This is a genomic window from Nocardia sp. GCM10030253 (genome assembly GCF_042675075.1).
Classification (GTDB): Bacteria; Actinomycetota; Actinomycetes; order Mycobacteriales; family Mycobacteriaceae; genus Nocardia.
Window position 1 is genome coordinate 399,182 of the sequence record NZ_JBHTDL010000014.1, and the last position, 57,671, is coordinate 456,852.

Genomic DNA, 57,671 nt, shown 5'->3' on the forward strand with positions numbered 1-57,671 from the left:
GAATGCGTCGAAGTCGCGGGTGATCTGCAGTCGATTAGCCTGGTCCCGGAACTCGGCAGGGATCCCGTCGGAATTACCGACCTGGAACGGATGCGCGCGCACCAGCGCGGCCCGCTCCTCGGGACCCAGCTGTTCGTGCCACCAGCGCGCGATGCGCTCGGCATGTGCTCGAGCCTGGTCTTCGATGGTCACATCCGTGTCGACGTAGTCGGCAGGTTGCAGCAGCGCGGGCGCGGCCCCTGGCTCCAGCTTGTCGAGCGCGGTGCGGGCGAGGGCGAGTTGCGCGGCCGACGGTGCGACCACTGCGGTTTGGGCGGCGGCCGGATCGACCGGCACCACAACGTCCCGGCCGAGGAACTGGATCGTTTCCCGCGCGCCAGGACGGTGTGCGTCAGTGGTCACCGTCTCGCCGAGGCCCGCGCCGATCCGAGCAAGGTTGTCCAGCGCCCGCGTCGGTGTCGTCCGGCTGCCGTCGGCGAACCAGTAATACTGGTGACGTTCGGCGAGCACGCTGGCGAACCGCGGGTCGACGGGGAACTCCGAGGCCACCCGGACCGCGCCGAACGCCGCCGTCGCCGGGTCGACGCCGAGCAGTTCGGCGGCATGCGGCCCGGCGACCTGAGTCGGTGTGTCGGCACCACGCCAGGTGAGCCGGTCGGAGGACGCGGTCAGCACGAACACCCGGCCCGGACCCAGCCGGAACTGCCCGGCTTCGGTGATCGGGCCGACGCCGGGCGAGCCGATCAACGTGACGTCGGCAACCTGGTCGGCCAAGCGGCCGTCGACCCCGGCGAATCCGACTGTGGTCGAGCCGTATCCGTGCCCGATCAGATGGTTGTCCGGCAGACCGGCGCCGCCTAGCCGACGAGAAGCATTGAAGGCCGCGATATCTCGCAGTAGTCGATGCCCACCATCAAGGGCCGGATCGGTCCTCGAATACTCCGACCACATGGCGTCACCGCTCGGCGGGTCGTAGCCGAGCCACATGATCGAAGCCACCGCGGCGTCGGGGGCGGTGCGTGCGGTCACGTCGTAGTGGTTGCGGGCCGCGTCCAGACTCTGGCTCATCGACCGGACGGTGGCGGCGAGCCCAGGCACATGCCAGGAGACGTGCGCAGCGCTGTCGACGTCACCGAAAGCGATCACCGCACGTCCATCGCCGTGGAAGGCCCTCGGATCGAAGGCAAGTACCTGCGCCGGTGGGGACCCGGGAAGTCCGGCCGCGTCACGATCGGCGCGGGCCAGCAGTTCGGTCATGGCGGTGAGGTTGCGCAGCAGGCCCGCGTCGCCCGAGTCGAGGTTGCCGAGCAACGCACGGACAGCGCGGTCATTCAGGTCCGCCACCCGCGTCGAAGAATTCAGTGGCACAGCGTCGTTCGTGAAGAGCAACTGGCGCAACAGCTGGAACTCCGGCCTGCCGAGATTCCGGGGCCGATTCACTATGCGGTGCATGAGCTGTGGGACCCCAGCGATGCGGTCACCCAGTTCGCGCCAGGCGCGCCGATGCGCCAGGCGGTTCGCCTCGTTGCGCACCTGCGCGGGAATGCCATCGGCGACACCGATGATGTGCGGATACACCTGAACCAGCGCGTCCCGATGCGCCGGACTCATCGATTCCCACACCTGCCGGTACGCGGTGGCGCGGGCCTGCGCCTCGGTCACCACCGGGTCCGCCGAGTATTCGCCGCGCAGCGGCATGCGAGCGGACACGCCCGCCTCGAGCATGTCGAGTGCGCGATCGGCCAGCCGCACCGCACTCTCGCCGAACCCGAGGTCGTGCGGGAGCAGCCTGCCTTCGGCGGGTGCGGGCACGGCACGGCCGCGGTGGGTCATGACTTCGCGGACCCGATCGGGGAAATCGGAGACGAGGGCGTCGACACCGAGCTCGATGAGCCGGTGCATATCGGCCGGGTCGTTGACCGTCCACACCGAGACCAGCAAGCCCGCCTGCTCGGCCTGCGCCATGAACGCCTCGGTGACCATCGACCGCTCCGGCGACAGGATGGTCGCACCCGCGTCCCGCGCCGCGGCGGCGAGATCACCGCCCGGAGTTCGCGGTGTCCCGGTGGCCTTGGCCCACCACATCCTGGCCTTGGCCGACCGCGAGATTCCAGGATCGCGACCCAGCCACGACTCGGTCGCCGTGCGCGCGCTGACCAGCGCGACCCGCTCGACATTCGGAGCCAGTTCCTCGGCGTAGGTCAGTACCCGCCAATCGAATCCGAGAATCCGGAACGTCACGCCATGCCTGTTCAGCGTCTCGACGGTCGCCGCGACCAGTTGCCGGACGTCGGCGTCGGTCCAGGACGGGTCGGTCTTGATCTCGACCGCAAGCGTTCCGCTCCAACCCATTTCGACTGGGAGCCGGGCCACCTCAGCGAGCGTGGGAACCCTGGTGCCGGACGTCGCGGCCTGGGTGTCGGCAAAGTCCGGATGGGTGACACCGGCGTCGAGGGTGCGCACCTGAGCCGCGGTGAGCTCGCGAATCGGTTTGCCCACGTAGGGGTATCGCGGATCGCCGGGCGTCGCGGGCCCCGTGTCGCGGACCGTGTGCGAGTCGATCCGTTGCTCATGATGGATGACCGGAACACCATCCGCGGTCAAGCCGACGTCCAGTTCGATGACATCGACGCCGAGCCGCATCGCCGCCTCGAACCCCGGAATGGTGTTCTCCGCCCAGAGCCCACGACCACCGCGATGCCCCTGTACTTCCGGGCCGACCGGCTGATCGACCGGACCGTCCACCGGCCGGTAGCCCTGTGTCCCATCGTCGATATGCGCTGTCGTCGCCGGGTCGATCTTGGCGATCCCACGGATCACTCGGCGCAGCACGCCCGCGTCCCCGATGCCGGGACGATGCAGTTCGGGGGTCACGGTGTCGCCGAAACCGGCGGCGATTCGGCCGAAGTTCTCCAGTGCCTCGGTCGGCCTGGTCCGGCTCGGGTCGAGATAGTCGTAGTACTGGGTGTGGTGGCGGCGCGGGTCGGCGAATTCGGCGGTGTCCGGGTACTGGGCGACAACCCGGCGCGCACCGAATGCCTCGATGGCCGGATCGACACCGATGCCGAGGAAGCGCGACCGTCGTCCGGTCCGGTTGCCGCCCACCCAGGTGACCTTGTCGCTGGACATCGAGGCCACGAAAACGTTGTCTCCGAGGCCGAATTCGCCCGCATGGCCGACCGGACCCGCACCCGGTGAGGCAGCCAGCGTAATCGTCGAGACCTCCGGCGCGAGACGACCCGCGCCGCCGGCGTAGCTCGTCGTCGCCGAGCCGTAGCTGTGTCCGAACACGTGGTTGACCGGGTGCGCGGGCAGGCCGTCGCTGTGCACCTCGCGAGAGGCGTTGAAAGCGGCGATATCCCGCGCCAGCCACTCCCCGCCTTGCCGGGCCGGGCCGGTCCGGAACGCCGTCGCGTATCCAGCCGGTGCGTCGTAACCGAGCCAGGCGATCGAGGCGACTCGCAGGCTCGGGTTCTTGTGGGAGGTGACCTCATAGTGGTTACGGGCGAACTCCGCGTTCCAGCCCAACTTGCCGAGATCGGTCTTGATCCCGGGCACATGCCAGGACACCGAATCGGCGCCGTCCACATCGCCGAACGCAAGCACCGCGCGACCCTTGCCGTCGAATGCCACGGCGTCGTAGGACAGCACGTGCACCGGCGGCGTCGGCAGATCGGCGTCGACCTCGGTCGCATAGCGGTCGGCATCGGCCAGCCCGGCGCTGGTCACCTCCAGGTTTCGCAGCTGTTGCCGTTGCGCCGTGGTCAGTTCATGCTCGGGAATTGCCTGTAGCGCAGCCAGATCCCGGGCGATGGCCGACCGGTTCGCCTCGTTACGCACGGTGGCGGGGAGGCCGTCGGCATTGCCGATCTGGTGTGGGTGCACCGCGATCAGCGCGGCCCGCTCGATGCCGTCGAGCGCACCCCACCAGCGCGCGTTCGCGGCCGCCCGGTCCCGAGCGGACGCCATGATGTCGGCGTCGGCATAGTCGGTGTGCAGCAGGCGTTCCGGCGTCGCACCTGGCGCCCGCCTGTCGAGGGCGGCCTGCGCGAGTTCTTCGTCGGTGCGCGGGCGCGGCCGCACCGCCTGCGCGCCGTCACTATCGGGCTGCCCGCCATCACTCGGGTCACGGGGCGCCGGTGACGCGGGCGGTTCGTCCTGACCTTCGATCGGGCCGGGCACTTGACGGCCGCGATGAGTCATGACCTCGCGCAGACGATCCGGGAAGTCGGTCACGATGCCGTCGACGCCGAGTTCGATGAGCCGGTGCATGTCGGCGGTGTCGTTTACCGTCCACACCGCGACCGCTAACCCGGACGCGCGGGCTTGCGCGATCAGCGACTCGGTGACCATCGAGCGCTCCGGCGACAGTATCGTCGCGCCCGCGTCCCGCGCCGCGGCCGCGAGATCGCCACCGGAATCGCGCGGCGTGCCGGTCGCCTGCGCCCAGAGCATGCGCGCTCGGCCGAACCGGGAGATGCCCGGATCGCGGCCAAGCCACGACTCGGTCGCCGTGCGCGCGCTGACCAGCGCGACCCGCTCGGCATTCGGAGCCAGTTCCTCGGCGTAGGTCAGTACCCGCCAATCGAATCCGAGAATCCGGAAGTCGACACCATGCTGTCGCAGCACCACGATGCTGGCTTCCACCAACTGCCGGACGTCGGCGTCGGTCCAGGACGGGTCGGTCTTGATCTCCAGCGCCAGCGTTCCACCCCAGCCGATACGGCCGGCAAGCGCGGCCACCTGATCGAGCGTCGGAATCGGAGTGCCCGCCTCGGCGACTTGGGTGTCGGCGAACTTCGGATTCACCACGCCGGCGTCGAGCGTCTGCACCTGGGCGAGAGTGAGTTCGCGAATCGGCTTGCCCACATACGGGTGCTGCGGATCTTCCGGCGTTGCCGCGGCGGTGTCACGCACGGTGTGCGAGTCGATCCGTTGCTCGTGGTGGATGACCGGAACACCGTCTACGGTCAAGCCCGCGTCCAGTTCGATGACGTCGACACCGAGCCGCATGGCTGCCTCGAACCCGGGCAGAGTGTTCTCCGCCCAGCGTCCGCGACCGCCGCGATGCCCCTGCACTTCCGGGCCGACCGGCTGATCGACCGGACCGTCCACCGGCCGGTAGCCGTGTGTGCCGTCGTCGATCCCGGCTGTGGCGGCCGGATCGTGCTTCGGCACCTTGCCGAACAGCACGCGCCGGAAGACATTCGCGTCATCGACGCCGGGCCGATGCGTCTCCAGCGTCACGGTGTCGCCGAGACCGGCGGCAATCCTGCCGAAGTTCTCCAGCGCCTCCGTCGGACTTGTCCGGGTCGCGTCGATGTAGTCGTAGTACTGGGTGTGGTGGCGGCGTGGGTCGGCGAATTCGGCGGTGTCCGGGTACTGGGCGACAACCCGGCGCGCACCGAACGCCTCGATCGACGGGTCGATCCCGACGCCGAGGAACCGGGACCACCGACCTGGCCGGTTGCCACCCACCCAGGTGACCTTGTCCGTCGACATCGACGCAACGAAAACGTTGTCCCCGATGCCGAATTCGCGTGCGTGCCCGACCGGACCAGCGCCGGGCGAGGCGGCCAGTGTGATCGACGCGACCTCCGGCGCCAGCCGACCCGCGCCACCGGCGTAGCTCGTCGTCGTCGAACCGTAGCTGTGCCCGAACACGTGGTTTTTCGGCCTACCCGGCCCACCGTCGGGAACCCTGGCTTCACGAGAAGCATTGAGCGCGCTGATATCCCGGGCCAGCCACGCCCCGCCCTGCTGGGCAGGACCGAGACGGAATGCACCGAGATACCCGGAAGGTGCGTCGTAGCCGAGCCACGCGATGGAGGCCACCGTCTGGTTGGGGTTCCGGTCCGCGGCGACCTCGTAGTGGTTGCGCGCGAACTCCGCGTTCCAGCCGAGCTTGCCCAGATTCGTCTTGATCCCTGGCACATGCCAGGACAGCGACTCCGCCGTGTCCACATCGCCGAATGCGACCACCGCGCGGCCCTTGCCACCGAAGGCGACAGCATCGTAGGCCAGCACGTGGACCGGAGGCACGGTACGGTCCGAATCCTGCCCCGCCTCGCGAGCCATCCGGTCGGCCTCGGCAAGGGCGGCCAGCGTCGTCTCCAGGTTCCGCAGCTGTCGTCGTCGCGTTTTGGTCAGCTCGCTCGAATGGGAGTTGCGCAGCTCGGCCACGTCCCGCACCATCGCCAGCCGGTTCGCGTAATCGCGGGCCACCGCCGGGATGCCGTCGGCGTTACCGATGTGGCGTGGGTGCACCCGCACCATGAGCATGCGCTCGGCCGGGGACAGCGCATCCCACCAGTGCGCGTTCCCCGATGCTCGATCCCTGGCCGACGCGACGGTGTCGGGCTCGGTGTAGTCGCTGTGCAGCAACCGTTCCGGCGCCGCGCCAGGGGCGCGCCTGTTCAGCAGCTCCGCAGCGGCCGGTCGGTCCTCATCGGTGATCGGCCGATCCACCGGAAGCAGGCCGTCGCGCTCGAACTGCCGGTTGCCGTCGTCGTCCGGGTCCGACGGGGTGGGCGGAGCGTTGGGATCGTTCGGTCCCCGGCCCCCGGCGCCGCGATCGTCCGCGCCGACTTCTTCGGGTTCCTGGTCGACGTCCGCTTCGGGCCGGACCGACTCGGGCGCAACGGATTCCGGTGCGACGACCGGCGCCGCAATCGGCTCCTGCCGCGACGCAATCGGTTCGGCGTCGGGTTGCGGTCCCGGTACCTGCGTGTCGCCGACAGTGCGCGGGTTCGCGGCGCGATCGCCCGGCCCGCCGTCATCGGGCCCCGGGGCAGGCGGTGGCTGCGCCGGTCCCGGATCGCCGGGCCGTCGGTACTTGGTCGAACCGTGCTGGATCTTCGCCTCGCGACCGGCCTCGGGGTCCCTCGGCATGGACCCGACGCGACGCTGCAACCAGGTCGGGTTCTCCACGCCGGGACGGTGCTGGGCGAGCGAGACCTCGTCGGCCCGACCCGCGGCGATCAGGCCGAAGTTCTCCAGCGCCTCGGTCGGTGTCCGGTGCGCCCACTCGCTGTACTGCCAGTACTGGCGGTGATTGCGCAGTCTGTCGGAGAACCTCGGAACATGCGGGAATTCGGCACGAATGCGCTGGGCTCCGAAGGCAGCGACGGACGGATCGAGGCCCTGGCCGCGCCCGGCGTACCGCCCCATCGCTCCAGGGACGTTCGCGCCGACCCACGTCACCGGATCGCGCGAACCCGTTGCGACATATACGTTCTCGGCGCCTATGCCGAAATCGTGCGCGCGTGCCAACGGACCGGCGCCCGGCGAGCCGAGCAGCGTGATCGTGCTCACTTCACCGGCGAGGCGGCCGCCTTCACCCGCGTAACCCGTGGTCGTCGAGCCATAGCTGTGTGCGAAAAGATGGTTGTCCGGCCGCCCCGGTCCACCCTTGTCCGCGTAGTAGTCGCGACTCGCATTGAACGCGACCACATCCCGCGCCAACAGTTTGGCGCCCTTCTGGGCGTGCGCCTGCGACGCCGCATCGGTCGCCATGGTGGCCCCGCTCGGCGCGTCGTAGCCGATCCATACCACCGAGGCGATTTCGAGATCCGGATTCATTCGTGCGGTGGTTTCGAACAAGTTGAGCGAGTTGCCCATTCGCGCTCGCAGGTGCTGCATTGTGGTGGTAACGCCGGGGATCTGCCAGGACACCGAGGCCGCGGTGTCGACATTGCCGAACGAAAGCAGCACGCGCCCCGCGCCATTGAATTCGGTCGCGCTGTAACCGATCACATGGACCGGCGGGGCCTCGACGTTCCGATGCAGCTGGCCGACCTTCTGCTCGGCCAGGATCAGCGCCCGCTGGGTGTAGACCAGATTCTCCAGCCTGTGACGCTCGGAACCGCCGAGCTCCTTGCGCATCCACTGCTCGAGATCCGCGCCGTCGGGGACCTTGCCTGCGAACACGGCCAGATCGCGGGCGATGGACAGGCGGTTCGCGTAATCGCGTATATGGGCGGGGATTCCGTCGGCGTCACCCACCTCATGCGGGTGCACTCGCAGCACCAGCCCACGCTCGTCGCTGGTCAGCGACTGCCACCACCGCGCGTTGGCCTCGGCTCGCCGCCGTGCCGCCCCGGTCAGGTCTTCCGGATCGGCGGCGTGCAGCAACCGGTCCGCCCTGGCCTCCGGTGCGAGCTTGTTCAGCACCTGCCGCGCCGCGTCGCGGTCCGCCTGGGTGACCGCGTTGTCCGGCGGCAGCGTCCGGTCCCTGCTCCACCGGCGGTTGGTGCGGTCGGGACCCGCATCGGTCGGAATCTCGGTGGCGGGATCGGCTGTCCGGACCGCCGCAAAGGCCCGCCCGACGTCCGCGGCCGAGACCACCTGTCCGCTCGGCGCAGGCCGGGCGACGGCCTGATCCGAGGTAGCGACCTCATCGCCGCGGCCCGCGGCGATGAGCCCGATATTGGCCAGCGACGCAGTGGGGGTGCGGGTGTGCGGATCGATATGTCCGAGGTAGCCGCGGTGCGCACCGCGCCGCCCGCCGAACTCGCGGGTGTCCGGATACTGCGCGAGAATCTGGCGGGCGCCGAACTCCGCCGCCGCGGGATTAACCCCGAGGCGCCGCTGCCCGACCTGACCCAAGCGTCCCGGCGTTGCCACCCGATCACCCGGCGCGGCCGCGACGAACACGTTCCGCTCGCCGATCCCGAATTCGGCTGCGGTCGGCACCGGGCCCGCACCGGTCGGGCCGACCAAGGTGATGGTGCCGATCTGACCGGTCAGCCTACCGCCAGCAGCGGCGAAGCTCGTTGTGGTCGAACCGAATCCGTGGCCGATGAGATGATTCGTCAGGCCGGAACCGCCGTCCGGCATTCGATCGGCCCTTGTCGCGTTCAGTGCCGCGATATCGCGCGCGAGCAGATATCCGCCGACCGCGGCGCGGCGCGGATTGCCCGCCTCCGGCTTCGTGTCGGGATGGTTGTATCCGATCCAGACGATCGACGCCACGCCGGCGTCCGCCGCGGACAAACCGGCGGTCACCTCGTACTGGCCGCGCGCGAAGGACATCCGGTCGCCAACGCTCTGCATCGTCGTGCCGCGGCCGCCGACATGCCAGGACACCGAGGACGCGGAGTCCAGGTCGCCGAGCGCGACCACGATCTTACCTTTGCCGCCGAACGCCCTCGGGTCGTAGGACAGCACCTGCACCGGCGGCGAACCGATCGTCGCGTTGGCGCCACGGCGCATGGCGGCCAACTGATCTCGCGCAGTCACGATATTGCGCAGCTCGCGCCACTGGGCGGGGGTGAGTGCGGGTCGATCCGTGCCGTCGGCCAGCCGGATGATCCGCTCGAGGTCACGAGTCATCGCCAGCTCATTGGCCGCGTTCCGATCCGCTGCCGGAATGCCATCGGTGTTGCCGATCACCTGCGGGTATGTCTGCACCACGGCGGAACGCTGAACGTCGCTCAGCCCGTGCCACCAGGTTGCGTTCTGGGTCGCGCGGCGTTGGGCGGCGCCGACCACATCATCGGGTGGCACCGCGCGCTGCAGCACTGCTCCCAGCCTGACCTCGGGATGTGCCGCCAGATCCGGCCGGGCCGTGCGCTCCAGCAGCCCCGCCAAACCGAATTCGGGCGCACTGAGCAGGCTCCGCAGCCGCTGCTCGGCCTCGTTCGCCAATTCGTGTTCGTGGTCGCCTGGCCGCGCGTCCGGCGGTAATACACCGCCCAGGTGCCGATTCTGCTGCACCGCATCGCCCGGCGCCGTTCCGTCGCGAGGCGTCACGAGATCAGCGACAGCTTCGGCGTCGGAGCGCGCGGGAACGGTCACGTCGACACCGCGGCCGGCCGCGATCCGGCCGAAGTTCCGCAGTGCCTCGGTCGGGATTCGGCCTTCCGGATCGGTGTGGAAGTACAGCTCCGACAACGGCGCTCGGCGGTTACCCGGATTGTCCACCGCGACAGGTCGCGCGCCGAATGCCTCAGCGGTCGGGTCGGCGCTCGAGGTCAGCCCGACAAACCTGGCCAATCTGCCGGGAGCGGCGGCCACTGCGGCCGTGCGGTCTCTTGCCGAGGTCGCCACGTAGACGTGATCACCGATCCCGAACTCCCGTGCGGTCCTGATCGGCCCGGCATCGCGTGTCCCGGTGAGCGTGACGCTGCCCGCCAGACCGGCCAGCCTGCCGTTCGCACCAGCGAAACCGACTGTGGTGGAACCATATCGATGCCCGAAAAGATGATTGGAGTGCGGCGCAGCCGCCTCGTTGCCCTTGGCACGGGCATGGTCGGCGGCGGCGGACCTGGTGGCGTCGAAACCGGCGAGGTCACGCACCAGTAGGTGGCCGCCTGTCTCAGCATTCCTGCGCGCACCAGGCAGCAGATGGTTGGACGAAACCTCGGCGCCCAGCCAGGCGACGGCGGCGGCGGGAAGATGTGGATCGGCGTGTGCCGTCGCCTCGTAGTGGCCGGCGGCCGCGAGCAACTGGTCACCCAGATTGCGCAGCGAGGCACCGCTGTCCGGCACATGCCAGGACACCGCCGCCGCCGCGTCGAGGTCACCGAAGGACACCAACGCACGACCCTGGCCGCCGAAGAGCAATGAGTTGTAGGACAGCACCTGCACGGTCGGGACGGCGACGATCGGATCGAGCGCGGCGGCAAGACGATCCGCACGCTGCAGCGTCTCCCTGGTTGCGATCAAGCTGCGCAGGTGATCGGGCTCGGCGCGATTGAACTCCGAATTGACCAGCTGACCCGCACCGAGCCGCTCCGGGGTCCGCATCCGGTAGCTTGCCAGATCACGTTCCAGTGCAAGGCGATTCGCGCGGTCGCGCGCTGCGACCGGGATGCCGTCGGCGTTGCCGACCAATTCCGGGTGCACCCGGATCATCGCCTCGCGCTGCTCGTCGCTGATGCGGTTGTACCACCAGTCGGCATTGTCCTCGGCTTTGGCGCGCGCCTGGGCAGTGACATCACCGGTGTAGTCGTCGTGCAGCAACTGCTTGGGCTGGGCGTTCTCGCCGAGCGCGGCCACCGCGGCGGTCGCGAGGTCGTTCTCCGCATCGGTGATCGGCCCGTCCGGCACCGGCGGCCGACCGGGGATGGTGTCGCCAGGAGCGGCGGGATCGGTTTCACCGATGGGCGATCCGGGTCGTACCAGGTCGCTGTCGTCTTCGGCGCCGCTGCCCGCCGCGAGCGGGCGCAACAGCTCGCCGTCCGCACCGTAGAAGACACCCCAGGTGCCCTTCACGTCGGGCGCGGTGTCCGGATCGAACTCGAACGGCTGGTCGCTGCGCAGCGGATCGTCCACCATGACCTTGCCGGTGGCCTTGTCGAAGTACATGACGTAGGCGTGCGAGCCGACGCCGTGCTGGTCGACCGGTCCGCGATGCTCGTCGACGACAAGCACCGTCGACTTGCCGCGCAGGAACTTCAGGCCGTCCGCGATCATCTGATGGGCCGAACGCTTCCTGGTGCCGGAAACCGGGGTCAGCTCACCGCCCGCCGCGGTCTGCAGGTCGCGCCAGCCCAGCCCTTCCGGGCCGATCGAGCCAGGCTCCAGCACCGAGATCGCCTCGTTGCCGGTCTGCCTGGCCGCCCGCCACAGCGCACGCTCGGCACAGTTGTTCTCCGACACCGGGGGCGGGTCGGTGTCCGCCTGCGGCGACGCCTGATCGGATGAATCGGTGTCGGGATCCTGATGCGCCGTGGTGCCGACGCGGTCGGCGGCGATCACATCGATCCGATACAGCGTGTTCGTCGGTACGCCGCTCGGCGGATTCGTGCGATCCGGCACCGGCGAGTCGAGCCGGCTGAACAGGTTCGGCGACGCGGCGACATGGACCCGGACAGCGCTGCCGAAGTGCCCAGCCTTGATGATCGGCTCACCGGGCAGACCGGTTAGAACCACATCGGTGGCAAGCCCCTGCAGGCGGCCGCCCTTGCCCGCCGCCTCGGCGACATCGACGCCGTAGCCGTACGCGATGACCTTGTTGGTCGGCGTTCCGTCCGGACCGCTCGTCACCGCCCGAGCCGCATCGGAGGCGGCGATGTCACGCAGCAGCAACTTGGCACCCGCCCTGGCGTGCCCAAGCGTGAACGCCTGCCGAGCGGCTCTGAACCTGCCCCCGGCAGGTGCGTCATAGCCGACCCATGCGATCGACGCGATCGACTCGCCGGTACGAACTTTGGCCACCGAGGACTGGTACTGATTCAGCGCGGCAACCGAACTCGCGCCGAGCTGTGCGACGGTGCCGTGCTTACCCGCCACATGCCACGACAGGTGGTCGGCCGTGTCGACATTGCCGAAAGCAACCGCAGCCCTGCCCTTTCCGCCGAATGCGGTCGAGTCGTAGGCCACCACGTGCACCGGCAGATCCGGATCGACCGCGGCCGCCTGCAGCTGAGCCACCGCCAAGGCGCGCACCGTGGCGCGGAGATTGGCCAACTGTTTGCGTTCGGCCCGCGTCAAATCGTCACGCCCGGTGAGATTGCTCAATTCCCTGGCCATCTGCAGCCGGTTCGCGTCGTTCGCCGACACCGCGTCGATACCGGGCGCATTGCCGATCACCTCCGGATGCGCCCGCACCATCCCCTTCTTCTCGTCGGCGGAGAGCGGATTCCACCATTCCGCGTTGGCACGGGCTCGTTCCTCGGCGCGTGCGGTCGCGTCGGGATGTCCTGGATCGCCGTGCAGCAGGTCCTGCGGACTCGCGTTCTGGCCGAGCTTGGCCAGCGCGGACACCGCGTCCGCGCTTTCGACGTCGGAGGGCGGCGCGAAATTCTCCGGCAACACCCGGGGGCGCTGCGGGGCACGGCCGGTATCTGCCTTGCCGTCGGTGTCGGTATCTGCCTTGCCGTCGGTGTTGGTGTCGGTCTTGCCGTCGGTGTCGGCATCGGCATCGGCATCGGCCGTACTCTCGGCATCGCTGTCGGCATCGCTGTCGGCCGTGACTCGTCCGGCACGGTCACCCGACACCCGGTTCGGGCCCTCGGCCGCTGCCGGAGCGCCGAGCGGACCGGGGATGACCAGACTGTCTTCAGGCAGCAACGGGTCAGCGCGCGCACCGAGCTCCGCATCGACCTCCGCGCCCGACTCGGGCGTAAGTGACTGTGGCGCTTCGGAATCAGCGGTATCTGCCTGCACGGCGCCTGCGTCGCCGAGTGCCGACCTTCCCGTGGTGGACGAACCCGCGGCACTGGCGCGTGGCTGCCCGGTGTCGGGCACAGCGGGAGCGCCGTCGATGTCGGCCGTCGGCGACCTGCCTTCTGACACGGAAGTATCGGCAGTGCTGTCAACGGCACCGGTGGTGGGCCGCGCCGCGCTCGGCGCGGTCGAGGAGCCGGTCTGCGGCGATCCCACCGAAGCGGTTCCGGACGATGTTCCGGCAGCTGTGGATGAAGACGATCCGGCCTGCGATGGCGTCGCGGTCGATGGCGTGCTCGCGGTCGACCCTGTTGCGGCGGGCCCACTCGCCACGGATCCCACCGACCCCGCGCCGGGCATGCCTGCTGATGGGGTGTCTGCGCTCGGCATGGCCATCGGCCCGGCAGGCGAACCCGCGTTGGTCAGGCCGCTATTCGAGGAGACGGAACTCGGCTGGGCGGAACCGGTCTGCTGTGTGTCGGCGGATGGGCCGCCCGGTTGCGGCGAAGTCGCGGTGCCGTCGGCGCCGGTGCCGACATCGCCACCGGTTGTGCCGCTGGTACCGGAACCGCTTGCAGACACACCTGTTTCGGCGCTGCTCGCCGCCGATGGGCTGTTGGATGCGTTCGAATCGCTGGTGCCAGGGCTGGATTGGCTGCTCGAGCCGCCGGAATCACTCCCGGCCGAGCTCGATTGGCTGGTGGCGGCACCAGAATCCGTAGTGGCAGAGCCTGTCTGGTCGGTGTTCGACCCAGTCTGGTTTCCGGTGTCGGCCGATCCGTTCGATCCGGTCTGCGCTGACGTCGAGCCACCCGTCTCCGTGACGCCGCCATCCGCGCCGTTCGCTCGTCCGCCGCTGGTGCCTTGTGCGGCAGGGCTGCTCGTGCCGCTGTCAGCAGCACCGTTGGTGGTGCCGTTGGCGGCGGCACCGGTCGTCGGGTTGGTTGCGGCGCTGTTTGTCGCACCGGCGGTATCGACGCTCGCGGGCGTAGTGGAGGTGCTGCCATCGGAGGCGGGGGGCGCGACACCGACGTTGGAGCCCGGCCCCCGCCCATTGCCCATCGGCGCGCCCGCGTAGTTCGACGATCCCCGCCACCCGTACACCGCGCTGGGACCGACGCCGGAGAGCGCGCCGCCGGTGAGCATGCGTGGGTCGAGTTCCCATCCGCCGCCGGACAAACCAGTGGACACATACGCCGCACCCGCACCCGCCAGACCCGCGCCGGCACCGACGACCCCGCCCTTGAACATGCCCTGCCAGCGCGCGTCGCCCAGCGGCGTCCGATTCATCAGATTGTGCATGCCGTGACCCGCTGCGCCACCGGCACCACCGGCCACCGCCGAGATCCAGGCGTTCTGCCCAACCTGGTCCCAGTGCATCTTGTCCTGGAAGTCCTGGCTGACATTGAGCCCCTGGACGGCGAGCTCTTGCAACGTGCCCTGAATCACCTCGGTGAAGGCTTCTTGGACGATCTCGTAGACGAGCTTGGTGAGAATGAGTTTCGCGGTCTGCGAGATGGCCATCCGGCCCACGATCGAGCCGATGACGCTCAGCAGCCGGGTGCCGAGCCACCGAAAGGCGAACTGCGTGGCCGCGATCGCGCCGGCCTGCGCGAACGGCGCTCCCGGGCCGAGGGTCAGCGCATAGGCCAACTCCGCGGCCAGCCAGGCGAGAGAGAATATCCCGTTGAGTTTGTTCGACCGGATCTGTCCCGCGAAATCCTTCGCCGACTTGCCCATCTGCTGGAAGGCCGTGACCAGGTCTTCCATCGAACCCTTGCCGGAGATGAGCTTCTTGAGCTCGCGCTCGATCTGCTCCTTGCCCTCACCATCCGGGTACGCGACGAGTAGCGACTTGATCGCGGCCTGCGCCTCCGGAATCGACATGCTCCGCAGGTCATCGCCGACATCGAGCAGCGCTTCCCCGAGCGCCTTCTGCAGATCCTCATTGCCCTCGGGCCAGTCCGTGCCCGCAACCCACTCCAGCCACTGCAGCCAGCCCGGGATCATTATCGCCATAGCCGAGCCGCTCTCGTCTTACCAGCTGGATTCGCTGATTCCAGATGTGGGTTCGGCTTTTCGGCTGTGGTCGAAGTCCTCCACGTCGGTGAATGTCATGACGGCGCCGGTGTCCTCGACCGCGCGCTCGGGCGCTCCTGGCGGCGCCGTGGAAACCGGTGGCTCGAGCGGTATCTCACGTTCGAAGTCGGGCATGCCTTCGATCACTTCCGACAGCTTGGGCAGCCGCGCACGTCGGTCGGTCAGCGGTGCCGCCAACGCGTGACTCTTCCTGGCCACGTCGGCGGCGGCGTCCTGCGCGGTCTTGGTCACCAGCTTGGCGATCTCGTCGTAGCTCATCTCGCCGATGCTCGCGGAGAACTTGGTCTCGATGACAACACCGTTGGCGTTCACGGTGACCGTCACCATCTTGTCGCGTGAAGTGGCCGTGCCGATCAGCTTGACCCGCTGCTGCTGCGCCTTCGCGATGGCTTGCATCTGCTCATGAAAGGCATCGATAATCGATGCCATATCCCCCTCGTCTTGCTGTTCTGTCATACCGCCCTCTTCAGCCACCCGGTGGTTCGCGACGGGCTACCGGACCCGGTCGGTGTCGACCACTCGCCTCAGACTTGCTCGAAGCCGTCCTCCGAGGCCTGTTCATGCCTCTTGACGGTCTCCGCGGAGCGGTACTGCCCCTCGGACATGTTGGCGAACGAATCGGCCATATTCTGGGTGCCGCCAACCATATTCGCCATCGACTGGACGAAACCCTCAGGACCGTCCGCGAATTTGCTGCCGAACTTGTCCGGGCCCCACGCGGTCGAACCGACCGACATCGCCGAGTTCACTGCGGTAATCAACCTGGTCAACGAACGATGGACCTTAGCGGTGTCTTCACCGGCGGCACGGAACTTCTCTTCATAGTTCTCGAATCGGCCCATGTCGAAGCTCCTGCTCTCGCAACCCTTCACATCCGATCATCGCACGAAAGGCACGCCGCTGGTCAGTGAACCGTCAATGAAGATGGCCACCTTCGATTTCGACTCTCTTGGCCATGCTGGTACCTCGATCTTGTTGCCGCACCGATGATCCGATGATGGCGGGAACCGTCCGTCCCGGACCCGGAAACTCCCGAACGGTTTCGCGTCACCGAGGCGAGTCGGGCCCCTTACGCCGATTGTGTTCGGCAAGCATGCGTTTCAGCTCGGTTCGGCGGGTCATCGCATTGGATCCGTCCAGTTGGCCGGCGAAGGCCGCGCGGGCGGCCGTGACCAGCGTTTCCGGCACATTCGGGTGGGCCTTGGCGATCTCGATCAGCGCGGCATCCGTCTCGATGTCCAGCCCGGTCTCCGAACGAAGGCCGCCGCCGGAGCTGACCGAGGCGAGTTCGCGCTCGAAGTTGCGGCGCAGCTCGTCTTCGGTGGGGTATCGGCTTCGCACCATATGCAGATCAGGCCTCTACTGAACCGTGCCGCTGCTGGAAACGCTGCTCGAACTCGGCGATGTACACCGCCGGCGCCACCGACGACGAAGACTGCTCCAGCACACCGTCATCGGCGATATAGAAGATCGCGCGCCCGATCGAGATCTCGCCCGGTCGGGTCGGCACGAACACCATCCAGCCGACACTGATCCGATCTGCGCGCAGCTCCTCCGGCGGATACCCGGATGTGTCCATCCCCCGGTCCACAATGAACTGCCGCACCCGCGCGATCGCGTCCACTTCGGGCATCGGCTCGGGCAGCATCATCGCCACCCCGGCCATCGTCAGCTGGTAATAGGCGCTGTCGACGTCGAACGTGCCGTCCTCGCCGAATACATCGACCACAGTGTCACGGGTGACAAGACCGACCTCGGCGGCGGACACCAGATCGAGCACGGCCGCGCGCTGACGGTCCGTCGGTTGTTCGGCAACCAAGCCGGCGATCACCTCCACCACAGTGTCGGTGGTCCAGACACCGGGCACCGCATCGCTGAGCTGGTCCGCGGTCGGCGATTCACCGCGATACCAGCTACCGCCCTCCCACCAGTAGCAGAACGACAGCAGACCGTTGGCCGCGCGCGGATTCAACACCGGATTGGCCACCCACTCCGGCGCGCCCGCGTACAGCTCGGGCATCGACTCGCCGCCGTTATAGGTGGCATCCAACTCCGGCGCGTTCCAGATGCCGCCGGACAGCACAGCCCGGCCACCTGGCAGCACGTACAACGTCGAACCACTCCGCTTGGCGCCCTCGAACCAGCCGAGCGCGGGCAACACCCTTGGGCCCCACAGTGATCCGGCCGCCACGAACGCCGCCGCCATCACAGCCCACCGCGACCACATCACCGGGAACGCCGGAAAATCGCGGTCCGAAACCGAAGCCCGTACCCCGGCTTCGCGGTCCGCACGAGCCTGCGCGGCCGCCGCCTGCGCGGTGCGGGACTGCCTGTCACCGTGACCGACATAGGCCGCCAACCAGACCGGAAGCGAATCGCGCGGGTACACCTCCAGGTCCGCGGCGTAGACCTCGGCCGGAAACAGCTGGTCGTCCGGGAACGGCTCGTCACCGTAGTCGTAGTCGACTTCGATCTCGCCGGCATTGCTCAACGTCAGGACAAACCGCCACCACGGACCGTCGCTGAGCTGAGCCGACATGCGCCGATGTTCGCGGACCAGTTCGAGCACCGACGATGTCGGCTGAATGCGCACGGCTCGCTGTTGGTCGTCGGAGAAGAAGACCTGTGCCACTTCGGCGGCCGTCGTCATCGCGAACACCGCGTCCAGTTGCCGCCACCCTTGCGGACCGAGCGCGGCCAGTTCCCTGGCAATCTGATGACCGAGTCCCTTGGCTTGCTCGGCGACGTCCGTATCCGGCGCATCCCCGATAAGGGTGAACTCGACGTCGGGATCGTCGTTGTTCTCTTCGAAGCTCCTCATGAACTCCCGCATGAAGTCTTCGTCGGCATCCTGGTCGCCGGGCACCGCGTGTTCCTGGTCCCGACTGCCGGGGAACGCGGCACCGGTGTCCGCACGATCCTGGACCTTGTCGTTACGAGCCTCGTCGTCTGGACTGGTCACGTCGCCGCCATCTCCTCATCTGCACACGCGGCCGCACCCGCGTAGGGGAAGGCTGCCGCTGCGCCCGAGCTGTGGTCACTGCCCCTCATATTGGCACAGCGACACGCCGCGCATCTGTCGAACAGTCGCCGCGAGTTCGGCCGGATACTGCGCCCGAACTGCGACTCGACCGGCGACCCGCCAACCCGTGCACCGGCGACGCCGAATCCATTGGCGGGCAGCACCACCTCGAGCGGTCGCAAGGTGGCCTCGATGTGAACTGCAAGGTGCCGTGGCAGTGACGCGCAGCTTCGCCGCCGATAGCTCCGCCGTGCCCAGTTCGAGCTGCGATCACCGGCGCACGCTGCCCGCTTTTGTGGCAGACTCGGCGGGCATGATGCGGCCGATCGACGACCGTACGCGGAAGGTTGATGCGGGAGTTGGGATCGCGATGGATCTGAGCTCGATCGAGCGCCGAGTGGCTGCGGATCGAGGGGCGGCGATCGACCGGTCGATCGAAGCCCAGCTGCGACTGGCCACGTCGTTGTGCGAATTGGCCAAGGCCTTGGTCGCCACGAAAAACGACTCCGGACGTGACCGGACTGCCGAAGCCTTGGCGCCCGCGCAGGAGGCGGTCGCCATTCGGCTGCATTGGCTCACCGCCGGGCAGGTGTCGGCCCAGTTCGCGGGCGAGGTGCAGGACGCGCTGCGGGTGTTCGAACAGGCTGCCCGCCATATCGGCCACCGCGAACTGGCGGCGAGCACCATCCGCAGCGCCTGCGGCGCCTATCGGCAAGTGGCGCATACACATCCACAAGCGGCGGGCGTGTGCGCAGATGCCTTGTCGAAGTGTGGTGTCTGGTTGTGCAGGCTCGATCCGAACACGGCCGTCGCCGCGTCCGAGGACGCCGTACGGATCCGCAGTGGGCTGTTCGCGGCGAATCCGGATCAGTCCGGCAAGTACCTCGCGTCCCTGAGCACGCTGCTGCGCACGCTCATGGTCGGCAGACAGCGCAAACAGGCCATCGCGATGTATCGCGAACGGTATGCGGCGCTGACCTCGCCCGAAATGACGACGCGGCTGCGCCAGACACGAATCGAGGACATAGACCTCACCATCAAGTCCTACAGCGCGCTCGCGAAGCTGGAATGCGCGACACTCGAACGCGCCGGACGGCTCACCCAGCAACAGATCCTGTACCAGACCTCGGGCGACCTCTCCACGATCGAAGAGATCAACTGGAAGCTGGCCCTGGTCGGCATCAAACCATTGACCCCCGGCGCGATGCCCGATCCGCCGTCGCGGCCGGTCGAGATCGCGACGACGTTCGGCGCGTTGAGCGTGCGCTGCTCGGCCCGTGACGCCATCGCCCAGGTTCGCGCGGCAGTCATCGCCGCGTACGCGGCCGACGGTGCGCAACCGGCGAAGGGTTCCACCCATCTCGGTGGGGTGGAAATCATCTGGAGTGCAGCCGATCTCGAACTGAACTCGGCGGCGAAGCTGGGCGACGACATGGTGCTCATCGAACAGCCGTACCCGGGCACGGTGACCGTCATGAGCCTGAAGTGGGAGTTGGCGAACGTCGGTAGACATCCACTGGCGCTGCGGCTTTCGACCCGTTGGCCGGTGATCAGCGTGGCCGCCACCGAAAACATGGCCTATGAATTGTGCCGATACGAGGGCGGCAAGGCCATGCAGTACGCCGCCCTCGGCCGGCCGAGCGGACAGGCACCGCTGGATGAGCCGCTGGCGCCCTTGGACTTTGCGGCACTGGCCGATTACGGCGCGGACTACGCGTCCGAAACCCAGGTCCGCGCCGCGTTCGGCAATTCGCCGATGTTCGCCAAGCTCACTCACCTGCCTGCCAACGGAATTCGGCAGGCCGCCGAGACCGTCCCGCACACCGACCTGCTCTTCTTCCAGAAAGTGAATACTCCGGATCCGAGCTGAGACGGCACACCCACCGTTGCGATGGCAGGACCGCACGGCATGATCACCGATGTGCGAGTCCTATTACAACGAGTGACCACCGCCCAGGTGACGGTCGACGACCAGATCGTCGGCCGGATCGACCCGGCCGCCCACAACGCACCCCACGGCCTGGTGGCCCTGGTCGGCGTCACACACAGCGACACCGAGGCGACCGCGAAAACCTTGGCGGACAAAGTGTGGCGGCTGCGCATCCTCGACGGCGAACGCTCCGCCGCCGATCTGGACGCACCCATCCTGGTGATCAGCCAATTCACCCTCTACGCCGACACCACCAAGGGTCGCCGCCCCTCCTGGAACGCCGCCGCCCCAGGCTCGGTCGCCGAACCCCTCGTCGAGGCGTTCGCTCAGACCCTGCGCGATCTGGGCGCCACCATCGCCACCGGCCGCTTCGGCGCCCACATGCACATCGACCTCACCAACGACGGCCCCGTCACCCTGCTCCTCGAGAGCTGAACCACCCACCGCCGAACCCTGATCAGGACTGTCGCGGCCCGCGCGGCCGCATCGTTCGGCGCAGGAGCCGAGCCTATTTCCATCGAGCCCGGCACCGAGATGCGCGGTGAACAAATTGCGCGCTATCCCGGCGTAACCACAATCGCCGATGCCGCGGAGTCGATTCGACATGCCCCGCGTCACCGATGCCATCCGCAGTCCCGAAACCCGGCGTACCGCGGCCATTGAAGATACTCGCTGACAGGATGCACGGCAGCCCAATGGAATTCGAGTAGTTCTCTACTCAGGTGAGCGATCGACGGTGCCGCATACGATCTCTACATCGTTAAGAGTTCATCTCGAGTCGGGAAGGAAAACCACTGACACACCACAGCGTTCGAACCGACTGCCTGACCGAAAGGCAAGGTCAGACGTGCAGGCGCGGGTGGAAGGAACGACGTCACCGATCCAGCGACGAGCTGGGATATCGCCCGGTGACGCCGGTGTATCGACCAATGTGTCGAAACCGGTGTCGCGAGGCGTAATCGCCTGCGGGCCTGCCCGCGGCGTCGGTGCGTATCGGGCCTCGCCGCGCAACGTCACCGTGCCGTTCGTCATCAATGTCGCAGCACCCCAACGTCAGAGCGCTCCAAATGTCGGCGCTTTGTCAATGTTGGTGCGTCGTCGCTGTCGGCTCCGTCGTCAATGTCGGCGGAAGGCCGAGATAGGTGCACCGTCAATGTCGGCACACCCGCCAGTGTGCTGCTTTGCCAGTGTCGGCGCGCCGCCGATTGTCGGGTCCGTCGTCGACGTCGGCGGAAGGCCGCGCACCGGCAATGTCGGAGCACCCATAATGTGCTGCTTCGTCAACGTCGAGGCGCATCAAAGGTTAGGCGCCGCATAATGTCACGGCGCGGCCGACAGCAAGGCGGCGTCGTCAATGTCATCGACACCCAACGTATTTCACAGTCGAACGCCATCCATCCGGATGCCCGTCGACTATTCGGGGCGCAGCGTCAGAATTCGCGGTCCGTCTTCGGTGACGGCCACCGTGTGTTCCCAATGCGCGGCGCGACTGCCGTCGAGGGTCACCACGGTCCAATCGTCGCCGAGCACCTTGGTCTGAGTCGTGCCCAATGTCAGCATCGGCTCGATCGCAAGAACCGATCCGACAACAAGTTTCGGCCCCTTGCCGGGATCGCCCTCGTTGGCGAGGAACGGGTCCATGTGCATTTCGCGGCCGATGGCGTGGCCCCCGTAACCGTCGACAATGCCGTAGGCGCGACCGTGCAATTCCTCCGCGGCGCGAGTGCCGAGTTCGATGGCATGCGAGACGTCCGTCAGCCGGTTACCGGGCAGCATTGCCTCGATACCGGCCTCCATGGACAGCTTGGTTGCCTCACTGAGCAGCCGATCGGCGTCGATGATCGGGCCGACGCCGAACGTCCACGCCGAATCACCGTGCCAGCCGTCGAGAATCGCGCCGCAGTCGATGGAGACGAGATCGCCGTCGGTCAGGATCTCCTCCGAGGTCGGAATCCCGTGCACCACACGGTCGTTCACCGACGAGCAGATCGAACCGGGGAACCCGTGATAGCCCTTGAAGGACGGCACCGCGCCGGCGTCGCGGATCACCTGCTCGGCGACCTCGTCCAGCTCCAGGGTGCTCACTCCGGGCTTCGCGGCATCGCGCACCGCGACCAGCGCGCGACCGACGATGGCACCTGCCGCCGCCATGGCGTCCAGTTCGCCCGCGGTGCGGAACGGCACCACCTTCTTGCTCTTTCGACCGAAGACCATGACGGTTCAGTGTCCCATCGCTGGTGCGGTGAGCGGCATCAGTGTCCCAGTGCGCGCAGCGCGCGGGCGTTGACCTCGTCGACCTCGCCGACACCGTCCACGGTGACGACCAGCCCGTCGTAGTGCTCCAGCAGCGGCTCGGTCTCCTCGCGGTAAACCCGGAGCCGGTTGCGGATCACACCTTCGTTGTCGTCGGCGCGGCCACGGGCCAGCATCCGCCCGACCACGGTGTCCTCTGCCACGACGAAGCACAGCACCGCATCGAGCTTGGTGTCTATGTCGGCGAGGATCTTCTCCAGCGCGTCGGCCTGATCGACCGTGCGCGGGTAGCCGTCGAGCACGAAGCCGTTGGCGGCGTCGGGCTCGGCAACGCGGGCCTCGACCATGCGGTTGGTCACATCGCTCGGCACCAGATCGCCCGCGTCCATGTACTTCTGCGCTTCTCGACCGAGCGGGGTCTGCTGGCTGATATTTGCACGGAACAGGTCCCCGGTGGAGATGTGCGGAACGCCAAGCTTTTCCGACAGCAAGACAGCCTGGGTGCCCTTGCCGGCACCCGGCGGACCGAGAAGTACAACTCTCACTTGAGGAACCCTTCGTAATTTCGATTCATCAGCTGGCTCTCGATCTGCTTCACCGTGTCGAGACCGACGCTCACCATGATGAGCACCGCGGTGCCGCCGAACGGAAGGTTCTGCGCACCACCGGATGAGCCGATATCGAGGAACAGATTGGGCAACACTGCCACGAGACCGAGGTAGATCGAGCCGGGGAGGGTGATACGGCTCAAAACGAAATTCAGATAGTCGGCAGTTGGCCTACCGGGACGATACCCCGGAATGAAGCCACCGAACTTCTTCATCTCGTCTGCGCGCTCCTCCGGGTTGAAGGTGATCGCGACATAGAAGTAGGTGAAGAACACGATCAGACCGAAGTAGATCGCGATGTACACCGGGCTGCTCGGGTTCACCAGATATTTCTGGACGATGTCCTGCCACCAGCTCGGATCCGGGTTGTTCTGCGACGACGTCAGCTGCGCCACCAGGTTCGGCAGGTACAGCAGCGAGGAGGCGAAGATCACCGGGATGACACCGGCCTGGTTGACCTTGAGCGGCAGGTAGGTCGAGGAGCCGCCGTACATCTTGCGGCCCACCACGCGCTTGGCGTACTGGACCGGAATCCGTCGCTGGCCCTGCTCGACGAAGATCACCGCGACGATGATGGCGAACGCGGCAAGACACACCAGGCCGAACACCAGACCACCACGGCTGTCCAGGATCGACTTGCCCTCGGTCGGGATGCGAGCCGCGATGCCCGCGAAGATCAGCAGTGACATGCCGTTGCCGATGCCACGCTCGGTGATCTGCTCGCCGAACCACATGACAAGCGCCGCACCGGCGGTCATCACCAGCACGATGATGATCATGCCGAAGATGCTGGTGTCGGCGAGGATGTCTTGCTGACAGCCCTGCAACAGCTGCCCACGGGCCGCGAGCGCGACCAGACCGGTGGCCTGCAGGATCGCAAGGGCGATCGACAGGTACCTGGTGTACTGCGTCATCTTGTTCTGGCCTGCTTGGCCTTCTTTTCGCAGTTCCTCGAACCGCGGGATGACGACAGTCAGCAGCTGAATAATGATGCTGGCGGTGATGTAGGGCATGATGCCGATCGCGAAGACCGACAACTGCAGCAGCGCACCACCGGAGAACAGGTTGATCAGCTGGTAGATACCAGCTGATTCACCACCGGAAACCAGGTCGATACATTCCTGGACGGCCTGGTAATCGACACCGGGGGACGGCAGCGCGGCACCCATGCGGTACAGCGCGATCAACCCCAGCGTGAAGAGAATCTTCCGCCGTAAGTCCGGAGTCCGGAAGGCCGATACGAAGGCGGAAAGCACAGATCCTCCTGGCGAACGACATGGTCATGCCATGGAAATAACCCATAGCGAGGCTTGGCAGACAACAATTGAACTCTAACAGTGGCACCGGACGAGCCTTCACTCGTCCGGTGCCACTACCTGCAGAGTACCGTCAGCCCAGCTCGGTGACAGTGCCACCGGCCGCGGTGATCTTCTCCTTGGCGGCGCCGGTGACCTTATCGACGGTCACCTGGACCGCGACACCGATCTCGCCGTCACCGAGGACCTTGACAAGCTGGTTCTTGCGAACCGCGCCTGCGGCGACGAGCTCGGCCTTGCCGATTTCGCCACCCTCGGGGAACAACTTGGCGATCGCGCCGACATTCACAACCTGGTATTCCGTACGGAATCGGTTCGTGAAGCCCTTGAGCTTGGGCAGCCGCATGTGCAGCGGCATCTGCCCACCCTCGAAGGCGGCCGGAACGTTCTTGCGAGCCTTGGTGCCCTTGGTACCACGGCCCGCGGTCTTGCCCTTGGAGCCTTCACCGCGACCCACACGGGTCTTCTCGGTCTTGGCACCCGGAGCCGGACGCAGGTGATGCAACTTGATGGTCATGTCAGACCTCCTCAACTGTTACGAGGTGGCGCACGACGTTGATCAGCCCACGGTTCTGAGGGTTGTCCTCACGAACCACGGTCTGGCGGATCTTACGCAGGCCGAGCGTACGAAGGCTCTCCCGCTGGTTCGCCTTGGCGCCGATCGACGACTTGATCTGGGTCACCTTGAGATCTGCCATTTACCTGCCTCCCGCTGCCTGAGCGCGTGCGCGCAGCATGCCCGCGGGGGCAACGTCCTCGAGGGGCAGACCACGACGGGCCGCGACCTCTTCCGGACGCTGCAGCATCTTGAGTGCCGCAACCGTCGCGTGCACGACGTTGATGGCGTTGTCGCTACCGAGCGACTTCGCCAGAATGTCATGAATGCCAGCGCATTCCAGCACGGCACGCGCCGCGCCACCGGCGATCACACCGGTACCCGGCGAAGCCGGACGCAGCATGACCACACCGGCCGCCGCCTCGCCCTGCACCGGGTGGGTGATGGTCGAGCCGATCATCGGGACGCGGAAGAAGTTCTTGCGAGCTTCCTCGACACCCTTCTGGATGGCCGCGGGAACTTCCTTGGCCTTGCCATAGCCGACGCCGACCAGACCGTTGCCGTCACCGACGATCACGAGGGCGGTGAAGCTGAAGCGACGACCACCCTTCACGACCTTGGAGACACGGTTGATCGCGACGACGCGCTCGAGCTGGTTCTTCTCGGCCGCGTTGTCCCGACGGTCGCCGCCACCGCGACGATCACCGCCACCACGACGGCTGTCGCCGCGGCCGCCCTCGGGGCCTCCGGCTGTACCATTCTGTCCGGCGGGTCCGCTGCCGCCGTCACGCCTCTGACGTCCCGGCATCAGACGTTCCTTCCGTTGTTCTTGATCATCAGAATTTCAACCCACCTTCGCGAGCGGCGTCCGCCAGCGCGGCGATCCGTCCGTGGTAGTCGTGACCACCACGGTCGAAGACGACAGCCTCGATGCCGGCAGCCTTGGCACGCTCGGCCAGCAGGGCGCCGACCTTCTTGCCCTTGGCCGACTTGTCGCCGTCCAGTGCACGCACATCGGCCTCGATCGAGGACGCGGCGGCAATGGTCTTGCCGATCGAGTCGTCGATGAGCTGTGCGTGCAGGTGGCGCGAGGAGCGGTTGACCACCAGGCGCGGACGCTCGGTGGTGCCGACGACCTTCTTGCGCAGACGGAAGTGACGGCGCGTCTTGGACAGACGACGCGTGGTCGAAACGTCCTTGCCGCGCGGGACGCGCTTGGCCTTCTGGTTTTCGGTTTGCGCCATGATCACTTACCCGTCTTTCCGACCTTGCGGCGAACGACCTCGCCGGCGTAGCGGATGCCCTTGCCCTTGTACGGGTCGGGCTTACGCAGTCCGTGGATCACAGCGGAGATCTGGCCGACCTTCTGCTTGTCGATTCCGGACACAGAGAACTTGGTGGGGGTTTCCACCGCGAAGGTGATGCCCTCCGGCGCCTCGATCGGGACCGGGTGGCTGTAGCCGAGGGCGAACTCGAGGTTCGAACCCTTGGCCGCGACGCGGTAACCGACGCCGAAGATTTCCATCTTCTTCTCGTAGCCCTTGGTCACACCCTCGACCATGTTCGAGACCAGGGTGCGGGTCAGGCCGTGCAGCGCGCGGCTGCGACGCTCGTCATCCGGACGCACGACCTCGAGCTGGCCGTCCTCGCCCTTGGCGATGGTGATCGGCTCGGCGACCGTGTGCGACAGGGTGCCCTTGGGACCCTTGACCGACACGTTCTGGCCTTCGATGGTGACATCGACGCCTGCGGGAATTGCGATGGGCTTCTTGCCAATACGCGACATTGTCCTACCTCCCCTTACCAGACGTAGGCGAGGACTTCCCCGCCTACACCTTGCTTGGCCGCCTGGCGATCCGTGAGCAGACCGGTCGACGTGGAGATGATCGCCACGCCGAGGCCGCCCAGGACCTTGGGCAGGTTGGTGGACTTCGCGTACACACGCAGACCCGGCTTCGAGACGCGGCGCAGGCCCTGCAGGCTGCGCTCACGGCTGGGGCCGTACTTGAGGTCGACGACGAGGCTCTTGCCAACGGTCGCGTCCTCGGTCCGGTAATCGGCGATGTAGCCCTCGCGCTTGAGGATCTCGGCGATGTTCGCCTTGAGCTTCGAGTGCGGCGCCTTCACCTGATCGTGGTACGCCGAGTTGGCGTTGCGCAGACGAGTAAGGAAGTCTGCGATCGGATCAGTCATGGTCATGTTTTTGACCGTTTACCTTTCTCGCAACGGTTCCCATGCAAGAGCCCGAAGGACTCGTGGGCCTATCACGAAGTGGGGGTTAGTTTCCCGTCGTGACCCGGCTTGCGCCGGGACGACGGAAGTTGGTGGTGGCTACCAGGAGCTCTTGTGCACGCCCGGCAGCTCGCCGCGGTGCGCCATCTCGCGAACGCAGATACGGCACAGGCCGAACTTGCGGTAGACAGCGTGCGGGCGACCGCACCGCTGGCAGCGGGTGTAGCCGCGGACCGCGAACTTCGGCTTGGCGTTGGCCTTGTTGACCAGTGCTTTCTTGGCCATATGCTCAGTTCTCCTTGAACGGGAAGCCGAGGTGCTTGAGCAGCGCGCGGCCTTCTTCGTTGTTGGTCGCGGTGGTCACCACGGTGATGTCCATACCGCGCGGACGGTCGATGGAGTCCACGTCGATCTCGTGGAACATCGACTGCTCGCTCAGGCCGAACGTGTAGTTGCCGTTGCCGTCGAACTGCTTCGGCGACAGGCCGCGGAAGTCGCGGATACGGGGCAGCGCGATGGAGACCAGACGGTCGAGGAACTCCCACATGCGGTCGCCACGCAGCGTGACCTTCGCACCGATGGGCATGCCCTCACGCAGCTTGAACTGCGCGATCGACTTGGTCGCCTTGCGGACCTCGGGCTTCTGACCGGTGATCAGTTCCAGATCCTTGATGGCGCCGTTGATCAGCTTCGCGTCACGGGCGGCGTCACCGACACCCATGTTGACGACGACCTTGACCACGCCGGGGATCTGCATCACGTTGGCGTACTCGAACTCGCTGTTGAGCGCGTCCTTGATTTCGGCCCGGTAGCGCGCCTTCAGGCGCGGCTGGGTCTTCTCAGAGGTAGTCATGTCAGATGTCCTTCCCGTTCTTACGGGAGATCCGGACCCGCTTGCCGCTCTCCTCATCGGTGCGGTAACCGACACGGGTCGGCTTGCCATCGGAATCGACGACCATCACGTTCGAGACCTGGATCGGGGCTTCCTGGGTCACGATGCCACCGGAGGAGGCGCCACGCTGGTTCGCGGAGTTCGCGACGTGCTTCTTGATCCGGTTCACGCCCTCGACCAGGATCTTGCCGGTCGCCGGGTAGGCCTGAATGACCTTGCCCTTGGCGCCCTTGTCCTTACCCGAGATGACGAGCACGGTATCGCCCTTGTGCACCTTCATGTCAGAGCACCTCCGGGGCCAGCGAAACGATCTTCATGAACTTCTTCTCGCGCAGCTCGCGGCCGACCGGGCCGAAGATGCGGGTGCCACGCGGGTCGTTGTCCGCCTTGATGAGCACGGCGGCGTTCTCATCGAACTTGATGTAGGACCCGTCCGGACGGCGGCGCTCCTTGACGGTGCGCACGACGACGGCCTTGACGACCTCGCCCTTCTTGACGTTGCCGCCAGGGACAGCGTCCTTGACGGTGGCGACGATGATGTCACCGATGCCGGCATAGCGACGTGACGAGCCACCGAGCACGCGGATGCAAAGAATTTCCTTCGCACCCGTGTTGTCGGCGACGCGCAGTCGCGACTCCTGCTGAATCACTTCAGCCTCCTTGACCTGGATGTATACGCACGCCGGATTGCCGACCCGACGGGCATGGTCGTGTAACCACCCGAACGCGCGCCTGCCAGCGGTTATGTGGATCTATAAGACCCAACCACTGGGGGTTCACGGTCGGATTGCGGGCATAGCTCCCGCAGGCAACCGCACTAGTGTAGGTGAATCCCCAGGTCGAACCCAAATCGGGTCCGTTCCCGCAGCCTGACATTCAGCTGTGAAACCCCCGCCGATCAGTGCTCGTGGTCCATCACGTTACTACCCTCGGTCCAAGCGAGATCACCAAAAGAGCTGCTGATATTCCGCATTACCGCTGGAAAAGGGGTTTTCTTGAGTTCATCCGCCGGTCCGGTCCGATTCGACCGTCGCGCCTTTCTGATCGCGCTCGGAGTGATTCCGGCCACCACCGCTTTGGTGTCCTGCTTCGGGGACGAGACGACACCGCAGACCGGGGTCGATATGAGCGGTGCCGACCAGGCGATCCGCCCGCAGGACGATCTGTACCGACACGTCAACGGTGGCTGGCTTCACGACTATCAGCTCCCGCCGGACCGGCCGTCGTATACCTCGTTCAACGAGATCGGCGACCGCGTCCAGCAGCAATTGCGCGAGATCGTCGAGGGCATCCGCGACCCACGGCCCGGGTCCGCGGAGCAGCGGATCCGCGATCTCTACGACGCCAGGCTCGATCTGGACGAGATCGAGCGGCTCGGCACGACCCCGCTCGCCGACCTGTTCGCCACCATCGACGGCGCCACGAACAAGGCAGACCTCGCCAGGGTGATGGGCGCGCTGCCGATCGGCGGTCTGATCGGGCTCGGGGTGACCGTCGACCAGAAGAACTCCGGCACCTACATCGCCACCATCCGGCAATCCGGCATCGACACCCACATGGGCGAGCAGTACTACCGGAAGCCCGAATACGCCCAGCAGCGTGCGGCCTACCTGACCTATCTGGAACGTGTCGCCGCTGGTGCGGGCTTTCCCGATCCGTCGGGCACGGCTCGACGGGTGCTCGAGCTGGAGACCAGGATCTCCGCCGGTTTTTGGGACGACGTTCGCTTGCGGAATCCCGACGCCACCTACAATCTGCTCGGCTGGACCGAATTGGCCACGCTCGCACCGCAATTCGACTGGGATCCGTGGCTGGCGGGCAATACCGATCGGCCGCGGGAGCTGTTCGACAAGGTCGTGGTCGGCCAGCCGTCGTTCGTGACGGCGGCGGGTCAGCTCTGGGCCGACGTCGATATCGCCGATTGGCGGGAGTATCTGCGGATGGCCGTGGTCAAGAAGTACGCGTCCGAATTGCCCAAGGCCATCTCCGATGCCGACTTCGACTTCACGGGCAAGGCGCTCCAGGGCCTGCGACAGCGCCAAGAGCTGTGGAAAGACGGCATCGACACCGTCGACAGCGCGCTCGGCCAGGAACTCGGGAAACTCTATGTCGGCACGTACTTTCCGCCCGCGGCCAAGGACAGGGCCCAGGCACTTGTCGCCGATCTGATGGCCGCCTACCGCGACAACTTCACCAACTCGTCGTGGATGTCGCCGCCGACCAGAGCGGCGGCGATCGTCAAGCTCGACAAGATCGACGCGAAGATCGGCTACCCGGACACCTGGATCGACTACTCCGGACTGCGGATCACCAGGGGCAAACTGATCGAATCCATCCGCGCGGCAGACACTTTCGAATTCGAGCGCAACTTCGCGCGGCTCGGCACACCGGTCGACAAGTCCGAATGGAACATGCCACCGCAGACGGTGAACGCCATGTACGACCCGAGCGCCAACCAGATCTCGTTCCCGGCCGCCATTCTGCAGCCTCCGTTCTTCGACAAGGACGCCCGGCCTGCGGTCAACTACGGCGGCATCGGCGCGATCATCGGCCACGAAATCGGCCACGGCTTCGACGACCAGGGGTCGGAATACGATGCCGACGGCAACCTGCGCGACTGGTGGACCCCGGCGGACCGGGCCGCGTTCGACGCCAAGACCACGCAGCTCATCGCGCAGTACAACGTGCTCGTACCCGCCGGCCTCGATCCGAGCAAGCACGTCGACGGCGCACTCACGGTCGGCGAGAACCTGGCCGATCTGCGGGGACTGACCATCGCCCTGGCCGCCTTCCGCATCGCCGAGCAGCGCGCCGGCAACGACAACCCCGACTACCGGAGCATGTTCCTGTCCTGGGCGCGTATCTGGCGGAACAAGGCGACCGAGCAGCGGCAGGAATTGCTGCTGGCCATGGATGTCCACGCCCCCAACGAGTTCCGCTGCAACCAGGTGATCCGCAATATCGCCGAGTACTACGCCGTCTTCGGCGCCAAGGCGGGTGACAAGCTGTTCCTGCCCGAGGACCAGCGCGTCACGCTGTGATACACCGGGCCCACAATGCCCTGGACAGGTAGCCTCGGGCGAGCAAGATTGCGCCTGACGAGGATGCGGCGATACCGCATCGGGAGAGGAATCCTCGTGACATCAACCGGTCGTGCCGGTCATCTGGACCGTCGTGCCTTCCTGGTCGCGCTCGGGGTCGTACCGGCCGCCGTCGCGCTGGTTTCGTGCTCGATGAACGACACAGTGCAGCTCACCGGCGTCGATCTGGGTGGCGCCGATGACGCGATCCGGCCGCAGGACGATCTGTATCGGCACGTCAACGGCAAGTGGCTGCGGGAATACCAGCTGCCGCCGGACAAGGCCGCCGTCGGTGCGATCAGCGAGGCGAGCGACCGAACCCTGGACCAGTTGCGGGCGATCATCGAGGGCATCAAGGACCCGAAGGCGGGTTCGGAGGCGCAGCAGATTCGCGACCTCTATGACGCGCGACTGGATCTCGACACGATCGAACGGCTCGGGATGACCCCGCTTGCCGACCTGTACGCCAAGATCGACGGTGCCGCGACCAAGCCGGACCTGGCCAAGGTGATGGCCGAACTACCCATCGCGGGTCTGATCGGGATCGGTATCGGTATCGATCGCAAGAACTCCTCTGCCTACATCCCGACCATCAGCCAGTCAGGTCTCGGCCTCAGCGAGCAGTACTACCGCAAGCCGGAGTTCACGAAGCAGCTCGCGGGATACAAGACCTACGTGGAAACGATGGCCAAGGCCGCCGGCTTCGCCGATCCGACCGGGCTGGCGCAGCGGGTGGTCGATCTGGAGACCAAGATCGCGGCCGTGCACTGGGACAGCGTGCGCAATCGGAATACCGATGCCACCTACAACCTGATGAGCTGGTCCGAATTGACCGCGCTCGGACCGCAATTCGACTGGGATCCGTGGATGGCGGGCAATACCGACCGGCCACGGCAGCTGTTCGACAAGATTGTGGTTTCCCAGCCGTCCTTTGTGACTGGCGCGGCACAGCTGTGGGCCGACGTCGATATCGCCATCTGGCGTGAATACCTGCGCGTGAGCGTGACGGCGAATTACGCCCGTTTCCTGCCCAAGGCCATCTCCGACGCACGGTTCGACTTCGTCGGACGGGTGCTGAGCGGACTCGACGAACGGCCGGAGCTGTGGAAGTCGGCCGTCGGCGTCGTCGATGACAATCTCGGCGACCAGCTCGGCAAACTGTATGTCGCGAAGCACTTTCCGCCGGACGCCAAGGATCGCGCCAAAGAAATGGTCGCCGATCTCATGGCCGCCTACAAGGAAAACTTCACCCATTCCACCTGGATGTCGCAGCCGACCAGGGAAGCGTCCATCGTCAAGCTCGACAAGATCGAGACCAGGATCGGCTACCCGGACAAATTCGACGACTACTCCGGACTGACGATCACCCGGGGCAAACTGATCGAATCCCTGCGCGCGGTCAATACTTTCGAATCCAAGAAGGCGTTCAATCGGCTCGGCACCCCGGTCGACAAGGCCGAATGGGGCATGTCGCCGCAGACGGTGAACGCCTATTACTCCCCCACCAATAACCAGATCACCTTCCCCGCCGCCTATTTGCAACCGCCGTTCTTCGACAAGGACGCCACGGCCGCGGTCAATTACGGTGCGGTCGGCGCCACCATCGGCCACGAGATCGGGCACGGCTTCGACGATCAGGGCTCCAAGTACGACGCCGACGGCAATCGGCGCGACTGGTGGACCCCCGAGGACCTCGCCGCCTTCGAAGCCAAGACCAAACAGCTCATCGACCAGTACAACCCGCTCGTCCCGGAGGGCCTCGATCCGAAGTACCACGTCGACGGCGCACTCACGGTCGGCGAGAACCTGGCCGATCTGCGCGGGCTCCAGATCGCACTGGAGGCCTACCGCATCGCGGCGAAGCGGGAAGGCAAGGAACCGGATTTCCAGCAGATGTTCTTCTCCCATGCCCGCAGCTGGCGCGAGAAGCAGACCGAGGAGGCCACCATCAACCAGCTGCAGGACACGCACTCCCCCAACGAATTCCGCTGCAACCAGGTGATGCGCAACCTCGCCGAGTTCTACAACGCCTTCGGGGTGAAGGAAGGCGACAAGCTGTTCATGCCCGAGAACCAACGCGTCAGCTTCTGAGCGACCTCGAGTTCCGACTATCCGGCAAGGAGCCCGGCCACCGTGCCGGGCTCCTTCGGTTTCGCTTATCGAACGAGGTCCGCGAAGCCGATCGGGGACGCGCCTCGATGAAAGGGTTCGATGATGAAGTCTGTTCGGATACCCCGTGGCTGGACCTGGGCGGTGGTTGCCGTGCTGGCCGGCACGCTCGCCCTGGTTTTCGCCACCTGGGGGGCGTCGAGAGACGACGAAGAGCCCGGCAGCGGCGAACCCGTGACCATCGCCCACGCGCGCGGCACAACCACGGTCGATGGTTCCCCGAAAAGGATTGTCACCCTTGGCAATCAGTGGATGGATACGGCCCTGGCACTCGGCGTGACTCCGGTCGGCTATATCGACACCGCCGCCACGGTGTCCGGCACCAATCCGCCGTGGGCGCCCGACTCGCTGACTTCCGCGAGGGCGTTGAACACCACCGGCAATATCGCCGAGCAGGTCGCGGCACTGGAACCGGACCTGATTCTGGTGGACGGGTTCCTCGCCGATCAGAAGACCTACGACGAGCTGTCCAAGCTCGCCCCGACACTGCCGGCGCTGAGCACGGAGGCGGTTGCGCCATGGCGGGACCAGGTGACCGCCCTCGGTACGGCGCTGCGCAAACCGGGTCGGGCCAGCAAGGTCATCGCCGACGTGGATAAAAAGGTCGAGACCATCACGCAGGCGAACCCCGGGCTGAAGGGCAGGACCTTCGTCAGCACCTGGCTGGCGAGTCCAGCCCAACTGTTTGTGCTCGCGGACCCGAACGCCGCTTCCAGCCAGATCTTCACCCAGCTCGGTCTCAGCATTCCGAAGAACCTGACCGACCAACCCGCCAGCCAGGGCAGGCTGGCACTGTCGCCGGAGAGTGTCGACGAGCTCACCGCCGATCTGCTGCTGGCGGGCTACTCCCCCGGCATGGACGAAAAGTACCGTCAGCTGGCGGGTTACAACGAGCTGCCCGCGGTCGAGAAGGGGGCCGTCGTGTTCCTGACCGTCCAGGAGATCAGCGCCGTCAACCAGCCGACCGCGCTGTCGCTGCCGTATCTGCTGGACAAGCTGCAGCCCGCGTTCGCCAGCGCGGCGAAGTAGCGCACCGATCGGGGCGCGGTGTCAGCGCGCCGGGACCGGTACCGCGACCTCGGCGAGCTCATCCGCCTCGGCGAGCTCCGCCTCTTCGTCATGGACGTACTTGTCGCCCGCGAAGTAGGAGGCGGTAGCGGCAAGGAACATCATCGCGGCCGCGGCGACGAACACGACGATCAGACCGGAGTGGAACGGGCCGGTGAGCAGGTGCGGGAAGAACTCCTGGCCGGTCAAGGTGTCGGCGTTGACACCAGGCCTACTCAATTCGCCGGAGGGGCCGAGCAATTCCTGGATCGGATTGAAACCGAGGAAGGCGGCGAACATGCTGGCCACCGGGGGCATCCCGGCAAGTTGGGCGGCGGCGTCCGCCGAGACGCCCTGCGCGCGCAGCCCGGAGTCGAGCGCCGCGGGCAGGCCGGCGGCGAGACCGACGACCATGAGGGAGAAGAAGATTCCCATGGACAGGGCGTTGCCGCCGTTGAACAGGGTGCCGCGCATGCCGGAGGCAGCGCCGCGCTGGGCGGCGGGGACACTGGACATGATCGCGGCGGTGTTCGGCGAGAAGAACAATCCGCTGCCGATCCCGTTGATCAGGATGATCAGGGCGAACAGCCAGTAGTTGAAGTCGACCGGGATCATCAGCAGCAATAGGAAGGTCAGCCCCGCGATCACGGCGCCGCCGGTGGTGAACAGCCTGGCGCCGTAGCGATCCGACAACCAGCCCGAAATCGGTCCGGCGGCAAGGAATCCCACGGTCAACGGCAGTAGATAGATGCCAGCCCACAGCGGAGTGGATTCGAAATCGTAGCCGTGCAACGGCAGCCAGATGCCCTGCAACCAGATGATCAGCATGAACTGCATACCGCCACGGCCGATGGAGACCATCAGGTTGGCGAAATTACCGAGACCGAACGCCCGGTTGCGGAACAGGGCGAGGTTGAACATCGGATCGGCGACCCGGCTCTCCACCACACAGAACACGCCGAGCAGCACGATGCCGCCGATTACCGCGGTCAGCACCCATGGGCTATACCAGCCGGTGGCGTGCCCACCATAGGGCTGGATGCCATAGGTGATACCGGTCAGCAGCGCGGTCAGCCCGAGGCCGAAAGTGATGGTGCCTGCCCAATCCACCGTGCCCTCGGCGCGCACGCCGACCTCGTGCAGCGAGCGGTAGGACCACAACGCGCCGAGAATGCCGATCGGGACGCTCACCCAGAACACCGCGCGCCAGTCCCACTCCGACAGCACGCCGCCGATGAGCAGACCGAGGAACGAACCCGCCACGGCGGCAACCATATTGATGCCGAGCGCGGTACCGCGCTGATTCGCGGGGAAGGCGTCGGTCAGGATCGCCGAGGAGTTGGCCATCAGCATGGCCCCGCCGACGCCCTGGACGACTCGCCAGATGATGATCCACATCGCTCCTGACCCGCCGTTCCACGGATCGAAGGACAGTGCGATCGCGCAGAGTGCGAACACCGCGAAGCCGAGGTTGTAGATACGTGCGCGCCCGAAGATGTCGCCGAGCCGCCCGAACATCACCACCAGCACCGCGGTGGCCAGCAGGTACCCCATCAGTATCCAGAGCAGGTAGCCGACATTGCCCGCGTCGAGCGGGTTCAGACCGATGCCACGGAAGATCGCGGGCAGTGAGATCAGCACGATCGACGAATTGATCGCGGTGAGCAGTACACCGAGAGTTGTGTTCGTCAGGACGATCCACTTATAGCGCGGATGGTCCCTGTCGTACCCCAATCGACGGCGGATGGTCCGGACATCGCCGAGGTCGAGGTCGGTGGATGTATTCGTCACGGCAGCCCCTTGCAGAATCATTAGCTCTGCAAACTATATAGTTAGCCGATGTAACGATCAACTGGCGGCAGCTCGCAGTCGAGATACCGGCACCGCGCGGTCTCCTACCGTGGTTCGGCGAGTGCCCGCGCACGTGCGCGTGGCCAGACCCTGGCCACGTCGAGCAGGTGCGATAGCTCTCCGGCCATATCCCGATCGACCGATTCGCGACGGTCGAGCCCCTTGGCCGCCATTACCGGCACCGCACCCTGTCTTTTGTCCTGCGCCGCACGCGCGATCCGCACGGCATAGTTTTCGACATGTCGGTCCGCCGCGCCGTCCGGTGGAACGTACTGCTGGAGTTGCAGGAGCGCGTCCCGGATCTCGACGATCGTGCGGTACAGCCGAGAATCGGGATCACGACTGTGCCCCGTTCGGGGTGGCAGCACGATCTCGGGCACCGCGGCGGTGAGGTCACGCCAGAGCGGGAGCAACCGCCGCAGGTCGCGGCCGGTTCGATCCCATCCGGTTCGGGTGAGCAGCGCATTTCCCATGGGGACCGCCGTCAAGGAGGTGACGAGGGAGAGGGTCAGGCACGACATCAGTGTCCAGTGCTGGCCCGGGCTATTCGATAAGCCACCGCCGAGCACCTGGATCCCGTCGGCAATCGGCGCGTACACCCAGAACGCCGCGGCCACCATGAGGGCCGAAAACGCGAACCGCGCTCGCATCGAGGCGTTCTCGGCACGAATCTCCCGCAGACTCGCTTGGATCACCCCCAGCCCGGCGAGCGCCAACGGCAGGTTGAAGATCATCCACACCACACACGATTTCCACCCGAAGCCGGGTTCCACCGGCAGCCCGGTCCACATCAGCAGCCCGCCCGCGACGACAGCCGACAGGTCGTAGCGTCGCTGACGACGCAGCGCCGAACCGGAATCGGGCCGGGTGAACAGACCTGCCAGACCGTAGACACTCGACAGGCTCAGCACACCGCAGACGAGGAAGAGCCGCTGCGCCAGATCGGCGAATTCGCTTCCCGCTCCGCCCGTTACGAACAACACCGACAAGCACGACCAGCCCAGCGCCCGATTGATCAGCTTATCGGCAGCCGAGTCGTTGACGAGGCACCACCGGCCGACGGTGACAGCACAGACGAATGCGATGACCAGAACCTCGAGCATCAGGGGTGCTGGGGTTATCATCGGTCGCCTCCATAGTTAAGATAGGCTAGCCTTGGCCGACTCTGCGCGGCGCGCATAGCGTCCCGTGCCAGATAGTTCAGGTTCGACCAACGGAGGTTAGCGGTTTTGCCCGCCGTCACATATCCCGACCAGACCCGATTCGCGCTGCGTGACGGTGTCACCTGCCTGACGACGCCGGCCGGAGCGGTGCTGTTGAATCCGCCGCGCAACGAAAAACTCACCGGACTTGCCACCGGTCAGCTACAGGCACTCAAGACCCTGAACCGGGGGCCTGCCACGGTCTCCGAAATGGCCGCTGCCGCGGGCGGCGATGACGTCGCCGGTCTGATGGACCGCCTCGCCGACGGCGGGTGGCTGGCCGTGACAATGCGCAACGGCGGACGTGACCTGTACACGATCCGCCCGTTCGGACAGCCCGCATCGCGGCCGACGACCGCACTCCCCTGGTCGGCGACATTGTCGAAATTCGCCGTACTACATCGGGACTCGGAGGGATTTGTGCTCGAACACCCGCGGGCGTGGTGCGATCTGCGCATCCACGATCTGCGGCTGCTGGCACTGCTCGACGGGCTCGGCGCGGCCGACGCCAACCTGCCGATCGCCGTCAAATCACAGTTCGCCGACGATCTGCACTGGTGCGGATTCCTCGTCTCCGACGCGGACGCCGAGGATCGGGAGTTCGGTACGCGGAGCTGGAGCCTGCCCGATCTATGGTTCCACCGCCGCAGCACGCTCGGCGAACGCACCGTCACCTGGGAACACTTCGGGCCGACCAAATGGGCGAAGGGCCAGTTCCCGCAGCCGCCCGCGCGGAAGCCGAACTACCCCGGCGAACCGATCGCGCTGCCGTCGCCGGACCTGGCGGCCAAACGCGTCGACGACCCCACGCTGACGGCCGTGCTCGAGGACCGGGTATCAACCAGAGCCTTCGACGACGCGCATCCGATAACCCTTGGTCAGTTGGCCGAACTGCTGTATCGCACCGCGCGAACCCGCGGTACCCAGCCTGCGGGCGAGGGCGAGGAACTCCTCTCGCGGCCCTACCCCTCGGGCGGCGGTGTCTACGAACTCGAGCTCTACCCGGTGGTGCGCAACGTCGCCGGGCTGGAACCGGGTATGTACCACTACGATTCGTTCGACCATGTGCTGCGTCCCGTCACGGCCGCGGATTCGCCCGCGGTATCCCGGCTGTTGAAGTCCACCTCGGCGACCTTGGCCGAGGGAGCCGACCCGCAAGTGCTCCTCATCATGGCGGCGCGCTCCGGCCGGGTCATGTGGACCTACGAACAGGTGGCATACGCCGCCATTCTCAAACATGTCGGCGTACTGATGCAGACGATCTATCTGGCGGCGACCGCCATGGGCCTCGGCGCGTGCGCCCAAGGTTTCGGCGATACCGCCGCCTTCGTCACGGCCGCCGGTGTGGACGAACTGGAGGAGTGCAGCGTAGGCAGCATGATCATCGGTTCCCCGGCGCCGCGCTGAGTCGCGGCGCTCGGTCGGTAGCGAGGATCGCGCGCTTGGCCTTCGGCCATTGCGCTGCCATCTCCAGTAAGTGGCGCAATTCCAGGTCGCGGCGTAGAGCTGCGGTATCGGCGGCCCCGGTGGCGGACGCGGCGACGATTCCGGCCTCCGCGCTGCGCACAATATGTAGTGTGCGACTGCGGATGTCGCCGGGGTCGGCGTCGGGGACATGTCGGCGCAGGTGCAGCAGTGCGTCGCGGATCTCGATCGTCATCCGATAGCGACGCAGGGCAGGATCGCGACGACCGGCGTTGTCGGGTACCAGCGCGATATGTGGCACCGCGGCGGTGAGATCGACCCACAGCGGGCGCAATCTCCGGCAATCCCGACTATCACGGTCCCACCCGATGCGCACCAATAGCATTCGTACCAGCGGGATCCCGAGCAGCGCCGCGATGACCGCGAAGAAGGCGAAACCGCCGAGCGCCCAGCCCTTTCCCGAATCGCTCGGCGCAACACCCCTTCGGTACCGCATGAGCAGGATCACGGCGTAACAAATCCAGAAGGACGCCACACAGATCAGCGCGGAGTAGGCGATCCGTTCAGTAGGCGGCGAGTCCGTGCAACGGATTTCGCGGAGGCTCGCGCGCATGAGCAGGAAACCGGAAACGGCAAGTGGCACACAGGATATCGCCGCACCGAAGCCCTGCCAGCGCACCGGGGTTGCCGCAGGAACCAGGTGTACTGCGGCCGCCGCATCGATCAAAACCGTGACAACGAAACCCATCAGGGCGAGCAGGTCGTATCGACGCTGCCGTCGGCGAGCGTCGCGTGGATTCGCGCCGTCCAGCATGCGCGCGACCCCGTACACGCTGGCGACGGTCAGGAATCCGACCACCGCAACCACCTGGGCGGCTACGACCGTGAGATCGGTGCCCGTCGTCGCGACCCGGAGCAGCATCCCCGCGCCTGCCAGCCCCAATGCCCGGTTGATCAGCCGGTCGGTCGCACTGTGGTGGACGAATATGCACCGCAGGATCGCAACCAGGATGGCGAAGACCGTGATCGCCGCCACCGGAGCGGTGGGGACCGCGGTCATAACCGCGGGTCCCGGTAGGCACGGCGGGCAGCCCGGATGCCGTCATCCCCGGTCTGATCCCTCATGTGTCGAACGATAGGGCTTCGACGAATCCGGACTGCTCGCCCCGTGGGCCTACGGCACGCTCCTCACGCCTGGGCCAAGATCTCCGCATCGGTCATCGCGGCGACCTCGAGGTAGAGGCGGGCGATCGCGATCAGCCGGTCCGGAGTGCCACGGTCGGCTTCCCGCTCGCGCAGGCGCTCGGCCAAGCTCGCAACAGTACGTGTCGCGAACAGGTCCGCGACCAACGCGTGGTCGATCTCCAGCCATTCCCGCACCCGCGCGATGACGGTGGTGGCAAGCACCGAATCACCACCCAGACCGAAGAAATCGTCGTGCACGCCGACCGAATCCGCACCGAGCACCCCGGCGACGATATCGACCAGCGCGGCCTCGATGTCGTTGCGGGGAGCACTGTTTCCGATATCTCCGGTGCCGGGTTCGAGTAGCGCGACCACGGCTCGCCGGTCCAGCTTGCCGTTATCGGTCAGCGGCATCTGCTCGAGAACTTCGACCCTGGTCGGAATCATGTAGCCCGGCAACAGGTCCGCGACCGCGGCCGTGATATCGCCGATCTCGCCCTGATCACCGGCAATAGCGGCTACCAGCTTTGGTGCGCCACCGCCGACGACCGCCGCGACCGCATGCCGGACACCGGGCACCGTGCGCAACGCGCTCTCCACCTCGCCGAGTTCGACTCGGTAGCCACGGATCTGCACCTGATGATCGGCGCGACCGAGGAATTCGATGGTGCCGTCGGGCCAGTACCTGGCCATATCGCCGGTCTTGTACCACCGGATGCCCTCGTATTCGACGAACCGCTCGGCAGTGCGCTCCGGATCGTTGCGGTAGCCCGCGGCGACATTCGCACCGCCGACCCAGAATTCACCGGGTACCCAGTCGGGACAGTCCCGGCCGGCTTGCGAAACGACTCGGCACCGGACATTGCGCAGCGGAACGCCGAACGGCACTGTCGCCCACTGCGCGGGCGGTTCACCGACGACCTCGCAGATGGTGTTGTGGATGGAGGTCTCGGTGGCGCCGCCCAGTCCGGAGAACCGGCAACCAGGCACCTGCGCGGCCAGCCTGCGAGCCAGATCCGCACCCACCCAGTCGCCGCCGAGCGTGACCGCTCGCAACGAATCACCCAGTTCATCGCCACCGATCTCCAGCACCATGTCGAGCATGCTCGGCACGCAGTTCAGGATCGAAACCCGATGGTGGCGTAGCAGTTCCACCCAGGTGGTGGCTTCGGCACGCTGCTCGGGGTGGACCGCGACAAGTGATCCGCCCACCGAGAACATTCCGAATATGTCGTAGACCGAGGCGTCGAACTCCAAGGCCGACAGTGCGAGTACGCGATCGGCACTGCCGACCTCGAACCACTCGTTCACCGCGTCGATGGTGTTCATCGCGCCTCGGTGCGGCACGTCTACACCCTTGGGCATACCCGTCGAACCGGAAGTGAAGATCACATAGGCGATTTCGCCGGTGTCGGGGAAGACCGGGGCGGCCAGCGGCTGCGGCCAGTCGCGCACAGCGTCGATGGCCAGGGACGGGATCGGTACGCCCATATCCGCGCCCGACTCCGTCAACGCCGCGACGATCGACCCGGTGCGTAGGATTTCGGCGCGCCGACCGACCGGCTGATCGAATCCGATCGGCACGTAGGTCGCGCCGACCGCGAGCACACCGAGCACGGCAAGAATCTGGTCCGGCCCCTTGGGCAGTTGGACGGCCACCGCGTCACCGGGTCGCACCCCCTCCGCGTGCAGTGCACCCGCGACGGCGAGCGCGTACGCGGCGAGTTCCCCGTAACTCCATGCCCCTTCGTCGGCACCGATCCCCCACACCACTGCTGGCGCGAGGGGATTCGCGACCGCGTATTCGAAGAAGCCCTGATGTAGACAGCGCCCGCTGACCGGCCCGTCGGTCGCGTTGACCGCCGCCCGAACCTCGGCCTGGGCGATCGGCAGCCGAACCGCGGCCTCCGCATTCCAGCCCGCATCCCCATCGCCGAGCCGTCCGATCGCCTGCGTGTATCTGGCGAACATGGCGTCGATCATGCCTTCCGGGAACGCCGATTCGCGGACGTCCCAGTTGAGCAGCAGTCCGCCACGCACCTCGGTGACCTGAGCATCCAGCAGCACCTGTGGACCCTGCGAAATAATCCACACCGGGTCACCGAAGGTTTCGGTGACCCGGTCGGCGAACAGCTCGCCCAGGTTCAGCGCACTGGTGTAGACGACCGGCGCCAGCACCGGCTCGCCCCGATGCCTGCCAAGGTCACGCAGCACCTCCAGCCCGGAATACGCTGTGTGAGCACCGCTTTCGTGCATGCTGCGCTGTAGCGCGCGGGCACGGTCGGCCACCGACAGGTTCTCGGTGACGTCGACCTCGAGCATGATCGACGAGGTGAAGTCGCCGATCACCCGGTCGATATCGGGATGCACCGGTTCACGTTGGAACAGCGGCACATTCAGCAGAAAACGGCTCTGCGCCGACCAACCACCGATCGTTTCGGCGAATACCGCCGCCAGCGCCATGGCCGGCGTGATGCCGCGCCGGTGCGCCGCGGCGAGCAGGCGCTGCTTGGCCTCCGGCGCCAGCCAGTGGTCGTAGCGGACGGTGCGGTGCGGTGCGGTGCGCTCACCGACCGGAACGGTCGGAAGTTCCGGTGCGCCGGGCAGTTCCGGCAGCCGCTGCTGCCACCACTGGCGGTCGCGCTCACGTGCGACGGCGTCGTCCTCGCGCTCGGTGCGATAGTGCCGGTAGCTGTAGCCGGGAGCGGGCACGGTCGCGCCGTGGTACAGCTCGGCCAGCTCGGAGATCAGTACGCGATAGCTCATCGCGTCGCCCGCCAGCATGTCGACGTCCAGATGCAACCGGGTGCTGTGCTCGTCGCGCAGGGTGAGCGTGATATCGATGACCTGGCCGTCCTCGATGGCGAGGCGCTGATGGGTTTTCCGGTCGCGCAGCTCGACCAGCGCGGCTTCGGCCGCCTCCGTCGCCAGTGCACGCAGGTCTGCCACCGCGAAAACGGGTCTGCCAGGCGCAGGCAAGGTCTGCTGCGTACCGTCCGGCAGGAACCTGGTGCGCAGCATCGGATGGGCCGCAACGAGATCCGCCACCGCGCGCTCCAGCCGCACGGGATCGATACGGCCGCCGTCGAATTCGACGTAGAGATGGGCCGCGACGCCGCCGAGTTCCTGCTCGTCGGAACGACCGATCCAGTACGCATGCTGCATGGTGGCCAGCGGGAAGGGTGCGTCATCAGCATTCGGCTCGACGGGCGCCGAGGCACCGACCGGCTCGATGTCCTTCCCGACTTTCTCGGCACCGAGCAGTCCGTGCCAGGAGTCCACCGTGGGGCCGGCGGCGAGCTGGGCGAAATTGATATCGACACCCCGCTTGCGCCAGCCGCCCGCCAGCTTCATGGTGCGGATCGAGTCCAGCCCCAGCTGGATGAGGTCGTCGTGATCGGCGATGTCACCGACCGGGAGCCCGAGCTGGGCCGCCACCGCGGCCCGAATCTCGTCCTTGCTGATTCCCGCCGGGCCGTCGCTCGACTGTCGTGCCGACTCCATTGCGCTCACGCCCCTGCACCACGGACGGCGACGAAGACGCGCTGATCGAGCATGGCCACCGGATGGTCGCCATCGGGCAGCACGAGTGTCGGTGTGAGACCGGCCGCGAGGAGCTGGTCTTGCCATTCACGCTCGGTCAGGAAGATCCGGTCGGTTCCGGCCCGCACATCCGTCAAGCCCGCATGCGGGTGACCAGGGCGTGGCGACATAAGGAAGTGCACAGAGGTCAACTGCTGGCAGTGCGCATGACACGTCTCGATGATCACCACCGCACCACCGGGGTTGAGCAGGTCGTGCACCTGACCCAGCGTCTCCCCGATGTCGTAGGCGTTGTGGAGCACATTGGCGGCGATCACGATGTCGTAGCGCGGCTGCTGTGCCAAATCCGCGTTCATGTCCACGATTCCGTATCGCATCCACGGATATTCGGCGAAACGTTGCTTCGCGGCGTCGAGGAAGAAGGTGGACACGTCGGTGAAGTGGTACTCGACGGGCAGCCCGGACAGTGCGGCCGTGACGTCGTCGGTCGTACCACCGATCCCGGCACCCAGTTCCAGGACCCGGACCGGCGACCGGTCGTGCCGCAACCCGTCGACGACATCGGCGACCGCCCGGCCCGCGGCCAAGTTCAGGTAGCGGCTGCTGAGGTTGTCCCGATAGGCGGCCTCGGCGGTCGCCATGTCCCCGTTGGGGAACAGCAATTCCTGCACGCGTAGCCGATCCTGGGCGAGCTCGATCAGGTGTTCGTCGGCGGCGGCCAGGAAGGTCGCGAGTGGACGTGAGTAGCCGAGATCGGTGCACACCTTGAACAGATCCGGCCGGATCGGCGACGGTACAGGACGCAGATACCGGTAGCCGCGATCCGGGTCGTGGTCGAGGCAGCCGTGCTCGGCAAGTGCTTGCAGCCATTGCCGCAGCAGCCATTGATGCCGCTGTGCGAAGTCCAGTCGCGTCGCTATCTCGTCCACGGTGCGGTGGTCATGGTCGGACAGTGCCGGTTCCAGCGCCGCCATCATGGCGCGCAATCCGAATAGATCCATATCACGCCGCGCCGAGCGGAACAGTTCGACATCCAGCTCACGCGGAACGGCATGCTCGGCCGCCAGTCGCGCCCGCTCGATGCGATCCGCGGATTCCGGTACCGGTACCGGTACCACGCTGTCGGCGGTGCGCACCGAATTCGTCGACGGCACCGGATCGATGGCGACCACAGGTCGCACCGGAGCACCCGGCCGAGTACCGATCAGCCGAACCACATCGTCGAGGGATGCGCCACCGATAAGGTCCGCGACCGGCAACTCGTACTGGAATTCGCTCTTCACCCGCCGACGCAGCTCCAACGCCTGCAGGGAATCGAGGCCGATCGCCACCAGTGGTTTGGTGCTGTCGATCATGTCGAGGTCGTCGGCGCCGATGATCTCGGCGAGCACCCGCACCATCCACTCCGGCACATCCGTCCCGGCACTCGCCTGGCCGGGGACCGAGATCGGCAGGGGCGCGTCGCTGACGACACTCGGTGTCGCCAATCCAGACAGCACCGGACCGTAACCGAAGGCGCCGAGCACCGAGCGCCCGCGATCCCAGTCGAACGCCGCCACGATCGCGTTCTGTCGCAGCCCACCGAGCCCGAGTGCGATAGCGTCCGCGGAACGCATCGGAAGGTAGCCCACCTCAGCCAGTTTCGTGATGTCGGAGTCACCCCTGCCCTGGAAGACCGCCCATTGTCCCCATTGCACTGAGACACAAGGCAGCCCTTCCGCACGACGACGGTGCGCGAAGGCGTCGAGCATCCGGTTGGCCGCCGCGTAGACCACAGTCCCGCGCCCACCGAGCGTCGCCGCCAGTGAGGAGCACAGGACGACCTGGCAATCATCCACCCTGGCAAGCGAATCCAGCACATTCGCGATGCCGACGACCTTCCCACGCAAGGCGTGGTCGACTCGTTCGGGCGTGATCTCCGCCAGTTCGAGTTCCGCGATAGTCGAATTGTCCGCCGCCGCATGAATGATGAGCTGCGCAGGCGCGTCCCTGAGCTGATCGGCCATCCGCGAAACCGCCGCGCTGTCACCGATATCGCATGGTATGACCCGGATCTCGGTGGACCCCATCGCGCGAATCCGCCGCAACCGTTGCGCCACCGCCGCGGTCTCTCCCGACCTGCTCACCAGTGTGATCTGCTTGGCACCCCGACGCACGAGGTGCTCGCAGAATTCCAGTCCGAGACTGCCGGTGCCGCCGGTGATCACGACGCTCTCGGGTGTGGCGAGCCCAGTGATCGCAGTGCGATCGGCTTCGGTCAGCCGCTTCGCGTACAGATTGCCGTCGCGGAGCGCCAATTCCGGCTCCTCGGCCGTGTGCAACGCCCCGATGATCGCGGGTACGGAGTCCGGACCCGCCTGCCCCGACGCCAGATCCAGGTGACGGAATGCGATACCGGGGTACTCCGTGCCAGCCGATCGAAATCCCGCACCGGCCGCGGCATGCACCGGATGCGGCGCACCGTCCCCGGGGACCACCGCCTCACCGCCGACGGTCACCAGCCAGTACTCGGTCACCGCCGCATCGGGTTTGGACCACCAACGCCGCTCCCCGAAGAACTCCGAGGTCGCGGCGACAGCGGTCGATCCATCCATCTCGGGCAGGCCGGGCAGCAACACCACGACAGTGTCGACATCGCCTTCGCCGCTGCCTGTTTCACCATCGATCAGCCGCGCGGTCAGGCCCTGGCTCGTCGCGTACTCACACAGCGCAGCGGCAAGTTCCGCGTGTCCTCCGGTGTGATCGATGATGCCGAGGGCGCGCGGCGGCGTCATCGAGCGTTGCACCAGCCGAACCCAGTCTTCGACAAGAAGCTGTGGGGTCGCGGTCGTCGGCTGGGCCGAGGTCGTCGTCGGCTGGGCCGAGGTCGTCGACGGCTGCGCCGAGGCGGTCGGCACCTGCGCCGGAGCGTGGGCGACGACGGACTTGGCTCGCCCGAGAGTGACATCGTGCGGCATCCACAGCGTCATCTCGTTCATCCGCACATTCGGAAAGTCCGACAGCGGCAACCGCACGGGGGCATCGGATTCGGCGCGCAGGCATTCCCACCGGTAGTTCAGATCATTGACCGCCAGACCCGCCAGGCTCCTGGTGAATTCGGCCAGATCGGTCGCCGTCCGGCTGGAAGTACCTGTCACCGTGGTGGAGCGCTGCGCCGCGAACTCGGCGAGGCTCTCCTCGACCGCCAGCTGCAACGTCGGATGCTCGGCGAGTTCGACGAACGTATCGACATCGCGCGCGACCGCCTCGGCGATGGCCCTGTCGAATCGAACGGTATTGCGGAGGTTCCAGAACCAGTACTCGTCGACCGGAAGGTCCGAGGTGATCGCGCCGCCGAGAGTTGCCCCGAGGCAATCGATATCAGTGTCGAGGAAGTGCGAGTTCTCCAAACGGCTGTGCACGGCATCGCGAATCACGTCACGGAACTCGTTGAGCATGCTGGTGTGCGCCGGGTAGCGAACACGGATGAGGCGAGCGAACCTGCCGCGTTCGGCGAGTACCTCCACGAGGGTCTGCACAGTCTCGCGATCACCGGAGATCCCGACCATCCGCGGCGAATTGACCACCGACACCTGAGCCCATCCGGACTGTCGCGCCAGCAATTCCTCGCACTCGTCACGATCGGCGGCGACGACCGCCATCGCGTATTTATCGGACGAGATCTTGTCGACCGCGCGTGCCCGGGTACCGACGACGACGATCGCGTCGGAGAGGGCCATCGCGCCCGCGAGGTAGGCCGCGGCGATTTCGCCTTGACTGTGCCCGACCACCGCGTGCGGCTCGATGCCCACCGATCGCCACATCGCGCCGAGCCCGACCATTTGCATGAACAACGCAGGCTGGACGATCTGGGCGTTGTCGTCTGCTTCGGCCTCGCTGTCGAGCAGGTAAGGCAACGGTGATTCGTCGAACAGCTCCCGGAAGATCGCGTCACAGCGGTCTACCTCGGCGCGGAATGCGGGCACCCGGTCGTAGAAGAGTCTGCCCATGCCCGGCCGCTGACTCCCCTGCCCCGGCAGCACGTAGGCAAGCCGGTGTGCCGCAGCGGGTTCGGTCGTGCGGACCACCAACGGGTGTTCATGACCGTTCTGCACCGATTGCAGCGCCGCGCGGAGTTCGTCCCGGTCGGTCACCATCGCAAGGGCACGGTGGCGACGCACGACCCGAGTCCGGAACAGCATGTCTGCGACCCGCTCCGGCGAAACCTCGGGGCGATCGGAGACATAGGAGAAAATGGCTGCGGCCTCAGCGCGCAACGTGCCAGGGGTATCCGCCGACAAAAGGACCGGAACCGATCCATCGGGCAGTCGATAGTCAGAAATCGTCGTTCTCCTCACAAACGGGCATCGCGATAATCGCGTGCGCGTTGGACCCCGCCGCACCGAACGAGGACACCGCGCCGTAGCGGACGCCGTTCGTCGGTTCCCATGGCTGTAGTTCTGTGGCCAGCCGCAGACTCGACCGGTCCCAATCCACCCGCGTGGTGGGGTTTTCGGAGAACAGCGTCGCCGGAATCCGACCATGTCTGCCGGCAAGGAGCAGTTTGATCAGCCCCAGCATTCCCGCGGCGGCCTGCGCATGACCGGCATTGGATTTCACCGAACCGAGCAGCGGGCCGGAACCCGCTGCGCCGTAAGTGTTCTGCAGTGCGATGAGTTCGACCGGATCACCCGCTCGAGTGGCGGTGCCGTGTCCTTCGATCATTCCCACATCGGCCGGATCGATGCCCGACTTCTCGATGGTTTTACGAATCAACCGTTCCTGAGCATCGGTGCGGGGCACCAGAATCGGTTTGCCCTTGCCGTTGTGGTTGTGGTTGGAACCCAGGATGCGGCCGTAAATCCGATGCCCCAATTGCCGGGCGCGCGACTCACGTTCGATGACGACAATGCCCGCACCCTCGCCCCACAGCGTGCCCGTGGCGTCATCGGAATACGACCGGCAGTGTCCGTCGGTGGATAGGGCGTTGAGCTTGGAGAATTCGTAGAAGACACCCGGTCCGCCCATCACGCACACCGCGCCGGCCAGCGCCCATTCGCAATCTCCGTCGCGCACAGCGGCGGCGGCGAGATGAACAGCCGTCAAAGACGAGGCGCAGGCCGCGTCGACGCTCATCGACGGCCCGGTCAGCCCGAGGCAATGCGACACTCGCCCGGCTGCGGCCAGCAATCCGTAGCCGATGGTCCGATGTCCGGTGTACTCGTTCGGTTCGGCGGCGATCGGACCGTATTCCATCGGAGAGCAGCCGATGAAACAACCCGCGTCCTCGCCGGCGAGATCACCCGGATTGATGCCCGCGTTCTCGAGCGCTCGCCACGCCACGCGCAACGCAACCCGCTGCTGCGGATCGGTCACGATCGCCTCGCGCTGTCCGATACCGAAGAAGGCCGGGTCGAATTCGGCTGCGCTGTCCAGGAATCCGCCCGCATCGCTGACCGGGCTCCAGCCTTCGCGCTCGGCTACCGAAATCAGGTCATCGATCGGCCAGCCGCGGTCCCTCGGAAACGGTCCGACCAATTCCTTGCCCGCTTCGAGCGCCGACCAGAAAGATCCTGGGCTGTCGATACCACCCGGCGCCTCGATGGCCATACCGGAAATGACGATGTGATCGACGTCCTGCGCAGTTGCTGATGTCACCGCTGATCCTCTTGATTTCATACCGTCGAACCGGGCTGCGCCTGCTTGGCAAGCAGCTCCGCGATGGCGTCGACGTGGTGGTTCAGATAGAAGTGCGCACCCTCGAAGATCGTGACCTCGACATTGTCACCGTGGCGGTGCCAGCCGTGTAGATCCGCCATCGAGACGATCGGATCCCGATCGCCGCCGATCGCGTGGATTCTGGTCCCGACTCGGATGTCCTCCGGGCAGGTGTATGCCTCGGAGGCGCGGTGATCGGCCTTGATGGCGGGCAGCGAGAGCCGGATGATCTCCCGGCTGGCCAGGACATCGGAATGGATGCCCTCGAGCATGATGAGGTGGTCGAGCAGTTCGTCGTCGTCTTCGGGAGTCGGCTTCCGGTATGCGGCGCGGGAGGGGGCCACCGCCGCCGAAACTGTGAGCTGGCGGACGTCGATACCAGCGGCAAGGGCGAGCCGGACGAATTCGAAGGAAACCAGCGCGCCCATGCTGTGCCCGAAAACGACAATCGGTACATCGCGGTTGTATCCGGATAACCGGAATTCACCGAACGCACCGGCGGCAATATCCTGCAGCGAAGTCAGCGCCGGTTCATTCGCGCGATCTTGACGGCCCGGATACTGGAAGATGATTACATCGAAATTCTCGCTGAACGCTTTCGAGAGTGCGCGATACGCGGACGCCCCGGCGCCGGCGTGCGGAAAGATCAACAGCGGCAGCCGCTCGGGCGAATCCGGCTTGTGAAACTTCCTTATCCATCCCGGTTTGTGCTGCATAGTGCTACCCACTTTCGAATGCTTGTGCCGACAACCAGGGCGCAAGCAAATCCGCGAACCGATCGATACATGTTCCGCCGCCACAAAACTCGGCCGAAATGTTAGGTAAGGCTACCATAACTATCTGATCACTTGTCCACTGCTCCAACGAGAGCCGCGACACTGCGACCCCACAGTTCGACCAGACGGTCGATGTCGGATTCGGTGAACAACGCATCACTCCAACGCCAGGTCACCATCAGTTGCGGGCCATCGGAGGTGGTGTGGACGGCGGCGATGAGACCGAGCGAATAGCGCAGCGACAGATCGGGTTCCGGCGCGATCGGCAGCGCACCGGTCAGCGCCGGGTCGGTGACCATCGACCATGTCCGATCGGTATGACCGCCGAGATCGACACGACCCAGATAGTTGAATTCGACCTCGGGGCCGGGCGCATCGCTCAGTTCGGGAACGCCGAGCACCGAATGCAGCAACCCGAAATCGAGACCCTGCTCGGGCACCGATGCGATATGCGCGACAACGGAATCCAGCAGAGCGCGGCCCAATCGCGGATCCGCTTCGGCACCTTCGACATCGATCGCGACCGGACCCGCGCCGAGTCGGACCGGGAAGGTAGTGGAGAACCAGCCGACTGTGCCGGACGTATCGGCGCCGACGACCGCGTCGGCGCGGCCGTGGCTCTCCAACCCGATGAGCGCACCACCGGTGTGGTCCTGGCCGCGTTCGCGCCGCCAGGAAACCAGGGTCATCGTCAGCGCCGACAGCAGGAACTCGCGGACGCCGTCGGCCCTGGTGAGCGTGCCGAGGATCCGCGCGGAGGTCGATACCGGCAGATCGGCCGAGGTGAGGTGCAAGGTGGACCAGGTATCGGTCTGCCGCGGCTTGCGGCTACCGACAGCGGGATCCGGACCGCTCACCTGCTCGATCCAATAGTCGCGCTGAGCGAGCACTTCGGGGGTTTCGGCCCGCTGCCACATCAGCTGCGACCACCGGCGATACGTCGTCGGCTCGGCGATCGCCTTCGGCACCGCACCGGAGACGACCTGCTCCCACGCCGCGGCCAGATCGGCCATCAGAATGCCCCAGGACACCACGTCGACGGCCAGGTGATGGATGGTCAGGAAGAGCAGGTCACGCTCGGGCGCACCGCGGAACCACACCGCGCGCACCATATCTCCGGCATGCGGGTCGAGACCGTCGATCGCGGCGCGACCGGCCGTGGCCACCGTATCCGCGAAAGTGTCCGCCGGGCCGTCGAATTCCAGTCGGGTGAGGACATCCGAGGCAGCGATTCGACCAGGCTCACGGGTGACCAGCCGCGGACCGTCCGCGGTCTCCTCCAGTCGGGACCGCAGTGTGTCGTGCCCGTCGAGCATCGCCTGCAACACCGCTTCGAGATCGGCGCTGGACATGCCGTCGGGCAGCATGAGCAGGACATGTTGGGCGATGCGGCGAAAGTTGGGCTGCCGGTTCATCCAGGAAACGATCGGCAGCGGCAGTACCTGTCCGTAGTCGTCGCCGCGCTCGGGGTGCGATGCCACCTCGTCCGCACGACGATCGATCGCGGCGGCGAGATCACGAATCGTGGGGGCCGCCAACACCATGCGCACATCGATCGCGAGGCCATGCCTACGCGCCTGGTTGACCATGGAGATCGCCACGATGCTGTCCATGCCGATGGCGAAGAAATCTTCGTCGACGCCGGGTGCGCGGCCATCGAATACCTCGGCGAGCACCTTGGACAAGCTCTGCTCGGTCGCCGTGCTCGGCTCGCTCGAGCTCGCCTGCGCGCCGTCGCCGGTGAGCGTCCGCTCGGCGAGAGCGGCCAGTTCGCGTACATCGAGTTTGCCGTTGGCGTTCACCGGCAAACGAGACTGCACCACCAGGCGGGCGGGAATCATGTACGCGGGCAGACGATCCGCGAGCGCGAACCGCAAACCGACCGGATCCGCGACCCGACCGGGTTCGCACACCACGAAGCAGACCAGGCTCACGGCGTCACCGCGGCGCACCACTGTCGCGGCCGCCGCCGCGATACCGGGCAGTGTCCGCAATGCCGTTTCGACCTCGCCGATCTCGATGCGATAGCCGCGGATCTTCACCTGATCATCGGCACGTCCCAGATAGCCGAGTCCGCCATCAGGCAGCCTGCGCACCAGATCGCCGGTGCGGTACATCCGTCGGCCGGCGACCAAAGGATCGGCGATGAAGCGGGCCGCCGTCATACCGGGACGATCGACATAGCCGCGAGCCAGCTGCGGACCGGCGAGATACAGCTCTCCGACCACGCCGACCGGCACCGAGCGCAACCTGGAATCCAGGACATAGGCCGACATTCCCGCGGTCGGTCGACCGATCGTCGGCACCGGCGAGCCGACGGCGGCGGGGGTGACCACATCGGCGACCACCGCTTCGACTGTCGTCTCGGTCGGGCCGTAGCAGTTGTGCACCGCCACGTCGGGCAGTGCGCGCAAGCGGTTCCACAGCTGGGTATCGATGGCCTCACCACCGAGGGCGAGTACGGCGGGCGGCTGGTCGAGCAGCCCCGCCGCAGCGAGCTGCCGGAACATCGATGGTGTCGTATCGATCATGTCGACGCCGTGCCGAACCATCCCGTCGACCAGTCGGTGCGCATCGCGCATATCCGCATCTTCGAAAAGATGAATGCTGTGACCGTCGAGCAGTCCGATCATCGGCTGCCAGGAGGCGTCGAAACTCAGCGACCAGGCGTGCGCGATCCGCAGCGCGCGCCCCAACCGGGCCACAGCGGGGCGGTAGACCCGTTCCCGATGATCGGCGAAGTAGCTGACCACAGCCGCATTGCTGTTCGCGACGCCCTTTGGCTCACCGGTCGAGCCGGAGGTGAAGATGATGTAGGCGCTGCGCGACGGATGCCGCGCGAGCGTGGGTGCGACCGGGGTCGCAGCGGCAATTCGCGCTGCGACATCAGGATTGTCGAGATCGAGTACGGTCATCGACCCGAGATCGACGCCATGGCCGTCGGCCGCGAGCACCAGTGCGGGCCGCGCCTGTCGCAGGATGGACTCGATGCGGGCCGGCGGCAGTGCGACGTCCACAGGTACGTAGGCCGCGCCTGCGGCGAGCGTCGCCAGGATCGCGACGATCGCGCGTGAGCTGCGCGGCAGGTACAGGGCCACAACATCTTCCGGGCCGATACCGTGCGCGAGAAGTTCACCGGCCAAGCGCAGCGCCTGGTCGTGCAACTCTCGATAGGTCAGGCGGAGTGTGTCGGCGGTGAGTGCGACGGCGTCCGGAGTCGCGGTCACTTGACGCTCGAACAGCTCGAAAACCGTTGCTTCCGCGTCATGGTCGGGCAGTTCCGGGGTGGTGTCGGCGAGCAGCCACTCGGTGTGCGCGACATCCGGCAGCACGTCGAGATCGTCGGTGGGCAGTTGCGCGCTGTCGGGCAGCCGACGCAGGATGGCCAACATGGCGGCGCCGATATCATCGGGCAGATACGGCACCGACTCGCGCATGGCCTCGACCACGACGGCGAGTTCGTCACCGTGGACGTGCGAGACGACCGTGAGCGGATAGTGCGTGAGGTTCTTGCTCATCATCGGCCGGAAGGTGACCGCTCCGACGGTATTTGCCACCACCGCGTCGTCCATCGGCGCGTTCTGGAAGACGAACATCGTGTCGAACATCGAGCTGTAACCGGCCGCACGTTGCACCGACGACAAACTCAGATATCCGACATCCCGCATCGCCGCCGACTCACGCTGCAAGCGAGCACATTCGGCCGCGACCGCTGCCGAGGGATCGACGCGGAAAGCCACCGGGATGGTGTTCAGGAACAGGCCGATCATGCGCTCGACCCCGGTGATCTGCTCCGGGCGTCCGGTCACGATCGTGCCGTAGACGACGTCACGGCGATCGGTCAGCCGGGAGAGCAGGATGGTCCAAGCGAACTGCACGACCGAGTTGAGGGTCAATCCGTGTTGGCGGGCCCAGCCGCGCAGCCGGGTGGTGTCATCGGCGTCGAGTACGAATCGAGTGACCTCGGCCTCCGCGGGCGCCTCCGACGTCCTGGCGATGCCCATACTGCTGCCGCCGTCGCCGATGATCAGCGGCCCGCTCAGTTCGGCAAGATGTTCGGCCCACCAATTCCGGGCCGCCGACATGTCTTTGGCGACGAGCCAGCCGATGTAGTCGCGGTAAGGCCGCACCGGCGGCAGCACATCCGCGTCACCTCCGCCGAGGTAGAGCGCCCGCAGTTCACCGAACAGCAGTCCGAGCGACCATCCGTCCATCAGGATGTGGTGGATCGTCATGATCAACCGCGATCGTGCGGTGCCCGCGCTGTCGGGCGGCAGGGTCACCAGAGTGGCCCGCACTGAAGGCCCCCGGCCCAGATCGAACGGGCGTTGCCGTTCCTCGGCCTCGACTGCCTCGAGTTCGTCCACTCTCGCAGCACGTTCGGTCCAAGGCAGTTCGACCCGACGTGGCACGATCTGTACCGGCTTGGGCACGTCCCGATCCCAGAACACCGCGCGCAGATTCGGGTGGCGTCGCAGCAGCGTTTCGATGCAGCGACGCAGCAGTTGCGCATCCAGCGGGCCGTCGATATCGACAACGAACGGGATCGTATATACGTCTTGCCCATCGCCGGTCAGCTGGGACAGCGATAGCAGCCCCTCTTGCAATGGACTGAGCGCGAGCACATCCTCGATCTCAGCAATGTCCTCACTCATACCGTTCTCCTGCCTCGCTGCCCGTCCGCCGCATCACCGACAGGCCCTGATCCCTGGGACGTCGAGACGGACGTGTCGACAACTCCGCGAATTCGTCGGTGGCAGCACCTTTGGTGGCGCCCGCACCGGTCGTGGCGGTCGTCGACACGGCTTTCGCCTCGCCGAGAGGCAAGGCTTGCCTAACTCAGAGTGATGGTAGCCCACGTCGACGCCGGGACATACATATGTGGTTTGGCTAACCTAATGACACATGCCGCGGGAGTCCTCCACATGTCGTCCCATCGCGCGGGCAGCTAGCTAGGTTAGCCTTAGCTGACTCAATAGGTGGCTCGACGAGCCGGGTCTGGGAAATTTCCCGATGATGGAGGTTCAACGATGAAGTCTGCGCGGACATTCAGCAGATGGGCACGGGCGGCGGGTGTCGTGCTGACCGGCGCGATGGCACTCGGTCTCACAGCGTGTGGGTCAGCCGACGACTCCGCCTCTGGTGGCGAGTCCATCACGGTCGCGCACGTCCGCGGCGAGACCACGATCAGTGGCACGCCGGAAAAAATTGTCGTGCTCGGCAATCAATGGCTGGATACCGCACTGGCGCTGGGCGTTACGCCGGTCGCCTATGTCGACAACGTCGCCATTCTCTCCAAGAGCACACCGCCGTGGCAGCCGCTGATCCCCGAGTCGGCCAAGAAGTTGGACACCACCGGAAATATCGCCGAACAGGTGGCGGCCCTGGAACCCGACCTGATCCTGGCCGATTCCTTCATCGCCGATCAGAAGAACTACGACGACTTCTCCAAGATCGCTCCGACCCTGCCCGGACTGAGCAAGGAGATCGTCACCCCCTGGCAGGATCTGGTGACCACCCTCGGCAAAGTGCTCCACAAGCCGGATGAGGCGACCAAGGTCATCGACGGTGTCGACACCAAGCTCGCCGCCATCGCACAGGCGAATCCGGGCCTGAAGGGCAAGACCTTCGCCAGCACCTGGCTGGGCGGCCCGACCCAACTGATGGTGCTGACCGACCCGAATGACGGTTCCGGCAAGGTTTTCGCGCAGCTCGGACTCGGCATCCCGAAAAACCTGACCGATCTGCCGGCCAGCCAGGGCCGTGTCTCGCTGTCGCCGGAGCGGGTCGATGAGCTGACCGCCGACCTACTGCTGGCCGGTTACACGCCAGGAATGGACGAAAAGTACCGGCAGCTACCCGGTTACGCCGATCTGCCCGCGGTCAAGAAGGGGTCGGTCGTCTTCCTGACCACCCAGGAGATCACCGCGGTCAACCAGCCGACCGCGCTCTCCATCCCTTACATCTTGGACAAGCTGACGGCCGCACTGGTCAACGCCGCGAAATAAGTAGTACCGACCGCCTCGCTCCCACGACGAATCGTGCGAGCGAGGCGGTGAACGCGATCAGCGTTGCGCCGCCCACGAACTCTGGAGTGCGGCCAGTGCGTTCGCGTCCAGCCCGGACGTCGTCATCGGTGCGTGCTGTTGTTCGTCGGCCGCGCCTTCCGACAGCGCCTCAGGTGGATTCGCGATGGCCTCATCCACCGCTGCGGCCAATTCTGCGATCGTGAAGTACTCGAACACCAGTTGCGGAGTCAGCGGCAAGTCTGCCTCCGCCGCCCTGGCCGCCCACTTGATCGCGATGACGCTGTCGCCGCCCAGTCCGAAGAACCCGTCCTCGCGACCGACGTCGGTGATCTCCAACAGTTCTTCGAGGATCGCTGCCAGCGTGCGCTCGGTGTCGGTCTGCGGCGCAACATATTCCGATTCGGTCGCCAGGGCCGCCGGGGCGGCGTGCCGGACCACCGAACGGCTCATATCCCAGCCATCGGGTAGCACGTCGAGGTCGCCGACGGCCCGGTCCGGTTCGTCGACGAACGCCTGCAGAACCTTGACCAGCACGTCGGCGAATACCTGGCCGGTCGCGGCCTCGTACAGATCGGGATTGACGACCACACGTGCCATGAGATCGCCGTTGGTCTCCACCGAATAGTCGAGGTGGAAATCCATGAACGAAACGTCGTAGTACCCGGCGATGCCACTGAGCTGCGTCGAGCCGTCCGCGGTGAAAGGCACCGGCGTCGGGCGGTGCCGGAAGTGCATCATCACCTGGAACAGCGGGTTACGCGACAGCGAGCGGGCCGGATTGAGCGTCTCGACCAACCGCTCGAAAGGCACGCCCTGGTGGCTGATCGCATCGAGCCCCACACCACGCGCCCGGTCGAGCATCGTGCGTGGTGTCGGGTTGCCCGAGACATCGTGCCGCATTACGACAACATTGGCGAACAGGCCGATGAGTTCATCGGTGGTCTGGCCGATCCGGTTGGCGACCGCGGCACCGATCGGGACATCGTCGCCGCCACCGAGCACGTTGACCACCGCCGCGCTCACCGCCTGACACAGCATGAACTCGGTCGCGCCGAGCTCTTCGGCCCTGGCGCGCAGCGCATTCCAGGTCGCGGCCGGCACAACTCGGGCCGCGCTGAAGCCATTGCGTCCGAGCACGGGTGGGCGCGGATGGTCATGAGCGACTGCGATCTCGTCGGGCAGTCCCGCGAGCGTGTTGCGCCAATAACCCAGCTGCGCCTGACCATAGGCACTGACCTCGCGGTCGGCGCCACGGTCGAAGATCTCCCGCTGCCACATCGCGAAATCGGCGAACTGGATGGGCAATTCGGGCCAACCGGGCGCAGCGCCACCGGACCGGGCCCGGTATGCGACGGTGAGGTCGTCGATGAAGATCTGGCACGACCGCATATCGGCGATGATGTGATGCATCAGGATCGAAAGCACATGGGACTGGGGATCGAGTTCGAGCACCCGCAGCCGGATCATCGGTTCGGCGGCCAGGTCGAATACGTAATCCCAATCAGCGGCCAGTTCCTCGGCCAGCTCGGCATCGACATCAGCGGCGCCACTGAGCCGGACCAGCGGGACCGGCACCGGCCCGGCCGGTGCCACCAACTGATAGGGCGTGCCTTCGTGTTCGGGGAAGGTGGTGCGCAGCGACTCG

At 66.3% G+C, this 57,671-nt stretch carries 34 protein-coding genes (2 of these 34 running past the window's edge); 7 read left to right on the top strand and 27 right to left on the bottom strand.

Going from position 1 to position 57,671, the window contains the following annotated elements; genetic code table 11:
• The 5 genes from ACFQZZ_RS31345 to ACFQZZ_RS31365 all read right to left on the bottom strand — a co-directional run.
• Nucleotides 1–15,132: the 5' portion of an alpha/beta hydrolase gene (locus ACFQZZ_RS31345; protein ID WP_378687842.1), read on the bottom strand. Its footprint begins 12,489 nt before the window's first position; only the first 15,132 of its 27,621 coding nucleotides appear in the window; it begins with the start codon at nt 15,130–15,132; its stop codon lies off the left edge, out of view.
• Between the two features lie 18 nt (nt 15,133–15,150).
• Nucleotides 15,151–15,669: a YbaB/EbfC family nucleoid-associated protein gene (locus ACFQZZ_RS31350; RefSeq protein ID WP_378687845.1), complete on the bottom strand. Its 519-nt coding sequence runs from the start codon at nt 15,667–15,669 to the stop codon at nt 15,151–15,153.
• 68 nt (nt 15,670–15,737) lie between these two features.
• The gene (locus tag ACFQZZ_RS31355; protein ID WP_378687848.1) at nt 15,738–16,055 is read right to left on the bottom strand and encodes a hypothetical protein; all 318 of its coding nucleotides are present in this window, start codon (nt 16,053–16,055) and stop codon (nt 15,738–15,740) included.
• 205 nt (nt 16,056–16,260) lie between these two features.
• Nucleotides 16,261–16,557, bottom strand: a complete 297-nt coding sequence (locus ACFQZZ_RS31360; protein ID WP_378687851.1) for a hypothetical protein — start codon at nt 16,555–16,557, stop codon at nt 16,261–16,263.
• Nucleotides 16,558–16,564: 7 nt separating this feature from the next.
• Nucleotides 16,565–18,175, bottom strand: coding sequence for a hypothetical protein (locus tag ACFQZZ_RS31365; protein WP_378687853.1), 1,611 nt, complete (start codon nt 18,173–18,175; stop codon nt 16,565–16,567).
• Between the two features lie 277 nt (nt 18,176–18,452).
• Here ACFQZZ_RS31365 and ACFQZZ_RS31370 point away from each other — a divergent pair, with 277 nt between their 5' ends.
• On the top strand, nt 18,453–20,105 hold the full coding sequence (locus ACFQZZ_RS31370) for a hypothetical protein (RefSeq protein WP_378687856.1): 1,653 nt from the start codon (nt 18,453–18,455) through the stop codon (nt 20,103–20,105).
• Between the two features lie 51 nt (nt 20,106–20,156).
• Nucleotides 20,157–20,600 carry a D-aminoacyl-tRNA deacylase gene (gene dtd / locus ACFQZZ_RS31375; protein WP_378688058.1) on the top strand — a complete coding sequence of 148 codons (444 nt, stop codon included), beginning with the start codon at nt 20,157–20,159 and terminating at the stop codon, nt 20,598–20,600.
• Between the two features lie 978 nt (nt 20,601–21,578).
• Here the strand turns inward: dtd and map are convergent.
• The 13 genes from map to rplN form a co-directional block, all read right to left on the bottom strand.
• On the bottom strand, nt 21,579–22,379 hold the full coding sequence (gene map, locus ACFQZZ_RS31380; RefSeq protein ID WP_378687859.1) for a type I methionyl aminopeptidase: 801 nt from the start codon (nt 22,377–22,379) through the stop codon (nt 21,579–21,581).
• 38 nt (nt 22,380–22,417) lie between these two features.
• Complete coding sequence (locus ACFQZZ_RS31385; protein ID WP_378687861.1) at nt 22,418–22,963, bottom strand: adenylate kinase; 546 nt, start codon at nt 22,961–22,963, stop codon at nt 22,418–22,420.
• Nucleotides 22,960–24,282 (bottom strand): preprotein translocase subunit SecY, encoded by a 1,323-nt coding sequence (secY, locus tag ACFQZZ_RS31390; protein WP_378687863.1) that lies wholly within the window; start codon nt 24,280–24,282, stop codon nt 22,960–22,962. Before secY ends, ACFQZZ_RS31385 begins: the two co-directional genes overlap by 4 nt.
• Nucleotides 24,283–24,415: 133 nt before the next feature.
• Entirely contained in the window at nt 24,416–24,859 is a 444-nt protein-coding gene (rplO, locus tag ACFQZZ_RS31395; RefSeq protein ID WP_014981722.1) for a 50S ribosomal protein L15, read from the bottom strand.
• A 1-nt stretch (nt 24,860) separates the two neighbouring features.
• Nucleotides 24,861–25,040, bottom strand: coding sequence for a 50S ribosomal protein L30 (gene rpmD / locus ACFQZZ_RS31400; protein WP_062983142.1), 180 nt, complete (start codon nt 25,038–25,040; stop codon nt 24,861–24,863).
• A complete protein-coding gene (gene rpsE / locus ACFQZZ_RS31405; protein WP_378687866.1) occupies nt 25,041–25,706 on the bottom strand; it encodes a 30S ribosomal protein S5 in 666 nt (221 codons plus the stop codon).
• 28 nt (nt 25,707–25,734) lie between these two features.
• Nucleotides 25,735–26,142 carry a 50S ribosomal protein L18 gene (gene rplR, locus ACFQZZ_RS31410; protein WP_378687868.1) on the bottom strand — a complete coding sequence of 136 codons (408 nt, stop codon included), beginning with the start codon at nt 26,140–26,142 and terminating at the stop codon, nt 25,735–25,737.
• Nucleotides 26,143–26,144: 2 nt separating this feature from the next.
• A complete protein-coding gene (gene rplF, locus ACFQZZ_RS31415; protein WP_378687869.1) occupies nt 26,145–26,684 on the bottom strand; it encodes a 50S ribosomal protein L6 in 540 nt (179 codons plus the stop codon).
• Between the two features lie 14 nt (nt 26,685–26,698).
• The gene (gene rpsH, locus ACFQZZ_RS31420; RefSeq protein ID WP_014981717.1) at nt 26,699–27,097 is read right to left on the bottom strand and encodes a 30S ribosomal protein S8; all 399 of its coding nucleotides are present in this window, start codon (nt 27,095–27,097) and stop codon (nt 26,699–26,701) included.
• A gap of 132 nt (nt 27,098–27,229) precedes the next feature.
• Complete coding sequence (locus ACFQZZ_RS31425) at nt 27,230–27,415, bottom strand: type Z 30S ribosomal protein S14 (protein ID WP_378687873.1); 186 nt, start codon at nt 27,413–27,415, stop codon at nt 27,230–27,232.
• A 4-nt stretch (nt 27,416–27,419) separates the two neighbouring features.
• Complete coding sequence (gene rplE, locus ACFQZZ_RS31430) at nt 27,420–27,983, bottom strand: 50S ribosomal protein L5 (protein WP_378687875.1); 564 nt, start codon at nt 27,981–27,983, stop codon at nt 27,420–27,422.
• A gap of 1 nt (nt 27,984) precedes the next feature.
• Nucleotides 27,985–28,302 carry a 50S ribosomal protein L24 gene (gene rplX / locus ACFQZZ_RS31435; RefSeq protein ID WP_378687878.1) on the bottom strand — a complete coding sequence of 106 codons (318 nt, stop codon included), beginning with the start codon at nt 28,300–28,302 and terminating at the stop codon, nt 27,985–27,987.
• Nucleotide 28,303: 1 nt separating this feature from the next.
• A complete protein-coding gene (gene rplN, locus ACFQZZ_RS31440; RefSeq protein WP_040686591.1) occupies nt 28,304–28,672 on the bottom strand; it encodes a 50S ribosomal protein L14 in 369 nt (122 codons plus the stop codon).
• Between the two features lie 345 nt (nt 28,673–29,017).
• On the opposite strand from rplN, the gene ACFQZZ_RS31445 reads away from it, so the two are divergent.
• The 3 genes from ACFQZZ_RS31445 to ACFQZZ_RS31455 all read left to right on the top strand — a co-directional run bounded on the left by ACFQZZ_RS31445 (nt 29,018) and on the right by ACFQZZ_RS31455 (nt 34,300).
• Nucleotides 29,018–31,063 carry a M13 family metallopeptidase gene (locus ACFQZZ_RS31445; protein ID WP_378687881.1) on the top strand — a complete coding sequence of 682 codons (2,046 nt, stop codon included), beginning with the start codon at nt 29,018–29,020 and terminating at the stop codon, nt 31,061–31,063.
• A gap of 96 nt (nt 31,064–31,159) precedes the next feature.
• Complete coding sequence (locus ACFQZZ_RS31450; RefSeq protein WP_378687884.1) at nt 31,160–33,193, top strand: M13 family metallopeptidase; 2,034 nt, start codon at nt 31,160–31,162, stop codon at nt 33,191–33,193.
• 120 nt (nt 33,194–33,313) lie between these two features.
• On the top strand, nt 33,314–34,300 hold the full coding sequence (locus tag ACFQZZ_RS31455) for an ABC transporter substrate-binding protein (RefSeq protein WP_378687887.1): 987 nt from the start codon (nt 33,314–33,316) through the stop codon (nt 34,298–34,300).
• A gap of 21 nt (nt 34,301–34,321) precedes the next feature.
• Here the strand turns inward: ACFQZZ_RS31455 and ACFQZZ_RS31460 are convergent, their stop codons facing one another.
• Both ACFQZZ_RS31460 and ACFQZZ_RS31465 read right to left on the bottom strand, forming a co-directional pair.
• The gene (locus tag ACFQZZ_RS31460; RefSeq protein WP_378687890.1) at nt 34,322–36,130 is read right to left on the bottom strand and encodes an MFS transporter; all 1,809 of its coding nucleotides are present in this window, start codon (nt 36,128–36,130) and stop codon (nt 34,322–34,324) included.
• Between the two features lie 83 nt (nt 36,131–36,213).
• On the bottom strand, nt 36,214–37,293 hold the full coding sequence (locus tag ACFQZZ_RS31465) for an MAB_1171c family putative transporter (RefSeq protein ID WP_378687892.1): 1,080 nt from the start codon (nt 37,291–37,293) through the stop codon (nt 36,214–36,216).
• Between the two features lie 105 nt (nt 37,294–37,398).
• On the opposite strand from ACFQZZ_RS31465, the gene ACFQZZ_RS31470 reads away from it, so the two are divergent.
• A complete protein-coding gene (locus tag ACFQZZ_RS31470) occupies nt 37,399–38,778 on the top strand; it encodes a SagB family peptide dehydrogenase (protein WP_378687895.1) in 1,380 nt (459 codons plus the stop codon).
• Here ACFQZZ_RS31470 and ACFQZZ_RS31475 read toward each other — a convergent pair.
• The 6 genes from ACFQZZ_RS31475 to ACFQZZ_RS31500 all read right to left on the bottom strand — a co-directional run bounded on the left by ACFQZZ_RS31475 (nt 38,753) and on the right by ACFQZZ_RS31500 (nt 54,652).
• Nucleotides 38,753–39,856, bottom strand: coding sequence for a DUF6545 domain-containing protein (locus ACFQZZ_RS31475; RefSeq protein WP_378687897.1), 1,104 nt, complete (start codon nt 39,854–39,856; stop codon nt 38,753–38,755). The two genes, ACFQZZ_RS31470 and ACFQZZ_RS31475, sit on opposite strands and share 26 nt — an antisense overlap.
• Before the next feature lie 128 nt (nt 39,857–39,984).
• Nucleotides 39,985–43,485, bottom strand: coding sequence for an amino acid adenylation domain-containing protein (locus tag ACFQZZ_RS31480; protein WP_378688061.1), 3,501 nt, complete (start codon nt 43,483–43,485; stop codon nt 39,985–39,987).
• Between the two features lie 5 nt (nt 43,486–43,490).
• Nucleotides 43,491–47,804: a nocobactin polyketide synthase NbtC gene (gene nbtC / locus ACFQZZ_RS31485; protein ID WP_378687900.1), complete on the bottom strand. Its 4,314-nt coding sequence runs from the start codon at nt 47,802–47,804 to the stop codon at nt 43,491–43,493.
• Nucleotides 47,805–47,838: 34 nt separating this feature from the next.
• A complete protein-coding gene (locus tag ACFQZZ_RS31490; protein WP_378687903.1) occupies nt 47,839–49,182 on the bottom strand; it encodes a polyketide synthase in 1,344 nt (447 codons plus the stop codon).
• Complete coding sequence (locus tag ACFQZZ_RS31495) at nt 49,179–49,937, bottom strand: thioesterase II family protein (RefSeq protein ID WP_378687906.1); 759 nt, start codon at nt 49,935–49,937, stop codon at nt 49,179–49,181. The genes ACFQZZ_RS31490 and ACFQZZ_RS31495 overlap by 4 nt, the downstream gene beginning before the upstream one ends.
• Before the next feature lie 128 nt (nt 49,938–50,065).
• Nucleotides 50,066–54,652, bottom strand: a complete 4,587-nt coding sequence (locus ACFQZZ_RS31500; protein WP_378687908.1) for an amino acid adenylation domain-containing protein — start codon at nt 54,650–54,652, stop codon at nt 50,066–50,068.
• Between the two features lie 375 nt (nt 54,653–55,027).
• Between ACFQZZ_RS31500 and ACFQZZ_RS31505 the strand changes: the two genes are divergently transcribed.
• Nucleotides 55,028–56,005 carry an ABC transporter substrate-binding protein gene (locus ACFQZZ_RS31505; protein ID WP_378687911.1) on the top strand — a complete coding sequence of 326 codons (978 nt, stop codon included), beginning with the start codon at nt 55,028–55,030 and terminating at the stop codon, nt 56,003–56,005.
• 57 nt (nt 56,006–56,062) lie between these two features.
• Here ACFQZZ_RS31505 and ACFQZZ_RS31510 read toward each other — a convergent pair whose 3' ends face one another.
• Nucleotides 56,063–57,671, bottom strand: partial view of an amino acid adenylation domain-containing protein gene (locus ACFQZZ_RS31510; RefSeq protein ID WP_378687914.1) — the 3' portion only. 3,467 nt of this gene lie beyond the right edge of the window; the window shows 1,609 of its 5,076 coding nt (coding positions 3,468–5,076); the start codon falls outside the window, past its right edge; its stop codon occupies nt 56,063–56,065.

Bases quoted from the DNA above. Each gene is read 5' to 3' on its own strand.
- ACFQZZ_RS31350 (WP_378687845.1), bottom strand. From the start codon at position 15,669: ATGACAGAACAGCAAGACGAGGGGGATATGGCATCGATTATCGATGCC.
- ACFQZZ_RS31355 (WP_378687848.1), bottom strand. From the start codon at position 16,055: ATGGGCCGATTCGAGAACTATGAAGAGAAGTTCCGTGCCGCCGGTGAA.
- ACFQZZ_RS31360 (WP_378687851.1), bottom strand. From the start codon at position 16,557: ATGGTGCGAAGCCGATACCCCACCGAAGACGAGCTGCGCCGCAACTTC.
- map (WP_378687859.1), bottom strand. From the start codon at position 22,379: ATGGTCTTCGGTCGAAAGAGCAAGAAGGTGGTGCCGTTCCGCACCGCG.
- rplO (WP_014981722.1), bottom strand. From the start codon at position 24,859: ATGACCATCAAGTTGCATCACCTGCGTCCGGCTCCGGGTGCCAAGACC.
- rpmD (WP_062983142.1), bottom strand. From the start codon at position 25,040: ATGGCAGATCTCAAGGTGACCCAGATCAAGTCGTCGATCGGCGCCAAG.
- rpsE (WP_378687866.1), bottom strand. From the start codon at position 25,706: ATGCCGGGACGTCAGAGGCGTGACGGCGGCAGCGGACCCGCCGGACAG.
- rplR (WP_378687868.1), bottom strand. From the start codon at position 26,142: ATGGCGCAAACCGAAAACCAGAAGGCCAAGCGCGTCCCGCGCGGCAAG.
- rplF (WP_378687869.1), bottom strand. From the start codon at position 26,684: ATGTCGCGTATTGGCAAGAAGCCCATCGCAATTCCCGCAGGCGTCGAT.
- rpsH (WP_014981717.1), bottom strand. From the start codon at position 27,097: ATGACCATGACTGATCCGATCGCAGACTTCCTTACTCGTCTGCGCAAC.
- ACFQZZ_RS31425 (WP_378687873.1), bottom strand. From the start codon at position 27,415: ATGGCCAAGAAAGCACTGGTCAACAAGGCCAACGCCAAGCCGAAGTTC.
- rplE (WP_378687875.1), bottom strand. From the start codon at position 27,983: ATGACTACCTCTGAGAAGACCCAGCCGCGCCTGAAGGCGCGCTACCGG.
- rplX (WP_378687878.1), bottom strand. From the start codon at position 28,302: ATGAAGGTGCACAAGGGCGATACCGTGCTCGTCATCTCGGGTAAGGAC.
- ACFQZZ_RS31455 (WP_378687887.1), top strand. From the start codon at position 33,314: ATGATGAAGTCTGTTCGGATACCCCGTGGCTGGACCTGGGCGGTGGTT.
- ACFQZZ_RS31460 (WP_378687890.1), bottom strand. From the start codon at position 36,130: ATGATTCTGCAAGGGGCTGCCGTGACGAATACATCCACCGACCTCGAC.
- ACFQZZ_RS31465 (WP_378687892.1), bottom strand. From the start codon at position 37,293: ATGATAACCCCAGCACCCCTGATGCTCGAGGTTCTGGTCATCGCATTC.
- ACFQZZ_RS31475 (WP_378687897.1), bottom strand. From the start codon at position 39,856: ATGACCGCGGTCCCCACCGCTCCGGTGGCGGCGATCACGGTCTTCGCC.
- ACFQZZ_RS31480 (WP_378688061.1), bottom strand. From the start codon at position 43,485: ATGGAGTCGGCACGACAGTCGAGCGACGGCCCGGCGGGAATCAGCAAG.
- ACFQZZ_RS31490 (WP_378687903.1), bottom strand. From the start codon at position 49,182: ATGAAATCAAGAGGATCAGCGGTGACATCAGCAACTGCGCAGGACGTC.
- ACFQZZ_RS31495 (WP_378687906.1), bottom strand. From the start codon at position 49,937: ATGCAGCACAAACCGGGATGGATAAGGAAGTTTCACAAGCCGGATTCG.
- ACFQZZ_RS31500 (WP_378687908.1), bottom strand. From the start codon at position 54,652: ATGAGTGAGGACATTGCTGAGATCGAGGATGTGCTCGCGCTCAGTCCA.
- ACFQZZ_RS31505 (WP_378687911.1), top strand. From the start codon at position 55,028: ATGAAGTCTGCGCGGACATTCAGCAGATGGGCACGGGCGGCGGGTGTC.